Origin of the sequence: Limnohabitans curvus (genome assembly GCF_003063475.1) — a bacterium.
Classification (GTDB): domain Bacteria; phylum Pseudomonadota; class Gammaproteobacteria; order Burkholderiales; family Burkholderiaceae_C; genus Limnohabitans; species Limnohabitans curvus.
Genome location: NZ_NESP01000001.1, coordinates 1 through 57,671, shown reverse-complemented (window position 1 = coordinate 57,671; position 57,671 = coordinate 1). Strand labels below are relative to the sequence as shown.

Here is a 57,671-nt window from a genome sequence, read left to right as displayed (position 1 = left end):
CGACACAATCACCTCATGCGGGCGTTCTGGCAACGCCGCGGCATCGGCCACGGGTAAGTTCAGCTGCAACTCTGTGAACTTGCTGTAGGTCGTGGAGAGCATCAAAAAGATCACCACCACCAACAAAATGTCGATGAACGGGATCAAGTTGATCTCGGGCTCTGGGCTCTTTTCGCGATGAAACTTCATGGCCATGGTGTTGCAGCGCCTGTTATTTCAAGCGTGCGCGCATGAGCAACAGGTGGCGCACAAAGCGCTCGGCATCCAGCTCAAAACCCAACACATAGGCATCCACACGGGCGCGCAGGTAGCGCCAGAACATCAAGGTGGGAATGGCCACGATCAAGCCAAACGCGGTGTTGTAAAGCGCCATCGAAATGCCTTGTGCCAACTGCACCGGGTTGCTGGTGCCTGGGGCTTGTGAGCCAAAGATGTCGATCATGCCGATGACGGTGCCCAACAAACCCAGCAGCGGCGCGGCTGAGGCGATGGTAGCCAAGGCCACCAGGTGTTTTTCCAGCGTGTGGGCCGCTTGGCGGCCCGCCGATTCCATGCTCGAGCGCAGGTCTTCCGCGCTGATGAGTGGTTCGTTCTTCATGGCATACAAGCCCGAAGCCAAGATGCGGCCCAACACCGAGTGGTCGTGCAGCTGCGTCATGGCATCTTCGGAAGGCAAGTTGTCGTGTGAGGCTTGAAGGGCTTGAGTCAGCAAACCTTCAGGTGCTACCAAGTGGGGGCGCAAGCTCATCATGCGTTCAATGATCAGCGCCAAGGCAACGATGGAGCACGCCAACAAAGGCCAAATCGGCCAACCCGCCGCTTGTATGATGGACAACAAATCAAATACCCCCGTGAATCAATTGGCAACAATTATGGCCCAGCCGTCCATCCACACGAACTGTGGATAACTTTGGGGATAAGGTTTGTTGGCCCCTGTCTGAAGCCGCATGAATGGGATGTTTTGACAGAATGGTCGAAAAATGGGCGGTAGAAATCTCTTTTAAATCAAAGACTTGCTACGTGGCTTGGTGATTTTCTCGGTTTACTACTTAAAACGATTTGGAAATATTTTTTGTGGATGAGTCCTCTATGTCGACCACGGAATCGCTAGGTTTGACGCCACGTATTTGGGCAGTCGGCGCGCTATGCCGCGCCGTGGCTGATGCGCTTGAGGCGCGTTTCAACCCCATCGCCGTGCGCGGTGAGATTTCCGGCTTCACGCGCGCGGCCAGCGGTCATTGCTACTTCACGTTGAAGGATGCGGGCGGGCAGCTCCGTTGCGCCATGTTCAAGCGCGCCGCCCAAATGCTCGACTTTCGCCCAGCGGACGGTGAACTGGTCGAAATCCGTGGTCGTTTGGGTGTATACGAGCCGCGTGGCGAACTGCAACTGATTGTGGAAAACATGCGCCGCGCGGGGCAGGGCGCGTGGTTTGAGCAGTTCTTGCAGCTCAAAGCCAAGCTTGAAGCCGAAGGCCTGTTTGATGCCGAGCGCAAGCGGCCCCTCAAAACCATGCCGCGTGGCATTGGTGTGGTCACATCCTTGGGCGCTGCGGCGCTGCACGACGTGGCCACGGCTTTGCAACGTCGGGTGCCGCATATTCCCGTGGTGCTTGCGCCGTCCTTGGTACAAGGCCCAGATGCGCCGCCCACCTTGGTGCAAGCCTTGCAGCAACTCAGCCAGCAACCCAACATCGACGTCATTTTGCTGGTGCGCGGTGGTGGTTCCATGGAAGACTTGTGGGCCTTCAATGACGAAAACCTCGCCCGCGCCATCGTGGATAGCCCGGTGCCCATCATCAGCGGTGTGGGCCACGAGACTGACTTCACCATTGCCGACTTTTGCGCCGACCTGCGCGCACCCACGCCTACCGCCGCAGCCGAAATGTGCGCGGTCCCGCAAGCGGAGTTGTTGTCCAACCTGCAGCTGTGGGGCGGGGCGCTGCAAACCTTGGTTCACCGCCACCTCGACACGCACGAACAACGCCTAGACCGCGCCCAAGCCCGCTTAGGCCGCCCGTCGGAAGGCCTCAATACTGAAAAAATGCAGCTCTTGCGCCTGCAACAACGCCTGACCCAAGCGGTGCAAACCCGCGCCCAACGCTGCCACAACGAGCTGGCCACACTTGCCAGCGGCCTAGCCCGTGGTGTTCAGCAAACCCCAGCCACTGCCCGCGAGCGCTTGCACCGTGCCGCTTTGCGCCTTGAGTTGCTTGACCCCAAGCTCGTTTTGCAACGCGGCTTTGCCTGGCTCAGCGACATCGATGGCCAAGCCATCACCTCTGTGGCGCAGACCACAGAAGGCCAAGCCCTGCAAGCAACCCTTGCCGATGGCGTGGTTGAATTGCGGGTGGCCGCACCCACGCGCATTTAGTTTTTACAATTCACGTTTTTACACAAGAGGACTTCATGGAACACACGCTCCCCGCACTGCCTTACGCCATCGACGCATTGGCCCCTCATTACTCCAAAGAAACTTTGGAGTTTCACCACGGCAAGCACCACAACGCCTACGTTGTGAACTTGAACAACCTGCAAAAAGGCACTGAGTTCGAAGGCATGGCCCTGGAAGAAATCGTCAAGAAGTCCAGCGGTGGCATCTACAACAACTCTGCCCAAATTTGGAACCACACCTTCTTCTGGAATTGCATGAAGCCACAAGGCGGCGGCGAACCCACAGGTGCATTGGCTACAGCCATCAACGCCAAATTCGGCAGCTACGCCGCGTTCAAAGAAGCCTTCGTCAAAAGCGCCGTGGGCAACTTTGGCTCTGGCTGGACATGGTTGGTTAAAAAGGCCGACGGTTCTGTGGACATCGTCAACATGGGCGCCGCTGGTACACCGTTGACCACGGGCGACAAAGCCTTGTTGACTGTGGACGTGTGGGAACACGCTTACTACATCGACTACCGCAACATGCGTCCTAAGTTCGTTGAGACGTTCCTCGACCAACTGGTGAACTGGTCTTTTGCTGAAAGCAACTTCGCTTAATTCAGCGTGTTTTCACGGGCGTGAAGCCCGTTGAGACGTGAAAAAGCCGCCTATCAAGGCGGCTTTTTTGTGGGTGGGCGCAAGCGTTACAGCTGGCGTTGGGTTTGCTCGCTGAGTATTTTGCGCAACCGTTTAGGGCTTAAACGCCACGCCGCTCAAGCGGCTACCGGCTTTGAGGCCCTTTTTGGCAAACCAGCCTTGGTGCATTTCCAGCACAAAGCGCACGGGCTTGGCAGAGCAGTGTGACTCGGTGGTTTGTGGCTTCATGTCCGCCAAATTCACGATGGTGCCGTCGTCGGCCACAAAGGCGGCGGTCAGCGGCAACAAGGTGTTTTTCATCCAAAAGCACTGCGTGGCTGGTTGTTCAAACACAAACAACATGCCCTCATGTTGGGGCATTTCGCTGCGAAACATCAGGCCGATGCTGCGTTGGTCCGGCGTTTGTGCCACTTGCGTGTCGATTTGAAACATGCCCGCTTGCAGCTTGATGCGAGGCAGGTTGGTTTGTGGCGTGTCTTGGCCAAAGGCCGTAAAAGCCAAAGCTGAAAAGAGGAGGGTAAACAGTGCGCGCTTCATGCCTGCGACTGTATCGCAGGCCTGCTGGCTAGAATCGAAAGTGAAATTTTCACCCTCTAGGAAACGCCGCTCATGTCTTACCAGCACATCCAAGTGCCTGCCGCCGGTCAAAAAATCACGGTCAATGCCGACACCTCACTGAATGTGCCAGACCAGCCCATCATCCCTTTCATCATGGGCGATGGCGTGGGCCAGGACGTGACGCCGGTGATGCGCAAAGTGGTCGACGCAGCTGTGGCCACGTCGTATGGCGGCAAGCGCCAAATTCAGTGGATGGAGCTGTTTGCAGGCGAGAAAGCCACCCAGGTCTATGGCCCCGATGTGTGGCTGCCCGAAGAAACTGCACAGGCCATGCGCGAGTACAAGGTGTCCATCAAAGGCCCACTCAACACGCCTGTGGGCGGTGGCATCCGTTCGCTCAATGTGGCTTTGCGTCAAGCGCTCGATTTGTTTGTGTGCCTGCGCCCTGTGCAGTACTTCAAAGGCGTGCCTTCACCCTTGAAAGAGCCAGAAAAAACCAACATGGTCATCTTCCGTGAAAACTCGGAAGACATTTACGCTGGCATCGAATACGCCGCTGAAAGCGCCGAAGCCAAAAAGCTCATCGCGTTTTTGAAAACCGAAATGGGTGCCACCACCATTCGCTTCCCCGACACCTCGGCCATTGGCATCAAGCCTGTGTCCATTGAGGGCACCGAGCGCTTCATTCGCAAAGCCATTCAATACGCCATCGACCACGACAAACCCAGCGTCACCATCGTGCACAAGGGCAACATCATGAAGTTCACCGAAGGTGGCTTTCGTGACTGGGCCTTGGCTTTGGCGCAAAAAGAGTTTGGTGCTACCTTGATTGACGGCGGCCCTTGGTGTCGCGTCAAGAACCCCAAAACAGGCAAGAGCATCATCATCAAAGACGTCATTGCCGATGCTTTCTTGCAGCAAATCCTCATGCGTCCTGCCGAATACTCGGTGGTCGCCACCCTCAACCTCAATGGCGACTACATCTCTGACGCTGTGGCCGCGCAAGTGGGCGGCATTGGCATCGCGCCGGGCGCCAACATGTCGGACACCGTGGCCTGTTTTGAAGCCACCCACGGCACAGCGCCCAAATACGCAGGCAAAAACTACGTCAACCCAGGCTCCATGATCTTGTCCGCCGAGATGATGCTGCGCCACATGGGCTGGACCGAAGCCGCCGACACCATCATCAAAGCCATGGAGGCCGCGATTGCCACCAAACGTGTGACCTACGATTTTGCTCGCCTGATGGACGGGGCAACGCAGGTCAGTTGCTCGGCCTTTGGCGATGTGATGATTGAACAGATGTAAAGCCAATGCCAACCAAAAAACCAACCCCAAAAGTTCAATTACCCGACCGAGACGATGGCGGATCGGTCGTCTTAGAGCGCCTGACGCAGCGCACCAAGCCGCCGCAGATGTTTCAAGTGCTGATGCTCAATGACGATTTCACGCCCATGGAGTTTGTGGTGGTGGTGTTGCAAGAGTTCTTCAGCAAAGACCGCGAACAAGCCACGCAAATCATGCTGCAAATCCACTTGGACGGCAAAGGCGTGTGCGGCGTGTACAGCAAAGACATTGCGGCCACCAAAGTTGACCAAGTGTTAGATGCCGCACGCAAAGCCGGACACCCCCTGCAATGTGTGGCCGAACCCATCGAATAACTTATCGTTTGCACTTACGAAACAGGCCTATTGAATAAACGGCTTTTGTTTCCATATACATTTGAATCTCAGTTGCAAGCACGAAGGAAACCACATGATCGCCCAGGAACTTGAAGTTAGCTTGCACATGGCCTTTGTCGAGGCCCGTCAGCAGCGTCACGAATTCATCACAGTTGAGCACTTGCTTTTGGCATTGCTCGACAACCCCAGCGCCGCCGAAGTGTTGCGCGCTTGCTCGGCCAACATTGACGACTTGCGTAAGTCCTTGTCCAACTTCATCGCCGACAACACCCCGCAGGTGTCGGGCACCGAAGAGGTGGACACACAGCCCACCTTGGGTTTTCAGCGCGTGATTCAGCGCGCCATCATGCATGTGCAGTCCACAGGCAATGGAAAAAAAGAAGTGACCGGCGCCAACGTGCTGGTCGCCATCTTTGGCGAGAAAGACTCGCACGCGGTGTACTACCTCCACCAACAAGGCGTGACCCGCTTGGACGTGGTGAACTTCATTGCGCACGGCATCAAAAAGAGCGATCCGCCTGAAGCCGTCAAAGGCGGTGAGCCAGCCCAAGCCGAGCAGGAAGAGGGCGGTGCCACGTCTGAAAAGAACGAGAAGGCTTCGCCACTCGAGCAATTTACCCAAAACCTGAACCAAGCCGCCAAAGACGGCAAGATTGACCCGCTGATTGGCCGCGAGTACGAGGTCGAGCGCACGATTCAAATCTTGTGCCGTCGCCGCAAGAACAACCCGCTGTTGGTGGGCGAGGCTGGCGTGGGTAAAACCGCGATTGCCGAAGGCTTGGCATGGCGCATCACCCAAGGGGATGTGCCTGAAATCTTGTCCGAGGCTATCGTGTACTCGCTGGACATGGGCGCTTTGCTGGCCGGCACCAAATACCGCGGCGACTTTGAGCAACGCTTGAAAGGCGTGATCAAGAACTTGCAGGCTAAGCCCAACGCGATTTTGTTCATCGACGAAATCCACACGCTCATTGGCGCGGGTGCGGCTTCGGGCGGCACGCTGGATGCGTCTAACTTGCTCAAGCCTGCGTTGTCGAGCGGCCAGCTCAAGTGCATTGGCGCAACGACCTTCACCGAATACCGTGGCATCTTTGAAAAAGATGCGGCCTTGAGCCGCCGTTTCCAAAAGGTCGACGTGGTCGAGCCGACGGTTCAAGAGACCGTGGACATCCTCAAAGGCCTCAAGTCGCGTTTTGAAGAGCACCACAACGTCAAGTACGCCGTGGCTGCGTTGCAAGCCGCTGCCGAGCTGAGCGCCAAGTACATCAACGACCGCCATTTGCCCGACAAGGCGATTGACGTGATCGACGAAGCCGGTGCGGCACAACGCATCTTGGTGGCGTCTAAGCGCAAGAAAACCATTGGCAAGGCCGAGATTGAAGACATCGTGGCCAAGATCGCGCGCATTCCGCCCGCCAACGTGTCCAACGACGACCGCAGCAAGCTGCAAACCATCGAACGCGACTTGAAGAGCGTGGTGTTCGGCCAAGACAAAGCCCTTGAGGTGCTGGCGTCTGCCGTGAAGATGGCCCGTTCAGGCCTCGGTAAATCCGACAAACCGATTGGTGCCTTCTTGTTCAGCGGCCCCACGGGCGTGGGCAAGACCGAAGCTGCCAAGCAGTTGGCCTACATCATGGGCATTGACCTGGTTCGTTTTGACATGTCGGAGTACATGGAGCGCCACGCCGTGAGCCGCCTGATTGGCGCGCCCCCCGGCTATGTGGGCTTTGACCAAGGCGGTTTGCTGACCGAGGCTGTGACGAAGAAGCCGCATTGCGTGCTGTTGCTGGACGAAATCGAAAAAGCTCACCCAGACATCTTCAACGTGCTGTTGCAGGTGATGGACCACGGCACACTGACCGACAACAACGGCCGCAAAGCAGACTTCCGCAACGTCATCCTCATCATGACGACGAATGCTGGCGCTGAGACCATGAACAAGGCCACCATTGGCTTTACCAACCCTCGCGCTGCAGGCGACGAAATGGGCGATATCAAGCGCTTGTTCACGCCCGAGTTCCGCAACCGCTTGGACGCCATCGTGGGCTTCAAGGCCTTGGACGAAAACGTCATCATGCGCGTGGTCGACAAGTTCTTGCTGCAACTCGAAGGTCAGTTGGCCGAGAAGAAAGTCGACGTCACCTTCAGCGACGCCTTGCGTAAGCACTTGGCCAAGAAGGGGTTCGATCCGCTCATGGGCGCACGCCCGATGCAACGCCTCATCCAAGACACGATTCGCAAGGCCTTGGCCGACGAGTTGCTGTTTGGTCGCCTCATCGACGGTGGTCGCTTGAGCGTGGACATCGACGACAAAGAAGAAGTGCTGCTCGACATCACGCCTTTGCCTAAGAAGGAAAAGGCAGCGAAGGGTGAGCACACGGCTTCTGAGGAGCCAGCGGCGAGCTAACGCTGCGACGTGGTCTTTTCAAAGACCGCTTCGATGATGCTGTTACCCACAAAAACGCCGCCTGTGGCAATACAGGCGGCGTTTTTTATGGGCGCTTGTTTGAGGATTGACTGCGGTTGATCGGTGTGCTTCAGCGCTTACGGCCACCCAAAATACTGCCCATGACGCCACGCACAATCTCGCGGCCCACAGCCGAGCCAATGTTGCGTACGGCAGATTTCACCATCATTTGTGCCAAGCCTTGGTGTTGACCGCCGCGAGGACCGGTGGAGCCAAAGAGGGCGTCGCCTAAGCCTGACAGCACTTGGTCTGTCATCGATGGCGCGGCGGCTTGGCCTGCAGGTGAGTTCGCACCAGAAGCACCTTGACCGAATGCCTCTGCACTTGCCACATGGCCCGTCGCGCTGTTGGCCGTGTTGGCCGGCGCCGCACCTTTGAGGCGCTCATAGGCAGATTCACGGTCGATCACTTGCTCATACACCCCCGCCACCAGCGAGTTGGCCAGCAGGGCTTGGCGTTGCTCTGGCGTGATGGGCCCCAGTTGGCTGCCGGGCAGCAGCACGTAGACCTGTTCGGTTTCGGACGGGCGGCCTTTGGCGTCTAGCAAGCTAACCAAGGCTTCGCCTACGCCCAGCTCGGTGATGGCTTTTTCGATGTCGAGGCCTGCTTTGCCGCGCATGGTTTGCGCGGTGGCTTTGACGGCTTTTTGGTCGCGTGGGGTGAAGGCGCGTAAAGCGTGTTGCACGCGGTTGCCCAGTTGGCCCAGCACGGTGTCGGGCACGTCCAACGGGTTTTGGGTGACAAAGTACACGCCCACGCCCTTGGAGCGAATCAGGCGCACCAGCAGCTCAATGCGCTCGATCAGCACCTTGGGTGCTTCGTTGAACAGCAAATGCGCTTCGTCAAAGAAAAACACCATCTTGGGTTTTTCCACATCACCCACCTCAGGCAATTGCTCAAACAGCTCCGAGAGCATCCACAGCAAAAACGTGCCGTACAGGCGTGGGGCGTTCATCAGTTTGTCTGCCGCCAAGAGGTTGATCACGCCCATGCCTTTGGCATCGGTTTGCATGAAATCTTGGATGTTGAGCATAGGCTCGCCAAAAAAGGCATCGCCGCCTTGAGACTCAATCTCCAGCAAGGCGCGTTGAATGGCACCAATGCTGGCGGCGCTGACGTTGCCGTATTCAGTGGTGAAGTCGCGGGCGTGTTCGCCCACGTGTTGCAGCATGGCGCGCAGGTCTTTGAGGTCGAGCAGCAGCAAGCCTTGGTCGTCCGCAATTTTGAACACCATGTTGAGCACGCCGGACTGTGTGTCGTTCAGGTTGAGCATACGGCCCAGCAAGAGCGGCCCCATGTCGGTGATGGTGGCGCGCACGGGGTGGCCAGACTTGCCAAACACGTCCCACAGGGTGGTGGGGCACGCAATGGGCTCTGGCATGGGCACGCCGCGCTCTTGCAGCGAAGCGGCTAATTTGGGAGAAATGGTGCCGGGTTGGCTGATGCCCGCCAAATCGCCTTTGACGTCCGCCATGAACACAGGCACGCCGATTTTGGAGAAGCCTTCGGCCAGCGTTTGCAGCGTGACGGTTTTGCCCGTGCCCGTGGCACCAGTGATGAGGCCGTGGCGGTTGGCCAAGGCCGGCAGCATGTGGCATTCGGTAGTCTTATGCAGCGCAATCAGCATTGGTTCAGCCATCGAAAGTTCTCCATCCACTTGAAAAGTAAAATAACCAGATAAGGTTAATTCAATTCAAGAGGATTTCTGATGGCTGGCCACAGTAAATGGGCAAATATTCAACACCGCAAAGGGCGTCAAGACGAAAAGCGCGGCAAGATTTGGACACGCATCACGCGTGAAATCATTGTGTCGGCGCGCTTGGGTGGCGGCGACTTGAGCCTGAACCCCCGTTTGCGCTTGGCCATTGAAAAAGCCAAGGCCGCCAACATGCCGGCCGACAACATCAAACGCAACGTGGACAAAGCCACGGGCAACCTCGACGGTGTGGTGTACGAAGAGATTCGTTACGAAGGCTACGGTGTGGGCGGCGCTGCCATCATCGTGGACACCATGACCGACAACCGCGTGCGCACCGTGGCTGAAGTGCGCTTTGCCTTCAGCAAAAACGGCGGCAACATGGGCACCGAGGGTTCGGTGGCGTTTCAGTTCAAACATTGCGGCCAGTTGATTTTTGCGCCGGGTAGCAATGAAGACCAAATCATGGAAATTGCGCTCGAAGCGGGCGCGGACGATGTGATCACCGATGACGACGGCGCGATTGAAGTGCTGACGCCACCTGCCAGCTTTGAGGCTGTCAAAAACGCTTTGGAAGCTGCGGGCCTCAAGCCCGAAGTGGCCGAGGTGACTTACCGTGCAGACAACACCATCGAACTCGAGGGTGATGATGCTGCGAAGATGCAAAAACTTTTGGACGCGCTAGAAGACCTTGACGATGTGCAAGAGGTCTATCACAACGCAGCACTATGAACGTATTAGTTATTGGCGGCGGTGGCCGCGAGCACGCGTTGGCGTGGAAGATTGCTCAATCCAACAAGGTGCAAAAAGTGTTCGTGGCCCCCGGCAACGGCGGCACAGCACGTGACAAGCGCTTGGACAACATCGACATCACCGATGTCAAAGCCCTGCGCGAGTTTGCGCAAAGCAATGGTGTGGAGCTGACCGTGGTCGGCCCTGAGACACCTTTGGCTGCGGGTGTGGTGGACGAGTTCCGCGCCCACGATATGCGCATTTTTGGCCCCACCAAGGCCGCAGCGCAGCTGGAAAGCTCTAAAGCCTTCAGCAAAGCGTTCATGAAGCGCCACAACATTCCCACTGCGGAATACGAAACTTTCACCGACGCACAGGCCGCACACGACTACGTGAACGCCAAAGGCGCCCCCATTGTGGTGAAGGCCGATGGCTTGGCCGCAGGCAAGGGCGTGGTGGTGGCGATGACCGCCGCCGAGGCCCACGAAGCGATTGACTTCATGTTGCTCGACAACAAACTGGGTGTGAGCCACAACGAGGGTGGCGCAAGGGTTGTCATCGAAGAGTTTTTGCAAGGCGAAGAGGCCAGCTTCATCGTCATGTGCGATGGCAAAACCGTGTTGCCTTTGGCCACCAGCCAAGACCACAAGCGCTTGCTGGATGCAGACCTTGGCCCCAACACCGGCGGCATGGGTGCGTACTCGCCAGCCCCCGTGGTCACGCCCGAGGTGCATGCCCGCGCCATGCGCGAAATCATCTTGCCCACCATCAAGGGTATGGAAAAAGATGGCATCCCGTTCACCGGCTTCTTGTACGCGGGCTTGATGATTGACCCACAAGGCCAAGTCAAAACCCTTGAATTCAACTGCCGCATGGGCGACCCCGAAACCCAGCCCATCATGGCGCGCTTGAAAACCGATTTGGTCGATGTGCTGTTGGCTGCCACAGCCACCAACGCCGAAGCCCGTTTTGACGACTTTGAGCTGGAGTGGGACCGTCGCACCGCCATTGGCGTGGTGCTGGCCGCGCACGGCTACCCCATGAACCCACGCAAGGGCGACGCCATCACCGGCTTGCCGCAAGACACCGACGATGTGGTGGTGTTCCACGCTGGCACGCAAATGAAAGACGGCCAAGTGGTCACCAGCGGTGGCCGCGTGTTGTGCGTGACGGCTTTGGGCGGCACCTTGAAGCTGGCGCAACAGCAGGCGTACGACACCATCAAGGGCATTCACTTTGATGGCGTGCAATACCGCACCGACATTGGCTACCGCGCGATCGCGCGATAAGCATTGCTGAAATGAGCGCAGAGTTTTCTCCGTCCATTCCGATTCAATGCAAGCCCCAAGCGTGGGCCGCATGGTTGGTCAAGCTGATGGGTTGGAAGATCGAGTTTGACGGACTGCCCGCCAAACAAGGCGTGCTGATCGGCTACCCCCACACCAGCAACTGGGACTTCATCACCATGATGCCGGTTAAGTGGGCGGTGGGCTTGCCCGTGCAGTTTTTTGCCAAAGAGAGTTTGTTTCGCATTCCGTTATTTGGTCGCTGGATTCGTTTCATTGGTGCTGTGCCGATTGACCGCTCGTCTCCCAAAGGCGTGGTGGGCGAAATGGTGGATTCTCTAAAGCGACACAAGCAAAACGACGAAATACTCTGGATTGGTTTGTCGCCCGAAGGCACCCGCAAGCTCACCGATGGCTGGCGCAGTGGCTTTTACCAACTGGCTTTGGGGGCAGATGTGCCTTTGTGCATGCTGCACATTGATTACGGCAAGAAACTGGCCAAAGTGACCGACTTCATGCGTTTGACGGGCGACGTACAAGCCGACTACGCCCAAATGGCCAAGGTGTATGAAGGCGTCCAGGGCTTTCATGTCAACCAAGCTGCGCCTATTCGTCCGTTGCCGCCGCGCACCTCGCCAGCGGCCCAAGCACCAAACGCAACCTCTTTGAATTAAGCACACGATGACCACCCAAACCCACGAACACGTTGTAGCCGCCGCGCGCGACTACCTCATTGGCCTGCAAAGCCGCATCACCAGCGCGATTGAAGCCAAAGACGGCCAAGCCAAGTTCTTGGTGGACAAGTGGGAAAAGGGCCCGGGCGAGCAGTTGCAGGGCAACGGCATCACACAAATCTTAGAAAACGGCTCCGTGTTTGAGCGTGCAGGCTGCGGCTTTTCGCATGTGCGCGGCCCCAAGCTGCCGCCCTCAGCCACACAGCACCGCCCAGAGCTGGCAGGTGCACCGTTTGAAGCCATGGGTGTGTCCTTGGTGTTTCACCCCCGCAATCCCTATGTGCCCACCGTGCACATGAACGTGCGCATGATTGCAGCCACCCCCGCCAACGGCAAAACCGTGGCTTGGTTTGGTGGCGGCATGGACCTCACGCCTTATTACGGCTATGCCGAAGACGCCAAACATTTCCATCAGGTGTGTCACGATGCGCTGCAACCGTTTGGTGACGACTTGTACCCACGCTTTAAAACCTGGTGCGACGACTACTTCTGCAACAAGCACCGCAACGAGCAGCGCGGCATCGGCGGCATCTTCTTTGACGACTTCGCTGAGCTGGGCTTTGAGCGTAGTTTTGACATGCTCAAGAGCGTGGGTGATGCTTTCTTGGAATCGTATTTGCCCATCGTGGACCGCCGTGTGAACACGCCGTATGGCGAGCGCGAGCGCAACCACCAGTTGTACCGCCGTGGCCGCTATGTCGAGTTCAACCTCGTGTGGGACCGTGGCACGCACTTTGGCTTGCAGTCGGGTGGGCGCACCGAATCTATTTTGTTGTCCATGCCGCCGTTGGTGAGCTGGTCGTACCAGCACCAGCCCGAAGCGGGCACGCCAGAACATGCCTTGCTGCATGACTTTTTAGTGCCGCGTGATTGGCTGAAGTGACGCAACACCCTAAGCGCCTAGGCATTTTTGGTGGTTCGTTTGACCCGCCGCACATCGCGCACCTTGCGCTGGCCAAGCACGCGATTGCGCAGTTTCATTTGAACGAGTTGCGCATCATCCCCACGGGCGATGCGTGGCACAAAACCCGCACGCTCACGGCGTCGCCGCATCGTCTGGCCATGACACGTTTGGCCTTTGCCGAGGTGCCGCAAGCCGTGGTGGACCCGCGTGAGATCGACCGTCAAGGCGCAAGCTACACCTTTGATACGCTGCAGGAGCTGAAAGTCGAGCAACCCGAAGCCGATTTGTACCTGTTCATTGGCGCAGACCAAGCGAATGCCTTCAAAACCTGGCACCGTTGGCAAGAAATTTTGGGCCTTGCCACCGTCGTGGTGGCTCAGCGGCCGTTAGACGGGCAGGGCGGCATGGCCAGTCAGTGGCACAATGCGGTATCCCCCGACGTACTACGCTTGGACATGCCAAGCCTGAATGTGAGTGCCACCGAAATTCGTGCGCACGTTGCCCAAGGCACACATGCAGACCCCAAGATGCACGCGTGGTTGCCTGCCGCTGTGCAGCACTACATTGAAAAACACAGCCTTTACCGATAAAACAGATGACCGAAACCTCCGCCAAAAAAGATGTCCAAAAACTGCAACGCACCGTCGTGGATGCGCTGGAGGACGTCAAAGCCCAAGACCTCGTGGTGTTTGACACCGAGCACTTGTCCTCGCTGTTTGAGCGCGTCATCGTGGCGTCGGGTACATCCAACCGTCAAACCAAAGCCTTGGCCGCCAGCGTGCGCGACAAAGTGCGCGAAGGTGGTTTTGGCAAGCCTCGCATCGAAGGCGAAGACAACGGCGAGTGGATCATCGTGGATTGCGGTCCTGTAGTCGTGCACGTCATGCAGCCCACTATCCGCAGCTACTACAACCTCGAAGAAATCTGGGGCGAGAAGCCTGTGCGCTTGAAGTTTGGTGCGCCAAAACCTGTCAAAGCGGCTGAACCTGAAGAAGCACCCGCGAAGAAGTCGGCTGGCAAAAAGCCCGCAGCTAAGAAAACTGCGGCCGGTGACAAGAAGCCTGCTGCACGCGGTGCAGCTCGTAGTTCATCCACACGCGGTGGTGCCGATGAGCGCACGGGCTCAGCCAAGCCTGCAACACGCAGCAACTCCACACGCGGCCCAGTCAAAGCAGCGCCCGCTAAAACGACGGCTGCTAAAACAGCGTCTGCTAAGAGCGCACCGGCCAAAACGACAGCCGCCAAAAAGACAGCAGCGCCAGCCAAGTTGCCAGTGAAGACGGTGGGCCTCAAGGGTGCCAAGTCAACCGCCAAAGCCGCAGCGCGTAGCGCTTCGACCACGGCTGGTAAGCCAGTGGGCAAGCGTCCTCCAGCTGCTAAAAAGACCACTGCCCGCAACGCATGAGGCTGTGGGTCGTCGCAGTCGGCCAACGTGTGCCCGACTGGGCACAAACCGCTTGGGACGATTACGCCAAGCGGTTTCCATCTGAGCTGAAGGTCGAGCTCAAGGCCGTCAAAACCGAGCCGCGCAGCTCTAAAACCCTAGACACCATTTACGCCGCCGAGCGTGAGCGCATCGAGGCCGCCATTCCGCGCGGCTGTCGCATCGTGGCTTTGGATGAGCGAGGCACCAACCTGACCACCGTGGCCTTGGCCGCCAAGCTCAAGCACTGGCAGCTCGAAGCCGACGATGTGGCCTTGGTCATTGGCGGGCCCGATGGCCTGTGCCCCGAGTTCAAAAAACAAGCGCACGAGCGCATCCGCATTTCAGACCTGACCCTGCCGCACGCCATGGTGCGCGTGTTGTTGGTGGAGCAGCTCTACCGCGCTTGGTCTATCAACGCCAATCACCCTTATCACCGCGAGTGAGCCCTCTAAGGCCATCTATGTCTGAATCCAAATTCGTTTACCTCGCCTCACAAAGCCCGCGTCGCCGCCAACTGCTAGAACAACTGGGCGTGCGCTATGAGTTGCTGCTGGCTGACGACAGCGAAGACGCCGAAGCGCTAGAGGTAGTGTTACCCAACGAAGCGCCACGCGCCTATGTGCAACGCGTGACCTTGCTCAAGCTTGAAGCCGCCTTGGCCCGCATGAAGCACCGTGGCTTGCCTGCTGCGCCTGTGCTGTGCAGCGACACCACCGTGGCTTTGGGTAAAACCATTTTGGGCAAACCCGATGACGCCAAACATGCCGCACAAATCCTCGGCGCTTTAAGCGGCCAAACACACCGTGTGTTGACTTCGGTGGCCATGGGCACGTTGTCTAAATCGGGCAAACCGCTCAAAACCGAACAAGCGCTCAGTGTGTCCAACGTGCGTTTCGCGCCTTTGACGCGCGCACAAATTCAAACCTACGTCGCCAGCGGCGAGCCCATGGGCAAAGCCGGTGCCTATGCGGTGCAGGGCAGGGCGGCGGCGTACATCGAGCACATCAGAGGCAGCTACTCTGGCATCATGGGCTTGCCGATGTTTGAAACCGCGCAGCTGTTGCGCGCGTTTGGATTCAAGGTTTAAGCCGGATTTGCACATGCAACAAGACATTCTCATCAACTGGTCGCCCCAAGAAACCCGTGTGGCCATTGTGGAAACCGGCGCGGTGCAAGAGCTGCACGTCGAGCGCACGCTAGAACGTGGCTTGGTGGGCAATGTGTATTTGGGCAAAGTGGCGCGTGTGTTGCCGGGCATGCAGTCGGCTTTCATCGACATTGGCTTAGAGCGTGCCGCGTTTTTGCATGTGGCCGACTTGATGAGCAGCGTGGCCGCACGCCATGCAGATAACGACAAGGGCGAGCCAGCCCCTGTGGTACCCATTGAAAAGCAAGTGTTTGAAGGTCAATCCCTGTTGGTGCAAGTCATCAAAGACCCGATTGGCACCAAAGGCGCACGCTTGTCCTCGCAAATCAGCATTGCAGGACGTTTGCTGGTGTTCTTGCCGCAAGACCAACACATTGGCGTGTCGCAAAAAATCCCGTTTGAACAACGCGAAGCCTTGCGCAAACGCTTGCAAGGCTTGGCCGAAGCCGCTGCAGCCGACGGTAAAACCGGTGGCTTCATCTTGCGCACCAACGGCGAAGACGCCAGCGATGCTGAGCTGGGCGAAGACATTACTTACCTGCGCAAAACCTGGGCGCGCATCAAAGAAGCCTCCACCCGCTTGCCACCCAAATCCCTCTTGCACCAAGACCTGAGCTTGCTGCAACGCGTGCTGCGCGATTTGGTGAGCGAGATGACGCAAACCATCCGCATTGATTCGTCTGAACAATTTGCAAAACTCAAAACCTTTGGCCAAGAGTTCATGCCCAGCGCGGTGGACAAGCTGCAGCTCTACAAAGGCGAGCGCCCGATTTTCGATTTGTTCAACATCGACGAAGAAGTTGGCAAAGCCCTAGGCCGGCGTGTAGAACTGAAGTCTGGCGGCTACCTCATCGTGGACCAAACCGAGGCCTTGACCACGGTGGACGTGAATACGGGCGGCTTTGTGGGCGCGCGCAACTTCGACGAAACCATTTTCAAAACCAACCTAGAAGCGGCGGGCGCGATTGCGCGCCAACTGCGCTTGCGCAACCTAGGTGGCATCGTGATTGCCGACTTCATCGACATGACGCGTGAGGACCACCGCGAGGCCGTCTTGGCCGAGTTCCGCAAACAACTGGCCCGCGACCGCGTGAAGACGATGGTGAGCGGCTATTCGGCCTTGGGTTTGGTGGAGATGACCCGCAAGCGCACCCGCGAATCGCTGGCCCACATGCTGTGTGAGCCATGCCCCGTGTGTGACGGCAAAGGCAGCGTGAAAACCGCACGCACGGTGACGTATGACATCTTGCGCGAAATTTTGCGCGAGGCCCGTCAGTTCAACCCGCGCGAGTTCCGCGTGATTGCCTCGCCCGATGTGATTGATGTGTTGCTCGATGAAGAAAGCCAGCACTTGGCTGGCTTGAGCGACTTCATTGGCAAGCCTATTTCGTTGCAGGCGGAAGGCTCTATGTCGCAGGAGCAGTACGACATTGTGTTGCTTTAAGCCACGAGCTTGAAGTGCTTGCGGCTGAAGTCCAGCCCAAACGCCTTCTCAAGCTTCATCAACCAACGGTGACGCTTCTCACGCTTGGTCAGCTTGTAATCGGGGTCAATCGTGAAGCTCTTTTCTGCCGAGCTTTCCAACCAAGGCTTCACCAACTCAGGGTGCGTGCCCGTGAACGGCTGCAACACCTGCGCGTCAAACTGGCTGTAGCGAATGGTGGGTGCGCCGTGCGACCAAAACTTGCTCACTTGGTCCAGCTTCTTTTGCATCGCTTCGTTGCTGCGCACCCAGCCGTAGTGGTAGATATGCGCATTGGCCAAGGCGGCCTGCGGGTTGCGGCCTTTTTTGTGGTCGGCCGTGATGAGCCAATATTGGCCATCTGGCGCATACGAGCGGATGGTGTTGCGAATCAGGCGGCACTCGCGGCGGTACCAGGCGGGGCTATTGGCCACGAAGTCGGGCGTGCCGTAGAAGTGGAAGTAGTCAAACACCAGGGCTTCCACCGCGGGGTTGTGGTGGTGCTGGTCCACGCTGGCGCGGATGTTGGCCAGTTCGGCCTCGTGCACCACCTCGTCGCCCTCCAGGTAAAACGCCCAGTCGCCCGTGCAGGCGAATTGCGCGATCATTTTTTGCTGGGCGTACACAAAGCCGCGGTCGGCCATGCGTTCGTTCCAGATGGTTTCAATCACGCGAATTTTGGGTGAGCCGATGGCGTGAATACGCGCCAAGGTGTCGTCGTTGCTTTTGCCGACCACCACCACAAACTCGTCGACCAAAGGCAGGAGCGAGCGAATGGAGGCTTCAAACGGGAAGCCCAGCTCCACGCCGTTGCGAATGAAGGTGAAACCGCTGATGGATGCTTGGCTCATAGGGTGCTCAGATGCTTTGTGAGTCAGAGAAATGGTTGTCAGTGCTTTGCGCAGCCACGTGGTACAGCGCGGCATACGCGCCGCCTTGGGCCATGAGTTGGCTGTGCTTGCCGGTCTCCACAATGCTGCCCGCTTGCATGACCACGATCAGGTCGGCATGCTCGATGGTGGACAGGCGGTGGGCAATGACCAACGAGGTGCGGCCTTGCATGAGCACATTCAGCGCGTCTTTGACGGCTTGCTCAGAGGTGGTGTCCAAAGCCGATGTGGCTTCGTCCAAGATCAGGATGGGCGCGTCTTTGTAGATGGCGCGGGCGATGGCCAAGCGCTGACGCTGGCCGCCTGAGAGCTGGGTGGCGTTGTGGCCGACCAGCGTGTTTTCTTGGCTCGGCAGACTGCGCACAAAGTCACCGAGGTTGGCGGCTTCTAGGGCGCTCCACACACGGGCGGTGTCCACGGTTTCGCCCAAGGCGATGTTTTGGGCCACGGTGTCGTTGAACATGACCACGTCTTGGCTCACATAGGCCACTTGGCCGCGCAAGCTGGCCAGCGACCAGTCTTTGAGCGGCACACCGTCTAAGCGCACTTGGCCCGTGGTGGGGTCAAGGAAGCGCGGCAACAGGTTGGCCAAGGTGGTTTTGCCAGAGCCGGATGGACCGACCAAGGCCACAGTTTGGCCGGGGTGGATGGTCAGGCTCACGCTGTTGAGGGCAGGTGCGGTGGCAGACGGGTATTGCAACGTGACGTGGTCAAAGCAAATTTCGCCTTGGGCGTGGTCGCTGGTGTGTGTGCCTTGGGTTTCGTCAGGGGCGAGTTCTAGCAAGTTCAAGCCGCGCTCCAATGAGGTGACGCCGCGTGTGAGCGTGCCCGCCACTTCAGACAGGTGTTTGATGGGCGAAATCAGCATCAACATGCCGGTGATGAAGGCGGCAAAACTGCCCACGGTCACGCCTTGGGTTGCGCCATCGCCCGTGCTTTGGTACAGCGCCACCATGATGACGGCGGACAGCGCCAAGGCGGCAAACATTTGGATGAGCGGGGTCATCACCGAGTTGGCGACAACGGCTTTCAAAGCCAGTTGGCGCAGTTTTTGGTTGGAGGTGCCGAACTTGTGGGTTTGGCTGCTTTGTGCGTTGTGCAAGCGCACCATGCGGTAGGCCAGCACGTTTTCTTCCACCACATAAGCCAGCTCGTCAGTGGCGTCTTGGCTGGCGCGGGTCACGTTGTCGAGGCGGCGCGACAGGTTTTTCACCACCCAAGCAATGGGGGGAAAGATGGCAAACACAATCAGGGTGAGCTTCCAATTGAGCACCAACAAGTAGCCGAGCAAGGCGAGCAGGGTGACCAAATCTTTGGCAAATGCCAGCATGGTGGTCACCAGCAGCGAAGCGCCGTTGTTCACCTCATAAACCATGGTGTTGGTCAAGCCGCTGGTGTGCTGGGTGGCAAACAGCTTGGAATCGGCGCGCAAAAGCTTCTCAAACAAGCGTTGGCGCAACTTTTCCATCGAATAGTTGGTCACACGGGCCAGGCAATAGGCCGCAATAAAACCCGCAAAGCCGCGCACACCAAACAACAACAGCAAAACGAGGGGAATCTTCCACAGCTCTAAGGTGCCACGGTCAAAACCGCTGTCCAGCAGGGGTTTCATCATGGCCGGAATGGCGGGCTCGGTGGCGGCGCCTACAAAAATGCCCACAATGCCCAACACCAGCGCGCCAGGATGACCTGCAAACCACGGGGCCACGCGTTTGAGCCTTTGGTACAAGGAGTCAGACGGGGTTGATGGGGCGGTGGTGGTCATAAATTCTTAGAGTGGCAAGAAACGCAATACAAGGCATTATCGCCACTCGTTCGCCACTAAAATCAGTTGATTCGTTTGGCTACCCCTCTCACTATGACACGTCACCTTTTTCGCTTCGCACTTGGGCTTTTGACCGCCGGCTTGTTGGCCTTGCCAACGTGGGCGCAGTTCCGTGTGGAAGTGTCGGGCGTGGGCTTGACCCAAGTGCCGATTGCCTTTGCCCCTTTGCGCGGTGAAGAAGCATCGCCCCAAAAGATTTCGGCCATCGTGCAGGCCGACCTTGAGCGCAGCGGCCAGTTCCGCGGCGTCAGCGCTGGCGTGGTGACCGACGAAACCCAACGTCCCGACATCAGCGCCATGCGCCAAAAGGGCGCAGACGCGCTGTTGACAGGCAGCATCAGCCGCATGGCCGATGGTCGCTTTGATGTGCGTGTGCGTTTGTGGGACACCGTGCGCGGCCAAGACCTGGGCGCCATGAGCTACACCGTGGTGACCGGCGATTTGCGCTTGGCCTCCCACCGCATTGCTGACTTTGTGTACGAAAAACTCACCGGCGACAAAGGTGTGTTTTCCACACGCATCGCTTACGTGACCAAATCAGGCACGCGTTTCAACCTGTGGGTGGCAGACTCGGACGGCGAAAACGCCCAATCAGCTTTGGCCAGCCCCGAACCCATCATTTCGCCCAGCTGGTCGCCTTCGGGTGGTCAATTGGCTTATGTGTCGTTTGAATCCCGCAAGCCCGTGGTGTATGTGCACGACGTGTCGACCGGCAAGCGCCGCGTGGTGGCCAACTTCCGTGGCTCCAACAGCGCGCCCAGCTGGTCGCCCGATGGCCGCAGCTTGGCTGTGACCTTGAGCCGCGACGGTGGCTCGCAGTTGTTTTTGATTGATGCCCAGGGCGGCGAACCCCGCCGTCTGACGCAATCGGCTGGTATTGACACCGAGCCCGTGTTCTCGCCCGATGGCTCGGCCATCTATTTTGTGAGCGACCGTGGCGGTGCGCCCCAGATTTACCGCATGCCCGCGTCGGGTGGCCCAGCCAACCGCGTGACGTTCAACGGCACCTACAACATTTCACCTGCCATCAGTCCCGATGGTCGTTGGCTCACCTACATCTCGCGCATCGGCGGTGCCTTCAAGCTACATGTGATGGACATTGCCAGCGGCAACGTGGCCGCCATCACCGACACCAACCGTGACGAACGCCCCAGTTTCGCGCCCAACAGCCGCTTGATTGTGTATGCGACCCACCAAGATGGTCGCGAAGCCTTGATGACCACCACCTTAGATGGCCGCATCAAAGCCCGTTTGTCTGGCCAAGGTGGCGATTTGCGTGAGCCCAATTGGGGCCCGTTCAGCAAAGTCTTGCCTTAATTCTTTTCCTTCTTTTTTGAACCATTCTTATGAAAAAACTTCTGTTACTCGTCTCCATCGCGGCTGTGTTGTCGGGCTGCGCCTCTGGCGTTAAGTTGGATGATGTGCAAGTGGACGACCGCTCGGGCGGTACGTCTGGTCAAAGCGGTGTCAATGGCTTGAGTTCGCGTGGCTTGGGTGCCATGCAAGGCATCAAGCAAGGCCCTGTGGGCGTTGAGCACATCATTTACTTTGACCTCGACAGCTACAGCGTCAAGGCCGAATACCAAAACGTGTTGGACGCCCATGCGCGCTACCTGCGTGCTGATCGCAACCGCCGCGTGAACATCGAAGGCCACACCGACGAGCGTGGTGGCAGCGAGTACAACTTGGCTTTGGGCCAAAAGCGTTCAGACGCCGTGCGTCGCTCTTTGTCGGTTTTGGGGGTGCCCGAAAGCCAAATGGAATCCGTGAGCTTTGGCAAAGAAAAGCCAGTGGCCCAAGGCTCTGACGAGTCTGCCTATTCACAAAACCGCCGTGCAGCGCTGAACTACCAATGACATTGAACCCTTCTTTTTCTCTCCGCGCTGTGGTCTTGGCTGCAGGTGTGTTGTTGAGCGCTGGCGCGCATGCCGCGTTGTTTGAAGATACCGATGCACGTCGTGCGATTCTCGATTTGCGCGAACGCGTGGAACGCCAAGGCGAAGAGATTCAAAACTTCCAGCGCAGCTTACTTGAACAGCAAAACCAGTTTGAAGCCTTGCGCGAAGAAACAGCACGTTTGCGCGGCGAAAAAGAAGAGTTGACGCAAGAGCTGCGTCGCCAACAAGAGTTGTCTCAAGGCGTGGACGACCGCTTGAAAAAGTTTGAACCCACCAAAGTCAAGGTCGATGGCGTGGAGTTTGTGGCTGATCCCGCAGAAACCAAGGCCTACGAAGACGCCTTGGCCATCTTCCGCAAAGGCGAGTTTGGCGCCGCCAGCACTGCGTTCAACGACTTCATCAAACGCAATCCCAAGAGTGGCTACGTGGTGCCTTCGTTGTTTTGGGTGGGCAATGCCCAGTACGCCAACCGCGACTACAACAACGCCATCAAAAACTTCAACACTTTGTTGAGCAAAGCGCCGAACCACATGCGTTCTGCAGACGCCATGTTGTCAGTGGCCAATTGCCAGTTGGAGTTGAAAGACATCAAGGCCGCCCGCAAAACCTTGGGCGATGTGGTGAAGACCTATCCACACACCGAGGCTGCCTCTGCAGCCTCTGAGCGTTTGGCGAAGCTCAAGTGACCGAGATCGCCACGCTCACCAAAGAGGTCCTATGGGCCTTTTTTTTAGGGGGCTTGCTTTTGGGAGCCATCAGCCAACGCACGCACTTTTGCACCATGGGCGCCATTTCGGATGTGGTCCACATGGGCGACTGGACGCGCGCACGCCAATGGCTGTGCGCGATTGGTGTGGCGATGATCGGCTTTGCCGCTCTGGCAGACTTTGGCCTGATCGACCCTAGCAAAACCTTGTACGCCAGCTCACGCCTGATGTGGTTGTCCACGCTGGTGGGCGGTTTGATGTTTGGCTATGGCATGGTCATCGCTTCAGGCTGCGGCAACAAAACCTTGGTGCGCATGGGCGGTGGCAACCTCAAGTCGTTGGTCGTGTTTGTGGTGATGGGCATCAGTGCCTTTGCCACCCTCAAAGGCATCACGGCGGTCTTGCGCGTCAGCACAGTAGACGCCGTGTTTGTCGATATGTCTGCGGGGGCCAACCTGAATCTGCTCGGCGTGCCCGGCTTGGCTTACCTCCTTGGCCTAGCCTTGTTGGTTGGGGTGTTGCGTCACAAAGATTTTTGGTGCGTCAACAGCCTGGTTGCAGGCTTTGGCGTGGGCGGCACCGTGATGGCCATGTGGTGGGTCAGCGGTCATTTGGGCTTTGTGCCTGAACATCCAGAAACATTGGATGCCGTGTATGTCGCCACCAGTTCGGGTCGCATGGAAGCCTTGAGCTTTGTTGCCCCCGTGGCGGCCACCTTGGATTGGCTCATGTTTTACAGCGACGCCTCCAAGGTGCTGACCACCGGTGTGGCCGCCGTGGCGGGTGTGGTCGTCGGCTCTGCGGCCTCGGCTTTGCAAAACAAAACGTTTCGCTGGGAAGGCTTTGCCAACCCGCGCGATTTGGGCCAACACCTGCTGGGCAGCGTGTTGATGGGCGTCGGCGGCGTGACCGCCCTGGGCTGCACCATTGGGCAAGGCTTGAGTGGTCTTTCGACCTTGAGCTTGAACTCGGCGGTGGCCTTGGCCGCCATCGTGTTGGGTGCCGTGGTGTCTTTGCGCCAGCAAGCCGCACGTTTGGAGCGCACTGCCTGTGTTTGAGCCTTCTGTCACCGACCGCCGCTTTGGTGGCTTAGAGCGTTTGTATGGCGTGAACGGTGCCGCGCGCATTCGTGCCGCGCATGTGGTGGTGGTGGGCGTGGGCGGCGTGGGCTCTTGGTCTGCCGAAGCCTTGGCACGCAGCGGGGTGGGGCGCTTGACCCTGATTGACCTTGACCATGTGGCCGAATCCAACATCAACCGACAAATTCATGCACTCGACGACACCGTGGGCATGGCCAAAGTCGAAGCCATGCGCCAACGCATTGCCCACATCAACCCCGATTGCGTGGTGACGTGCATCGAAGACTTTGTAGAGCCCGACAACTGGCCAAGCCTTTTGGGTGGTGTGCCGGTCGATGCCGTGATTGATGCCTGTGACCAGGTGAAAGCCAAAACGGCCATGGCCGCATGGGCACTGAAGCAGCGCTGCTTGTTCATCACGGTGGGTGCTGCGGGCGGTAAACGCTTGGCGCACAAAGTGGATGTGGATGATTTGTCTAACACCAGCCATGACCCTTTGTTGGCCAAGCTGCGTTACAACCTGCGTCGCGAACACGGCGCTGCGCGCGACGGCAAAAAAATGGGCGTCACTTGTGTGTTCAGCCGCGAAGCCGTAGCACCACCTGATGCGAGTTGTGCCGTCGAAGGTGACGGCTCATTGAACTGCCACGGCTACGGCTCTGTGGTCAGCGTGACAGCCACTTTTGGGCAATGCGCAGCGGGATGGGTTTTTGATCAAATTTCTTCGCGCCCATTGCCAAAAGCGTGAAAAATGCGTTATACTTTTAGGCTTCGCAGGGTACGAAACAAACGTTAAATACCTCGCGTGATGGGACCATAGCTCAGTTGGTAGAGCAGCGGACTTTTAATCCGTTTGTCGTGGGTTCGACCCCCGCTGGTCCCACCAAAACACTAGTAAACATGCCGTTTACAACGAAAGCAGCCACTAACAAGTGGCTGTTTTTCATTGTGCGCACCGACTACGCACTTTTTTCGCTTTTTTCTTGTCCATTTCGTACAGCCCAAGTAAGCTATCAGCTTGCTAAGTTAGCGTTAAACGCTGTATGACAGAGAAAAAAGACACTACGCACATTCTTGTCCCAAACACGCTAGTCGTCTTCGTACGACCTCGTAGCACTGTTTGGCAGTGTCGCTATCAAGTTGATGGGAAATGGCAGCGAGAGAGCACTAACGAGCGCAATTTAGACGATGCCAAGCGTGTCGCTCACGACTTGCTCATTGAGGCGAACGTTCGTAAGAAGCTCAACGCTGCCCCAATTACACGAACTTTCAAAGATATTGCGAGACAAGCAATCATCAGAATGGAGAAGCTCATTGCTGATGGTGATGGGAAGTCAATGTACAAAGAGTACATCTCCATCATTGAAAACTACCTAATTAAGTTCTTTGGTAGTTACAAAATAGACAATATTACGCATCAGCTTCTTGAGGAATTTGATGCTTGGCGCATTAAAAAGATGGTAACGCCACCGAAACATAGTACTGTTCTTAATCACAATGCCGCGCTCAATAGAGTTTTTGATGAGGGCATCTATCGTGGTTACATGTACGAAATTAATCGTCCTAAGTTAGTCGCTGTAGGTAAGAAAACTGAGCGTAGACCAGCATTTGATTTACCAGAAGTTAGAGCGTTAAGAGCTAACTTTGATGAGCTTAAAGAGGTTGATGTGAATTTCTTTGAGGAATCACAATGAATTTTATAAAATTTATCCCTTTATATTTTCTGCTTTTAAGCAACTTTAGCCATGCTGAAGAAGTAGCATCTAAATTTTCTAATGATTTTTGTCTTGATGGACGATGTACTAAGGCGAGGGAAGTCGTTGCTAAAGCTGTATCGCCTGCAATTTTAGGTGCTGTCGTTTGTAAAAATTATGATTCTGTACGAAGCGTAATTTCAATATACAACAACAACTTCAACAGTCAAATTAATGCGATGGTTGTTGGTAAGCAAGCAAACGAACTTATGAATGGTAAATCATCATTGCCTGACTTGTCAAAGCATGGATGTGTTTTCGTTAAGTCTGGTGAACTGATGATGTGGAATGATTGGTGGACGCCAACAATCGTTAGGGTGAAGCTATCTAACGGAAAAGTATTTGAAGGCGTGACTGACCCATCAATGATACAAGTCGTTAAAACTGAGCTTAACGATTGATGTTGCATACAAATTAAAGTTGCCATATCGTCACTTCAAAGATTAATTAAGAATGTCTTAATCTTGTCTTAAGTTGTTTTTAAGCGTCAAAATTAACCAAAGGATTTGGACGAGCGACTACGCACTTTGCTACACACTCAAAATACATCGTTGATTTACAACGGTTTTTTAGTGAATTTCACTCTTTTAATCCGTTTGTCGTGGGTTCGACCCCCGCTGGTCCCACCAAAAATCTTAAAAGGACTTAGAGAAATCTAAGTCCTTTTTTCATTTCCGAAACGATTTTCTATTTTTAATCAAATTCAATAAAAATACGATTAATCTTATGTAAACAATATGTGAGACACAAAACCACCAAGGGCGGTGGTGGTTTGACGGCGTATCAGGCCGCAGTGGCGGTGCCAGACAGGTAACTGGCGTAATTGTTCGTCAGCTGGTCATAAGCATTGGCGGCATCGCTGAACAAGTTTTGTTTTTGCAGTAGCCAGCCATAATTGAACCAAGCCACGTGCTTGCGCTCGTCTTGGCTGTGCTTGAGCCATTGACGGTAGAGGTCAATCGCTTCTTCGTAGCGGCCTGATGCTTCAAGCATTTCCGCAGCTTGCGTGAGTTCGTTCAGCGTAAAGCTGGTGAGTTTTCCGCCAGAGAGGTGTTGGTTGTATGACATGTGGTGCTCCTGAAAATCAATTTGATCAAGCTATGCATAATTTGTGCCAAATTAAAAATTGACAGTTTCACTATCAAATATGAAAAGTTACAAACTCTATTTCCTCATCGCCATGGCAGTGGCTTTGCCGATTCAAGCGGCTGAATTGGCCACATTTGATGAAGTCCGCAAACAGTACCAAACCTACGGTGACGGCACGCGTTTGTCTTATCTGTACAACCGATGCGCGGCTTTGCAACTGAATGTGTCGGCGCTTTTGCTGCGCAAAGGTCAGAAAAAAGGTGCGCAAGATTTCGAGTCTGTGACGCAACACTACATGGTGCTGTCTGAGGCCAATGAGCGAGAAATCGACAAAAAACGCGGCATGAAGAGCAAAGACACCATGAAAACCGTCAACCGAGCGGTGGCCAATGTGTCGGAGGTCTACAGCAAACGCATGAAAGATAACTTCGCCAAACGCGGGGACTACTTGATTGGCGATGTCCAGCTAGAAGCCGAACTCGCGGAATGCAACCTGCCAGAGGCTTTCAAGAAGAAAGCCGTGGCCGATTAAGCGGCATCAAGCCCGCGCTATGCTTAAGCCTGTTTAGGTTTGATCGGTTTCAGGGGGATTTATGCGTCACACATCGTTAGCGGCTGCTGTTTTGGCAGTGCTGTGCAGCGGCACATGGGCTCAAAACATCCCTGATGCGGGCGCTTTGATGCGTCAAATCGAGCAAAGCAACAGGCAAAACCAGATGCAGCAAGCCGCTCAAAAACGCGAAGCCTTGCCGCCCGCCTTGGTTTTGAGCGATGCCACCTTGGTCACTGCCCAGCGCTTTAAGTTCAATGGCAACAAGATCTTGACGACCGATCGGCTCCAAGCGGTGGCAGCACCTTTTGCCAATCGGCCTTTGGCCGCACACGATTTGCAGCAACTGACCCATGCCGTGTCCGAGGCCTACCGCCAAACTGGTTGGGTGGTGCAGGCCTACATTCCTCGTCAGGCGCTGGCGGGGGATGAGCTGGTTATTCAGGTGATCGAGAGCATTCCACCTAGCGCGCCGCGCTAAACAGCCCGTTCTATAAAGGGCGTACGCGTAAAGCGGCAATATCGCCTAGAAAAACCGTCAAAAAACGGCAAGGCACGGAATTTGCATTAATACAACCCTTATGGTTGTTTTAGTACTCATTTTGTGAAATTAACTCGGTCGCGAATCATTGCAGCGATTGCGTTCCTGTGTCTTTTGGCTGGGTCGTTGGAAATCTACGACCCTGTTTTGCCAAAGCAGGCAGGCCGCGTGCTGCGCGCGATTGAGGAAAAAACCGATCTGCCTGTCACCGAATGGGCCGAGGCCATCACCGGCACAAAGATTGCCGAACCCAAGCCCCGTGCGGCTTACGCGCCAGGCACCGTGGGTGCCGCCATGGACAAAATGCTGGCCGACAAAGAAGCGGCTGAAGCCGCTCAGGCACTCATCACTCTCAAATCGATCAAATTTCAAGGCGTCACGATTCTGGGCGACATGGAGCTCAAAGGCATCGTCGAACCCTACATCGGCACGCCCATGAGCTACGAGCAAATGCTGGAAATCGGCATGGTGGTGGAGTCGTATTACCGACAGAACAACTACTTGGCCCGTGCCATCTTGCCGCCACAAGACCTGACCGACGGTGTGTTGGTGGTCGATGTCATTGAGTCGGTGTTCTCCAAAGTCGAAATCGAGCAAGAGCTTGCCGATTTGCCCAACACCCAAGCGCATGTGACCGCCATCATCGAAGCCCAGCAACACACAGGCGAGCCTTTGAACACCAAGTCGCTGGACCGCGCCTTAGCGCTGGCCAATGACCTGCCGGGCATGAGCGTCCAAGGCTCATTGCGTCAAGGCCGCGAAGCCGGTGAAACAGAGTTATTGCTTAAGTTGTACCAAGGGCGCACGCGTCAGGCTGAGTTGACCATGGACAACGGCGGCTCTCGTTCCACAGGTGTGATGCGCCTGATGGCCACGCTCAACTGGTTCAACCCCAACGACCTGGCCGATTTGCTCAACGTCGTGGCCGTTCACACCCAAGGCAGCGACTACGCCCGCTTGGCCTACAGCATGCCCGTGGGCACTGACGGTTGGCGCATGGGGCTGAACGTGTCAGCCATGAGCTACGAGGTGGTCGTGGGCGAGCAGGGCATGGTGGGCGCCGTGGGCCGAGCCATCACCAAGGGCATGGAATGGGTCTACCCACTGCTGCGTGCTGACGACCGCAGCGCCACGGTCACGCTGAGCGCCGATGGCAAAAAGTTTCAAAACACCTCGGCTCAAGGCTTGTTGATGTCTGATTACGAGGCCAAAGTCATGGCCGCGCAGGTCGCGGGCTTCTACCGCGACCTCAATCCGGGCGGTGGAACGGGTACCTATTCATTACAGATCGCCCATGGCAGCATCAATTTGGACGGTTCTCTCAGCCAGCAAACCGATGCCACCACCGTTCACACCGAAGGCGTCTTTAACAAGCTACGCATCAGCGGTAGCTGGCAGCAGTCATTGACCACCCAAACCACGGCCTTTGTGTCGTACACGGGCCAGCTGGCCGACAAAAACCTAGATTCGTCTGAAAAAATGCAGCTAGGCGGCATGAACGGTGTGCGCGCTTATCCGACGGGCGAAGGCTCGGGCACCGATGCGCAGCTGGTTCAGTTTGAGCTGCGCCACAGCCTTGAGTCTGGCATCAACCTCACCGGCTTTTATGACTGGGGCCAGCTGTGGCTGCAACATGACCCGTCCTACCCCGGCGGGCCGCAACACAACCGCAACACCTACAAAGGCTTTGGTGCCAGCATTGGCTACACCAACGACGATGGGGTGAACTTCAAAGCCACATGGGCCCGCCGCCAAGGCCACAACCCCAACCCCACGCAAACCGGCAACGACCAAGACGGCACGCGCGACCGCAACCGTTATTGGCTGCAAGTCACCGTTCCTTTCTGACGCGTGAATTCTTTGCGCGACCCACCCTCAAGAAGTCCGCCTCCATTCCGAATCGGAATGGCTATGCCGCGCTTTGTAGAAACACGCCCCTTGAATTCAGACGTCACTCGACGCCTGGGTGCCAAGCCGCGCCTGCAACCGCGTGTATCTATATGTGTGTTGTCGCACATTCTGGTCGTGGCGGGGCTTCTTTCTATGCCTGTGTTGGCCCAAACCACAGCGGTCTCCACCACCCAGCTGCCCACGGGCGGCCAAGTGAACGCAGGCCAAGCCTCCATCAGCCAATCGGGCAACACCCTGAACGTCAACCAAACCAGCCAACGCGCGGTGGTGGACTGGAACACGTTTAACGTCGGCAAAGACGCCACCGTCAACTTCCAGCAGCCCAATGCGCAATCGGCCACGCTCAACCGCGTGAGCGACACCCAGCCCAGCCAAATCTTGGGCCGCATCACCGCGCCGGGCAACGTTGTGTTGGTCAACCCGCAAGGTGTGTACTTTGGTAAGTCTTCCAGCGTGGACGTGGGTGGTTTAGTAGCCACCACACACAACGCCGTAACCCAAGAATTCATGGATGGGCAGCTCAAGCTCACCCGCAACGGCGCCACGGGCAAGGTAGAAAACGACGGCGAACTGCGCGTAGCGCTGGGTGGCTACATCGCCATGCTCGCGCCCGAAGTGCGCAACAGCGGCGTCATCGTGGCCAACCTAGGCACCGTGGCCTTGGCCGCGGGGGAAACCTTTGAGCTTAAATTTGACGGCGGTGGCGCACTCAGCAGCGTGCGCGTGTCGGCGGCGTCCATCAACACCTTGGTGGAAAACAAAAGCGCCATCAAGGCCCCGGGCGGCCTCATCATCCTGTCGGCCCAAGCGGCCAGCCGCTTGCAAAGCGGCGTGGTTAACAACAGCGGCACCATCGAAGCCGCAGGTTTGGTGCGCCGTGCTGGCCGCATCTTGCTTGAGGCCAGCACCAGCATCTTTAACAGCGGCAGCATTCGGGCCGATGCCACGGGCGGTTTGAACGCCGGGCCTGCGGGCAATGTGGCGCTGACCGCGCCTGATGTGCAAAACAGCGGCACCCTCTCAGCCACTAACGCAGCGGCAAGTTCTTTCCCCGAAAGCGGCAGCCTAGCAGCCACAGCGGCAGACTCTGGCCGCATCAACATTCAGGCCGACACCTTCACCCAAACCGCCACCGGTTTGCTAGACGTGTCAGCCGTGGCCTTGCAAGCGGGCACCATCGACATCGTGGCCGCGCAAGCCATTGCCCTGAGTGGCCGCATCTTTGCCAACGGCGTGGTGACTGACCCCGCCCACATCGTGGCCAACGCCTTGGGCGGCAGCATTCACCTGCAAGCCTCGCGCCGCGTGGACCTGACCACCGCCGTGCTGGACGCATCGGGCGAGGGCGGCGCGGGGCGCATCCACATTCAGGCCGATGGCGTGCCTGCGCCTCTGAACAACACATCGAACAACCCTGACCAAGCCCCCGTCAAAGGCGCCGTGCTGCTCAGCACCAACACCGTGTTGCGCGCCAACAGCGCTCGCGCCCATGCGGGCCGCGTGGAGGTGGAGGGCGACGACATCAGCCTAGACACCGGCACCCTGATAGAAGCCAAAGGCGCTACACAAGGCGGCACCGTGCTGGTGGGCGGCGACTGGCAAGGCAGCGGCACCCTGCGCCAAGCCACCACCGTGACCCTGAGTGCCGACAGCACCATTGACGCCAGTGCCACCGACAACGGCGATGGGGGCAAGGTGGTGTTGTGGAGTGATGTGCACAACGCCAGCTCGTTGACCTACACGGCAGGTAATCTATTTACTTATGGCGCTGGCAGCGGCAAAGGCGGGCGCATTGAAACATCCGGCGCAGTTCTGACGGTCTTTGGCAATGTGCAAGCGGGTAACGATGGCTTGTGGCTGCTAGACCCATTAGACATTTATGTTGGGGCCAGCTATGGCAGTGTCTTGAGTTCCACACTCTCGAGTGCGTTGAATTCCAGCAACGTGATACTCGATGCAACCGGGGCATCCATCTCGTGTACGGGGGTGGCTTGTTCAGCGGGCTCTGGCAGTACCGGCAATATCTTTATAGGTGGTGCGGTCACATCTACCAGTAATAAAACGCTCACGCTGAAGGCTGGTAAAGACATCTTCATCAATGCGCCCATCACCGGCACATCGGGCTTGAACCTGGACTTTCAAGCCAGTGCTGGCTCGGTACAAATCAACCAAACTGTCAACGTGAGCGGCTCTTTGTCGGTCACCAGCAGTGGCAAGTTCGTCACAGCGTATGACGCCAGCATCACCGCCAACGCCGGTATCACCAAAGTAGCCGGCGGTGGACAGACCTCCTTAGGTGGCAACCTGACCACCACGACAGGCAACATCGCCATCAATGGCGATTTGCTCATTCGCAAAGACCTGACCTTGACCACCACCACGGGCAATGTGTTGGTCACAGGCACGATTGACAGCATCGCGACCACGGCCCAAACCTTTACCACTTCCACGGCAGGCACATCCAGCAGCACAACATGGACGGCACCAACGGGTGTGTCAGATGTTGAAGTATTGGTCGTCGCGGGTGGCGGTTCAGGTGGTTGGGGCTTGGCTGGCGGCGGTGGTGCGGGTGGCTACATCTACAACGCCAACTACGCCGTGAGCGCTGGCACGGGCTACAGCCTGACAGTGGGTGCAGGCGGCGCCCGAGTTGTCACTCTGGGTCAGCCAGCCAACGCGGGTGCTAACTCGGTGTTCGGTAGTGGTTTGACTGCCATTGGGGGTGGCGGTGGCGCGGGCGTACTCAACTACACAATTCCAAGTTCAGCCGGAGGCTCCGGTGGTGGTGGCTCTTGGTACTACGACTCATACAACATCGGCACTCCTAACAGTGCAAGCTCTGCCTTAGGGCAGGGTAACTCGGGCGGCAACTACACAGCTGGAACCACAGGCGGCGGCGGCGGCGGCGGCGCACTGACAGCCGGTTCTGTAGGCCCAAGTGGAAGCGGTGGCAACGGTATTGCCTTTGGTATTTCTGGCACATCTGTAACTTATGCAGCTGGCGGTGGCGGTGCAGGTGGTGGTATCGGCGGAAGCAGCGGCGTGGGCGGTGCGGGCACCCTGTTAGGTGGCTCCACAGCAGTGGCCGTCGCGAACACAGGCAGTGGTAGCGGTGGTGTCAACCAACACAACAATGCGGCTGTGACTGCACCTGGCGCTGACGGTGTGGTCGTCGTTCGCTACAAAACAAGTGGCAACTCATCGCTCACCATCAATACGGGTGGCACGCAAAGTGTGTTGTCGGGCGCGGTCAATTTAGGCCTTGGTGCTTTGACCAAACAAGGCACAGGCAGCCTCGCCCTGAATTCGACCAGCACCTACAGCGGTGGCACCACGCTCAGTGGCGGCACTTTGTTGGTCAACAACAATGCTGCGATGGGCACTGGCACCGTGTCGTTAGGCACGAACACCACCTTGAAGCTGGGCCGTAGCCTCAGCATCGTGGCCAACAACATGGCATTGGCTGGCGCAGCCACGGTTCAAATTGATACTTCAGTACTCACCGGTACACCCAGCGTCACCCTGAGTGGCATCGTCTCAGGCGCCAACGCTGTCACGCTTGATGCCACCAGCGGAACGATTCAGCTCAGCAATGCCAACACAAACACCGGCGCCGTCACCATCGCCGGTGGCTTGGTTCAAGCCAACAATCTTTCCGCCTTGGGCAACAACTCGGCGGTAACCATCAACGATGTCGCAGGCGCACAACTGCAACTGCTAGGCAATTTAAACATTGGCTCTTTGGCCGGTGTTGGTACGGTTAACTTAGGTACTTTCGCACTCGGAACTGGCGCAAACAATACGAACACCAATTACGCAGGTGTTATTTCTGGCTCGGGCAGTCTCAGCAAAAACGGTACGGGTACTTTTAATCTGGCGCAAACCAACACCTACACCGGTGGCACCACGCTGAGCGCAGGCACCTTAGGTGTGTATGACAACTCAGCCATCGGCACTGGTGCGTTGACCGCTGCTAACAGCACCTCGGTCATATTTGGCCGCGGTGTGACCAACTTCGCCAATAACGTGACCCTCAATGGCAGTGTGACCTTCGACCTTGACAACACGGTTGATTACTTGATTGTTGGCGGCGGTGGCGGCGGCGGTACGCGTCATGCGGGTGGCGGTGGTGCAGGCGGTATGTTGACTGGCAGCACCAGTGTCGATTCTGGAAGTTTTGCTGTGTCTGTCGGCACAGGCGGTACAGGTGCAAATTCCACAACGTCTACAGCACCCACCAACGGTGGAAGCAGTAGTGTGGGTTTTGTGTCCACTGTTGCATACGGCGGTGGTAACGGCGCTGGCTACACCTGGACTGCTGGCAATGGCGGTTCTGGCGGTGGTAGCAACTGGGATGGCGCTGCTGCGGGCACTGGGACCACCGGTCAAGGTTATGCGGGTGGCACTGGTGTGAGCTACTCAGGCAATGACGGTGGTTGGGCTGGCGGCGGCGGCGGTGGCGCGGGTGCTGCAGGTATCAGCGCAACGCGTACAACAGCCTCCAACGCAAGTGCGGGCAATGGTGGCGCGGGCTTGGCTTCCAGCATCACAGGCTCCTCGGTTTATTACGCAGGCGGTGGTGGTGGTGCGCTCAGCGATAACGCCTCGGGTGTAGCTGGCACAGGCGGCATCGGCGGTGGTGGTAACGGTGGTAAGGCGACGATTGGCGCCAATGGCACCGCCAACACGGGCGGCGGCGGCGGCGGCGGCGGGCATAACAACGCTGGCAACTTCGCAGGTGGTAATGGCGGCTCAGGTGTTGTTGTTGTTCGCTACATGGGTAGCGCCTCAGGTACAGGCGGTACCGTCGCGTCTGGTACGGGCGCGGCTGCGGGATACACGCTACACACCTTTACCAGCACAGGCGCTAGTACGCTTGCACTGGGTGGTTTGAATGTCATGCTCAGCGGCGTCATCAGCGGCTCGGGCTCGATGGTCAACAACGCCACGGGCGGCAAGATTTCTTTGATGGGTACCAATACCTATGCCGGTACCACCACACTCAGTGGCGGCACTTTGGGTATTTACAACATGTCAGCTATCAGTGCTGGCGCTTTGACGGCGGCTAACGGCACCACGCTGTTGCTAGGCCGCGGCATCACAGGTTTGAGCAACAACATCACGCTCAACGGTGCGGTCACGGTGGCTTATGACGCCAATGTGGAATACCTTGTCGTGGGTGGTGGTGGTGGCGGTGGTGGCGACAACGGCGGCGGCGGCGGTGCTGGCGGTTTGCTGACGGGCACAACGGCTTTGGGCGATGCGTCCTACACCGTGACCGTGGGTGCAGGTGGCGCCGCTGGCAGCAGCCTGGTGGCTGACTTGCCAGGTCAGAACGGTGGCAACTCATCTTTAGGCGCAGGCATTGTGGCCATTGGCGGTGGCGGTGGCGCTGCAGGTGATGCAGCCAGCACCGCAGGCGCCAAGGTCGGTGGTTCTGGCGGCGGTGGTTCGGGCGAGACCAAAACCACAGCAGCTGCAGGGACTGCAGGTCAAGGTTTCTCAGGCGGTAACGGCTGCTGTAGCCCCTCAGGTGGCGGCGGCGGCGGCGGCGGCGCAGGCAGCGCGGGTACAGCTGCCATCAGTGCGTCTAAGCCGGGTAACGGCGGTGATGGTTTGGCCAGCAACATCACAGGTACATCGCAGTACTACGCCGGCGGCGGCGGCGGCGCATCTGACAACAACGTCGCCATCACCGCTGGCTACGGCTTGGGTGGTTTAGGTGGCGGCGGTGCAGGACGCTTGGGTGGCACCGCCACTAGCGGCACGGCCAACACCGGTGGTGGTGGTGGCGCCAGTGCCTATAACGGTGCGTCTTCTTATGCTGGCGCCGGTGGCTCGGGCATTGTGGTGGTGCGCTACTTGGGTGCCGCAGCGGGAACAGGCGGTACGGTAGCCAGTGGTACTGGCAGTGCGGTGGGTTACACGCTTCAAACCTTCACATCCAGCGGCACATTGGCTTTGGCTGCGCTGGAAGCCACATTCAGCGGCACCATCAGCGGCACAGGTTCGTTAACTGCGAATCCTTCATCTGGTGGCAAGTTCACCTTCACCGGTAACAACAGCTACGCAGGCAGCACCACGCTCAGTGCGGGCACCTTGCAAGTGGGCACAGGTGCCACAGCCGGTTCATTGGGCGCGTTGTCGGCCAACGTCATCAACAACGGCACGCTCATCTTTAACCGCAGCGATGCCCCGAGCTACTCGGGCTTGTTCAGTGGCACGGGCGCTTTGACGGTGGCAACAGGTGGCCTCACGCTCACGGGCGGCGCCACCTACACGGGCCTCACCACGCTGTCGTCCACTGCCACGCCCAGCAGCATCACATACACCAACAGCACCGTGCCTAGCACCAGTGGGTTTGCGGGCAAGGGCGCGGTCACCATCCAGCCAGCAGTCAACGGCACTTTTAGCAGCGCGGTCAACACCAATATTTACAGCTTGTCCAGCACGCTCACGGGCTTTACCTTAGGCAGCAGCACCAACACGCAGGCTGTGACGGTGGGTTCGGCCATCAGCATTGCGGGCCCCATTTCTTTGTATGGCGGCAATATCACGCTCAACGCCGACCTCACGGCTGGCGCCACATCTGGCAGCGGCATTGTGTTGCAAGGCACGCAAATCGTTCAAGCGGCAGGGGTGGATGTTGTCACCAGCGGCGCCAACATCTCTTACGCGCTAACCAACAGCCCTTGGACGTCTGCACAAGATTTCGGCATTTATCTCGCAGGCACATCCACCAGCAAAGCCACTGTCAACGCATCAGGGGGCAACGTAACCATGGCCGCCAGCTATGCCACCACGGGCACATCGGGCGGATACGACAGGCTGATGGAGTTTGATTACGCCAGCATCAAAACCAATGGCGCAGGCACCATCACCATCAACAGCGATGGCTCAAACAGCGGCAATGGTGCGGGTACCGACGTCTGGGCGATTGGTTTCAATACATCCACAGCCGGTACAGGGCTGATTCAGACAGAAAACGGCGCGATCACGCTCACTGGCACGGCTGGTAAATTGAGCGGCAACTCTCGTGGCATCGTGGCTCAAACCTCCGCCCTGAGCATTCTTTCTGCCAGCGGTGCTATTACCTTGAAAGACATTCAGCCTGCAGGCACAACCGGTTCTTACGGTGGAATGTATTTGAGAGCTAGCAGCACGGGCGCACATTACTATGGCGGCGATGGAACGACCGTGCTGACCGGCACGTCAACCGCCAGTTCCTCAGACATCACGATTCAGTCTGACAAAGTGGGCTTTGTGGCCAACGGTAGCTACAACGTCAATATGGTCACAACGGGTGATGTCGTGGTGGAGCCGGTGGGCAATGCGTTCACAGCTGACGTTGATGCCACGGCATTGAGTATTTCGGGCAACCCTTCGAGCGTACGTGTTGGTAAGACCACCAACACAGGCAATGTCACACTAGGTTCTGCCATTACGGCGTCGGGACCTATCAGCGTGTACGGCGGCAATCTCACCGTGAACCAAGGCCTCATCAGCACCGCTGCTGGAGAGCGCATCTTGCTCAATGCAACGGGCAACATCACCACGGCTGCCAACCTGACTTTCAGAACCAATAACGGTGATTTGGTTTTCTGGAGTGACAGGGCCGCAAGCAATGCAGGTGCTATCACGCTGGGCAATGCCAATACGATCAACACGGCCAATGGCTTGACCACCAGCGGCCTCTTGGTAGGTGGCCGTATTGTGTTGGCTGGTGGCGCAGACACCGATGCCGACGGCATACCCGACGGCTATGCTTCATCCAGCACGCTATCAGGTGTGAGCTTGGGCACAGCGGCATCAGACACGCTCACCTCGATGTACTCCGGCGGTGGTGATGTCACGATTCGCGGTAAGACTACAGGAACAGGCCTCTCTTCAGGTTTGTATCAGTACGGCAAGTGGCTGTTGAATTCAGGCAAGGGCGCCATTGTGTTGGATGCGAACAGTGCCAATTTCTATGGCTTGAATTTTGTTCATCCATCGACAAACTCGGCGAGCACCGGTAAATACTTGCAGCTGATTTCCGATAAGACCTCTGGCACGGCCATCTCCATTACGGGCGTATCGAGTACCAACTATGGCGTGGTGTTCAACTATGAAAACCCCAAAGAAGTATTGGCCACAGGCGGTGGAGACATCGTGATCACTGGGACTGCAGGTGGCGACTACGGCCTGTTCTTCCAAAACACAGATGTCTTATCCACAGTTGGCACCATCACAGCCAACGGCGGCACACGCGGCATCACAACGCCAAGCGGCATGCGTTTAGCAAGTCGCAGTGGTACCACCATCACCAGCAGCACGGCCAATGTGCTGTTGATCGGCGATACGTTCAACTTCGGTGGCGCAACTCCCGTCCTCACCAGTGGCACGGTGAAGGTGCAGCCATTTGGCACCAGTTTTTCGAGCGCGCAAACTTTTACCAATGCCACTTATGGCAGCGCGGTGTCTGAGTTGACCTTGGGTAAGCCAGGTAATACCGCAGACATCACGATTGGCTCAGCCGTTAATGTGGCTGGACCTGTCAGTGTTTATGGTGGAAACATCACGGTCAACAACAGCTTGACCAGCACCGCTTCTGGCGCAGACATCTTGCTCAAGGCGACAGGCAACATCACGTCCAACAGCGATGTCAACTACACCACCAACGCAGGCGACATCACCTTCTGGAGTGACAGCGATGGTTCGGGCGCTGGCTATATCTATGTGTACGACCGCAACATCATCGACAGCCGCACCAGTGCCAACCGCACCAGCAGCTTGATCAGCACAGCCAGCGGTGGCGGCGCCATTACCTTGGGTGGTGGCAGTGCCAGCACCACCTTGGTTTCGGGCACTGTGGTGCCTACTGGCTATGCCGTGGATAACTCGGGGGCTGCACCAGCTGGCGTGTCCTTGGGCTACTTCAACGTGAGTCACAACAGTGGCACATCGTTGTACTCGGGCGGCGGCAACATCACAGTGCGCGGCAAATCGACGGGTTCATGGTCTGGCGACTCGACCGGTATCAAAGCGATTGAAGGCTTGACGATGGATGCGGGCACCACCGGCAACATCACGCTGGACGGCGTGGGTGGCAACAGCGGAGCTACGTATTCGTCAGGTATTTATCTGAATTATTTGGGTAGTGCACCCACCGTTGGCACCTTGTTCAAGACCAAGGATGGCAACATCTCATTGACAGGTGTGGGTACGTTGGCAACCAACAAGCGAGGTATTTTGTTCATTGGCAGTGCTTCTAAGTCGGTTACGGTAGAAGCAACAGGCACCGGCTCAGTAACCCTAAACGGCAGTGGTGCCAACACAGACATTCAGTTATCCAGCGCTAGTATTTTGGCGGCCAGCGGCGCCATCAACATCACGGGTTTTGGTGCAGGCACATTGCAGGCCGACACGGCAGTCACAACGATTGGCTTCAAGGCATTGAGCGATGTGACCAGCTCGACCAGCAACATCACCATCACCGATGACAGTTTGAGCCTGACGGCGAGCAAGGGCTTGCAGTTGAACACCACAGGCAAGGTCACGGTACAGCCTTACAGCGATAGCTTCAGTTCTACGGTGACGTGGCCCATCACAGACTTTGCGGTTTCTTCGGGTGTGACAGGGCTGACGATTGGTAAAGAAACGGTTAGCACCACTCGAACCGACACGGTGACGATGGGTGGTTTGACCAGCATCCAAGGCCCCATCTCGGTGTATGCCAACACCATCAACGTGAATGCCAATTTGGACACCAGCACAGGTGGTGCCAACGGCGACATCTTGCTCAAAGCCAGCGGCGCCATCACCCAAGCCAGCAACGCATCGGTCACCACCAACGGCGGTGATGTGACGTATTGGGCCGATAGCGATGGTGCCAACGGCGGCTATGTGTGGTTCAAGTCGGGCAGCAGCGTCACCACCACCACGGCAGCCAACATCGTTGTGTCAGGCGGCAACGTGGCTGATGTGGCTGCACTCAGCACCAGCGGCTACGCATCGGGTATGACCACGATCATGGGTAACGGGGTGACTTTGGATGGCGTATCGCTTTATTCGTTTGGCGGAAACATCACCATTCGCGGCAAGAGTGCCACCAACTACACGGCTTATCTCAGTACCGAGAGCCCTGCCATGTCAAACGCCAACGGCATTCGCGCGCACAGCAATGTGACGGTGGACGCAGGTTCGGGCAAATTAAGCATGTGGGGCTATGGGCAATCGTCCTCGGGTTCTAGCAACGGCATTGAGCTCAGTATGTCGGCTGGCTCGAGCTCGGTTTACAAATCTTCTTCTACGGCGGCAGATGCCATCACTTTCAATGGTGTGGCCAGCAATGCCACAGCCAGCGATGCATGGGGCGTTTATCTTTGGGCTTATTCCAGCATTCAAGCCAGCAACGGTGGTGGTATCAGCATCACGGGTAGCGGCGCTAAAAACTCAGGTGTGGTGGTGCCAGCAGGTGCAGCGGTGCTGTCCACGGGTGGTCCCATCACGCTGACGGGTGGTGGTTATGCATCAGGTTTCAACGCGGTCGACATTGCGGGTTATGTGGGCCTGAAAGCGGGTATCAACACAGGCGCTTCCACATCTGACATCACCCTTGTGGGCGACAAGTTTTCGCTCACGGGTAACGTAGCCTCAAGCGGCAAGTTGACCCTCAAGCCTTACACCACAGGTGCCACGATCGGTGTGGGCTCAGGCTCAGGCACATTGAGCCTGGCCAATAGTTGGTTCAGTGGCACGTCCGTGTTCAAAGACGGTTTCAGTTCCATCGTCTTGGGCGCGTCTGACGCTGGCCACATCAACGTGGGCGGCGCCAACAGCTTTGTGGACAGCGTGAGCATGGTGAGTGGCGGCAATGTGACGCTCAACTCAGGCGCCACCATTACCGACAGCCAAAACAGCGGCTACATCGCACTGGCGGCCACAGGCAACTTCATCAACAACGCGGGTGCTTCGGCACTCAGCACCACAGGCACCAGCAGCCGTTGGTTGGTGTACAGCGCAGCGCCGACCAACGATGTGTTTGGCAGCTTGAACAGCGCCAACGGCGCGGTGTGGAACGCCAGCTACGCCACCATGGCGCCATCTGCTGTGACCGCCACAGGCAACCGCTATTTGTTCACGGGCACACCGTCGGTCACGGTCACGGCCAGCGCCACCAAAACCTATGGCACCACGCTCACGGCCGCCGATGTGCTGGGCTTGTCCAGCAGCTCGGGCAGTTCGCCCGTGTACACCTTGCCCACGTTGGCTGACGTGTTCAGCGTGAACCCCACCGTGTCGTCGTTGGGCTTGGTGGCGACGGCCTCGGTCAGTGGCGGGCCTTACGCCATCACCGTCGCGCCCGGCACATCGAGTGGCAGCTACACCATCACCTATGCCACGCCCGGCACCATCACGGTCAACCCCAAAGCGTTGACGGTGACGGGCACCACCGTGGCCAACAAAGCCTACGACGGCACCACCAGCGCGGTGCTGACCGGCGGCAGCTTGGTGGGTGTGGTCAACAACGACGCCTTGACTTTGGTACAAGCCGGTAACTTTGCCAGTGCCAATGTGGGCACGGGCTTGGTGGTGACAGCGGCTGACAGCATCACCGGTGCGATGGTGGCCAACTACACGCTGACCCAGCCCACAGGCTTGAGCGCCAACATCACCAAAAAGGCGTTGACCATCACGGCCAACAACGATGCCCGTTTTGCAGGCCAAACCGACACAGCTGGCTATTACGGCGTGAGCTATGTGGGCTTTGCCAGCGGCGAGAGCAGCAGCAACCTCACCACCTTGCCCACCATCACGCGCAGCAACAGCAGCGTGGGCACAGGGGGCAGCTACACCGGTGTGTTGGTGCCCTCGGGTGCGGCGGCGGCCAACTACAGCTTTAGCTATGTGAATGGCAACTACACCATCGTTGGCGCCAATGAGTTGTTGGTGCGCTTGGGCACGGTGAGCAATGTGTACGCCACCACGCCCACTTACAGCGTGACCGAAGCCAAGTACATGCTGCCCAACAACGGCGTGGTCGACTTGCTCAACACCGGCGCAGGCAGTGCCAGTGTGAGTGGGGCAGGGCAGGTGACCATCACCGACACCAGCGGCGCTTCGGCCACGTTCAACGCCGTGGCTTTGAATGGCACCAAGAGCACCTCAGGCTGGCTGAATGTAGGCACGTATCAGTGGGCCGCAGACCCCGCCAGTGTGGTGTTGTCGAGCGGGGTGAACTTCAACAATTCAGTCAACGTGGTGGGTTCACAAACCGTGACCACCAAGTTCTTTGCGCCCACGCCCACCGTGAGCAAGGTGTACGACGGCACCACCACCATTGCCGGTTTGTCGGGCACGCCGATTGGTGTGGTCACGGGTGACGTGGTGACCATCAGCGGCGCAGGCGCGTATGCCAATAAAAACGTCGGCACCAACAAAAGCTATACCCTCAGCAACATGGCCCTGAGCGGCACAGATGCTGGCAACTATGGCCTGACCACTGGCAGCAGCCTGACGGCCAGCAACGGCACTGTCACGGCCAAAGCCATCACCGTCACAGGCATTGCCGCCAACGACAAGGTGTACGACGGCACCAACACAGCGACCTTGAACACAAGCAATGCCGTGTTCAACGGCATGGTGGCGGGCGACGCGCTGACCGTAGCCGCCACCGGCACCTATGGCAGCGCCAACGTGGCGTACAGCGGTGCTGCTTTGGCGGCGCAAGTGGTGGCCTTCACCAGCACCTATGGCGGTGCAGACGTGAACAACTACAGCTTCGCGGGCAGCCCCACCACCACCACTGCCAAGATCACCCCCAAATCACTCACGCTCACAGGCGTGGCAGCAAACGACAAAACCTATGACGGCGGCGTGGTGGCCACCATCGCAAACTTTGGCACGCTCAGCGGCGTGTTGGCAGCAGATACAGCCAACGTCAGCTTGGTCACCACAGGCGCTTCGGCCACCTTTGCCGACAAAAACGTGGCCTACAGCGGCAGCACCGTCATTGCCAAAACAGTCACCTTGACCGCTTCGAGCTTAGGCCTCTCAGGCACCAAAGCTGGCAACTACGCCATCGTGGGCAACCTCACAGCCAGCGCCAAAATCAACCCCAAAGCCGTGACCGTGTCAGGCATTGCCGCCAACGACAAGGTGTACGACGCCACCACCAGCGCTACCGTCAGCACCGCCAACGCGCTGTTCAATGGCCAAGTGACGGGCGACGACTTGCATGTGTCTGCCACGGGTGTGTTTGCTGCCAAGACAGCAGGCACGGGCCGCACCGTCAACCTGACCAGCAGCTACAACGGCACCGACTTGGCCAACTACACAGTCACCGACCAAGCCACCACCACGGCCACCATCACGCCCAAGGCGTTGACCGTGTCGGGCTTTGTGGCCAACAACCGTGTGTACGACGGCGGCTTGGTTGCCACGGTCGATGCTTCCAATGTGTTTTTGGCAGGCCTCATCAGCGGTGATGTGGTCACGGCTTCGGCCACGGGTATGTTCGCCAATAAAAACGTGGGCACAGCCAAAACCGTCACGCTCACCAGCAGCTACGCCGGTGCCGACAAAGACAACTACGCCATCACCGACCAAGCCACCAGCACAGCCAACATCACACCCAAGTCGTTGACCATCAGCGGTATCACAGCGGCTGATAAAACGTACGACAACACCACGTCCGCTGATGTGTCCGTGTTGGGTGCGGTGAAAACGGGCTTGGTGTTGAATGACGTGGTCAACGTCACCGCCACGGGTGTGTTCAGCGATGAGAACGCAGCCACAGGTAAAACCGTCACGCTCACCAGCAGCTACAGCGGGGCTGATGTGGGTAACTACACGGTCACCTCACAGGCCAGCACCACCGCGCACATCGTGCCGCTGGATGTGCAGCTGCCCGCTGACGCCAGCTTGAGCAAGGTGTACGACGCCACCACTTCTGTGGCGCCTGCTTTGGTACTCGCAGGGAACAACGCCACCGGCTACGGCAGCTTAAGCGTGACCAGCGCCAACAACAGCCAGCTCTACACCGATGCACTGGCGGCAGATAAGTTGGTCTTGGGTGGCATGACCTTGACAGGTCGCCCCGTGTTCAGCAGTGCCGATGCCGGCACCGTGTCGGTGGACCAAGGCAGTGTGCAGCTCACAGGCTCACGCGCGGCCAACTACCGTGTGGTGTGGGTGGCCTCAAGCGCCACCATCACGCCAGCACCGTTGACCGTGACGGCCAACAACGATGCCAGGTTCTATTCGTTGGCCGATGACCCCAACTACGCGGGCGTGCGTTACAGCGGTTTTGTGGGCGGGCAAACGGCGGCCGTGTTGACGGGCACTGCGGCGGTTGCGCGTGACCGCAGCATTCAGCTGGCCGCAGACGCCAACAGCGTGGACACACAAGACACGGCCGGCTCTTACGCCAGCAAGTTGGTGCCCGCGGGCGTGACGTCCAACAACTACAACATCACCTTCGTCAACGGCAACTACACCATCGTGCCCGTGGGGCAGTTGTTGGTGAAGGTGGCCAACACCACGGCCATCTACGGCAGCACGCCCACTTACACGCTCACAGCCGCAGGTTATTTGTCGTCAAACACCGATGTGAATAACGTCACCACGTACCAAGTGACCGACTTGTTGGCCTCGGGTTACGCCACGGTCAACAGCGCTCAAGTGACCGTCAGCGATGGGTCTGCCACAGTGGGCAGCTTCACGCTGGGCGCGAGCTCCCCAGTCAACAGCACATCGGGCACGCTGAAAGTGGGCTCGTACACCGTGGGCGCCACGGCCATCAGCACAACAAGTGGCAACTTCAGCAACACCATCAACGTGGTGGGTGGGTATGAAGTGACGCCCAAGTCAGTTACCACCAGCGCCACCGGCGTGACCAAGGTGTACGACGGCAACACCGCCGCAGGCAGCTACACCTTGGCGCCTGTAGGTTTGGTGAGCGGCACGGTCAACAGCGTTGTTGTGACCGACACCGTCACCCTCAGTGGCGTGGGCACCTATGCCAACAAAAACGTGACAGGCGCAGCCGACAAAACCTACACCTTCACCAGCTTGGCATTGGGCGGTGCAGACGCCGCCAACTATGTGTTGACCGATGGCAACGGCATAGCCGCTAGCACCTTCACTGGCACAGATGGCGAAATCACGCCGCGTGCACTGACCGCCTCCTTCACAGGCGTGAACAAGGTGTATGACGGCACCACCACCGCCACCGTGACCACCACCGACAACCGCGTGGCGGGCGACACCTTGACGATCAACCGCAGCGCTGACTTCGACAGCAAAAACGTGGGCACTGCCAAAGCCATCAGCGTGAGCGGTGTGAGTTTGGGCGGCACCGACGCCATCAACTACACCGTGGCCGCCACAGGCAGCGCCAGTGCCGACATCACACCGCGTGCTTTGACCCTCAACTACACCGGCGTCAACAAGGTGTACGACGCAGGCACCACCGCCAGCGTGACCACCGCAGACGACCGCGTGGCGGGTGACAACTTCATCGTCAACTGGACAGCTGCCTTTGCCGACAAGAACGTGGCCGGTGGCAAAACCATCAGCGTGACCGGTGTCAGCTTGAGCGACCCTGCGGACGTCACCTCGGTGGATGCGGGCAACTACACGGTGGTCGCCACGGGCAGCGCATCCGCCAACATCACCCCACGCGTGCTGACCGTGAACTACACCGGTGACAACCGTGTGTACGACGGCGGCACGGCTGCGACCGTCACCACCAGCGATGACCGACTGAGTGTGGGCGCGACCTTGGATGACATCGTGATCAACCGCGCAGCCAGCTTTGCCGACAAAAACGTGGGTACCGCCAAAGCCGTGAGCGTGAGCGGTGTGAGCCTGAGCGGCACGGATGCCAACAACTACAGCGTGGTCGCCACGGGTAGCGCGACAGCCAACATCACACCACGCGCTTTGACGGTGGCGTACACCGGTGTGAGCAAGGTGTACGACGGTTTGCTGGACGCCAGCGTGACCACTAGCCTGACCTCGGCCAACGGCTATGTGAACGGCGACGTGTTGACCGTCTCTCGCACCGCCAACTTCGTTGACAAAAACGTGGCGTATGACAACGCCAGCAACGTGGTGCCCGTGAGCATCAGCGTCACAGGTGTGAGCCTAGGCGGCACCGATGCCAACAACTACAGCGTGGACAGCACCGGCAGTGCATCGGCCAACATCACGCCCAAGGCTTTGTCGGTTGTGCTGACCGGCAGCATTCAAAAAACCTACAACGGCAAGACCGATGCCGCGTTGACCTCGACCAACTACACCCTCACAGGTTTTGTGACGGTGGGGGGTGTGACCGAAGGCGCCTCCATCACCCAGACCTTGGGTACCTACAACAGCCGCAACGTGTTGGAAGCCAACAGCGTGACGGCCACGTTGGCCGCGGGTGACTTCACCGCTGCTACAGGCACCACGCTGAGCAACTACGCCTTGCCCACCAGTGCCACAGGGGCGGGCAGTATTGGTCTGCGCAACTTGACCGTGACCTACACCGGTGTGAACCGCACGTATGACGGCACTGCTGCGGCCACTGTGAACACCACCGACACGCGTGTGAGCGGTGATGTGTTTGACATCACCCGAACGGCCACCTTTGCCGATAAAAACGTGGCCACAGGCAAAACCATCAGCGTGTATGGCGTGGCCTTGACGGGCACCGATGCCACCAACTATTTGGTGTCGGGCACAGGCAGCACCTCGGCTGATGTGACACGCTTGGATTCGGTCACTTGGGTGGGCGGCGCGTCGGGCGAGTGGTTCAACCCCAATAACTGGGCTGTGACGGGCAACTTGAACTTTAAAGGTGTAGTGCCCGATTTGAACAACGTCAAACAGGTGCTGGTGCCCAGCGGCGCCGGCGGTGCAGCCGTGAGTTTTGACGACAGCGTGGCAGGCCTCAGCGCAGGGGCGTTGTCAGGCATTGTGTTGGTGGACAGCTTGACTTACCAAGACTCGGTGGCGTTGAGTAACTTGAATTTCAAGAACGGTTCTTTGGTGGTCAACAACAACGCCACACTTGGCGGCTTTGAAAGCGCCGCAGGCACCACCTTGACCGTGGGCGGTACCTTGGGCTTAGACATCGCCACGGGTGCCACACAAACCATGGCGGGCTTGTTCAACGGTGCGGGCAGTTTGAGCAAAGCCGGTGCAGGCACGTTGGTGATGACCGGTGGCAGCGCGTATACCGGTAGCACCACCATCAGTGCAGGCACTTTGCAAGTGGGCAATGCCACCACCACCGGCAACTTAGGCAGTGGCAACATCGTCAACAACGCCACCTTGGTGTTCAGGCGCAGCAACGCCATGGGCATTGCCAATGTGATTTCAGGCTCGGGTGAGGTTAAGCAAGAGGGCGCAGGCGCCTTGACACTCAGCGCCACCAACACCTACACCGGCGCCACCTCTGTGAACGCAGGCAGTTTGGCCATCAGCAGCGACGGCAACTTAGGTGCCGCGCCCTCCAGCGCACAAGCCGCACAACTGGTGGTGAACAACGCCACGGTGTATTTCTACCCCGTGTTCACCACCGCCACCAGCGCCAACCGCGGCTTGACTTTGGTGGGCAGCAGCACGCTCAACACCGCAGCGGGTAGCGACGTGACTTGGGCAGGCCCCATCACAGGGGCTGGTCTGACAAAAGTAGGCGCGGGCAACCTCACCTTGACGGGTGCTAACACCTACGGCACCACCACGGTGAGTGCAGGCACCTTACAAATTGGCAATGGCGGCAGCACAGGCACCTTGGGCACAGGCGCGGCCACGGTGGAGGGCACCTTGGCGTTCCATCATTCGGCGGCGACCACGGTGGCTAACGCCATGTCTGGCGCAGGCAGTTTGAACAAACTCGGCAGCAACACGCTCACCCTCACAGGCTTACAAACCTACACCGGCGCAACCGATGTGACCGGCGGCTTGGTGTTCCAAAACGATGTGGTGCCCACCACCAGCGGTTTCACAGGCGCTGGTGCGGTGACGGTTGAGCCAACTAGCGCTGCCTTTACCGCGGCATCGTTCACGCCCAGCTACACATTTGCCAGCAGCATTTCTGGATTGACGCTAGGAAAAGCGGACTCAACGACCAACATCACGGTGGGTTCTAACTTGACCCTGTCAGGCCCCCTCAAAATTTACGGCGGCACGATTGACATCAACGGCAACCTCAACACCACGGCGGGTGGCAGCGCTGGCGATGTGTTGCTCAAGGCTTCGGGCAACATCGTGTTGGGCGGTGGCAAGTCCATCACCACGACCGGCGGCGATGCTGTGTTGTGGGCCAACAGCGACAGCACGGGTGCTGGCAACATTGCTTTAGGCAGTGGTGCATCGGTGCAAACCAGCGGTGGCAACTTGGTGCTGGCGGGTGGCGCTGACGATGGCGCCAATGGCGGCACCGCCAACGATGGCACACCCGATGGCTATGCCCGTGGTGTGGGCACCGCTGGTATTTCGACCACGGGCAGCTTTAGCTTGAACTCGGGTGCGGGCGCACTGATGCTGCGCGGATCGTCTGATGTGAAAGTGGGTGTTTTGTTGTCAGCCACGACCACAGGTCACCTCACCACTACCAGCGGCCGTATGGATGTGGTGGGTGTTATCGACGCTGCTGCAACACCGAGTGACACACAAATGGGCGTGCTCACCACAGGCGGCGGCACCATCAACATGACTTCTGCCACGGGCCTGATCAACCTCAGCGGTGAAGCCACGCGCTACGGCATTGCTTTCGGGGTGAACAGCACATCCACTTACGCAACCGATGCGGTGACACAAACGGTCATTCAGTCTGGCAACACCACGTCCAATGCCATTTCGATTGTGGGCACAGGCACAAGTGGCGGCAGCCATGGCCTGTCGTTGCGCGGCGCGTCTACCAAAATTTATGCCACCGCCGCGTTGGGTGGCATCACGCTGAGCGGCGTGTCAAGCAATTGGAGTTCGGCCATTTATAGCCCGGTGGACGTGTTGGCCGTCTCAGGCCCCATTCGTTGGCTCAACTCCGACGCCACCAATGGCATCTATGCGGCCACCACACCCATCACCTTGGGGTCTAAGTCGGGGGTGACGGGCTTAGACACCAGCGCGTCGGATGTGACGGTTTATTTGAAGCGCCTAGAAGGAACGCCCCAATTTGCAGTGGGCACCACAGGGGCGGTCAACGTGCAAGGTGCGGATGGCACGGGGTCGTTTGTCCAAGCTTTCAATAGCAGTCAGTTCGGTTTGAACGCCAACGGCCAAACGATGGGTGGCTTTGTCTTTGGCAGCCCCTTGAACACGCAAGCGTTGACGATCAACCAAGCGTTGACTGTCAATGGCCCGATCACCGTTTTCGGCGGAGCCCTGGCGATCAACGCGCCGCTGACCGCGACCAACAGCACCGTCAAGCTCACGGGCACCACCATCACCGATGGCGCATCGGGCTACATCACGGCAGACAAACTGGCTTTGCTCAGCGGCGCTGTGACCTTGGATCACACCAGCAACAACGTGGGCACCTTAGCCGCCAGCGGTGTGAGCAGCCTGACGTATGTGAACAGCGGTGCATTGACGATTGGCACGGTCAACCCCACGGGCATCACGGCCACAGGTGATGTGCGCATCGAAACACTCAGCGGTGATTTGACGGTGGCTGCAGATGTGGTGACCAGCAGCAGCACCGCCACTGCCGTGTTGCTGAATGCGGGCAAGAGCACTGCAGCGGGCACAGCAACGGGTGGCAACGTTCTTATTTCAGGCATGCCCACGATCACGGCGGGCACAAACGGCGTGATTCGCTTGATGGGTGGCAGCGTGACGGGTAGCACTGGGTTGACCGACCTGGTGGGCAGCGGCTCAGGCCACTTCCGTTACAACTCGGACGAAGCCGCGACCCGTTACTCTGTGGCGCTGAGCCCCAATGTCATCAACGCGATTTACCGCGAACAACCGACGGCAACGACAAACATTGACAGCTTCACCGTGACGTATGGCTACGACCACACCACCACGCTGAACAATTTCAAACCCGATGGCACCACGGCACTGTCTACTGTGCGCACCGCGCTCAACGGTGACGAAGCCGTCGCCGGCTTAGGCGTGATCATTGAGGGCGCCACGTATTCCACAGGCAACAAGCTTGTGTATCGCGCCACGCCTTACACACTGACCGATGGCTTCACGAAGTTGGGTTATGCCACGAGCCAAACCGGTGGCAGCTTGCTGACGGTGGCTAAGAAAGATCTGAGCTTCTCTGGCTTGGTGATCAGCAACAAAACCTATGACGGCAACGCCAACGCCAACCTGAGCATCGGCGGCGCAACCTTGCCCGACAAGATCACGGGCGACTTGGTGTCGGTGTCCTCCGTGACGGGTGCATTCGATACGCGTCATGTTGGAACAGCTAAAACTGTGAACATCACTGCCGCCACCATCACAGGCACAGACGTAGACAACTACACCGTTAACTTGAACGGGCAGGGCGGCACGGCAGACATCACTCAGCTGGCTTCTGCCACTTACGTGGGTGCATCCGGTGGCGATTGGTCGAATGCTGCAAACTGGGCCGTGACTGGCACCACCACACCGACGGGTGTGTTGCCCGACGCCAGCAACGTGGCATTGGCCATCATTCCAACAGGCGTCACCGTGGTGGCCAAGCCCCCGCTTAGCCCAGAGTTGGGCTACACAGGTAAGACACAGATTGCCGGCACGTTGCAAGTGGCGGCTGACAGCGACCTCGGTGCCACACCTGGCAGTGCCACGGCAGACTTGATCACGCTCAACGGCGGCACATTGCAAGCCACCGACAGCTTCACGCTCCACACCAACCGTGGCATCACCTTGGGTGCCAGCGGCGGCACGTTCAGTGTGGATGCTTCGAAGAGCGTGGCCTACGCGGGCGTGATGGCAGGTACGGGTGGTTTGACCAAGTCGGGCTCGGGTACCTTGACGCTCACAGGGGCTGACACCTACTCGGGTGGCACCACGGTGTCGACCGGCACTTTGGTGGCCGGTGGTGCTACCAATGCTTTAGGGACAGGCAGCGTATCTGTAGCGAGCCGTTTGAGCTTTGACACAGCAGCTGCAGCCTCATTTGCCAATGGCATCAGCATCACGGGCACGGGTGTCATAGAGAACACAGGCAGTCATGCGGTCACCTTGACAGGCGTGGTGAACACCAACTTGACAGCCACCACTGTGGTGGATGGTGGCACCGCTGGCATCATTATTTCGGGCAATGCCACACCGACAGGATCTGGTGCAGGCTACAACATCAAGGGCAACCTGACATTCCAAGGACACAGCCTCAATAGCTTGGTCATTCGCTCCTTAGGCGATAGCAAAGTGACTTTTGCCGCATCGGGAGGTGTGTCTAACTTCACACTCTGGTGGCTCGGTGGCGAAACCAGTTCTTCTGCATTGAGCGTTGAGGTTGGTGCAGGTCTAACTGTTAGCGAAGGTGCATCGCAAGGCGCAGGCAACTTGTATTACAAAAACCTGAGCGGTGCTGGTACTTTGAGTTTGGGTGGTGCCACCTCAACAGGCTTTGTGCTGGGTGATGAAAACATTGCAACCCTCATCTCCAGTGGCAGCAAAAAAATTAGCATTGGTGAATCGGGTAGCGCTGCCGGTCGCCTGTTGTCTGGCAATGTGCAAGTCAATAGTGGCTTGCTGTTAGATTCCACCACCGACTACACCTTCAGCGGTGTGTTGAGTGTGGGCACTTTGACTAAGCAACAAGCCAACACGGTCAAGCTCACAGGTGCCAACACCTCTACCGGCGCCATCACCGTGAGCGCTGGCATTTTGCAAGTGGGTGATGCAAGCACTACCGGTGCCATCACAGGTAACGCTTCTGTGGCCGCTGGTGCGAGTTTGGTGTTCAGCCGTTCAAACGCAGCCTCATACGTGGGCAACATCAGCGGCGCAGGCACAGTGACAAAGCTGGGTGCCAATGTGCTCACGCTCACCGGCACACAAACCTACACAGGCATCACAGCCACGGGTGACACAGGTGGTGGCATGGAGTTCACCAACAACACCTTGCCCGTCACGCCCGGGGCTTTCACAGGCAATGGCTTTGTCACGATTCAGCCAGTGCTTGCCGGTAGCTTTGGCAGCACCTTGTCGACCAGTGCGTACAGCTTTGGTAGCTCGCTCACGGGGTTGACCTTGGGGCGCGATGGCAACACAGCCACCATCACCGTCAATTCGCCTTTGACCATTGCTGGCCCCATCAGTCTCTACGGCGGCAACATCACGCTCAACAGCGCGATTGGCACGACCAACGTGTTGACCGGCGATGTGTTGCTGCGTGGCGCAGACGTCAATGGTGCTTATGGCATCAGTTTGGCCGATGGCCGTACGCTGACGCTGGACCACAGCGGTAGCAGCAGCGTTTTGTCGGGCATCATTTCTGGCGTTGGCGCCAACTTGGTAAAGCAGGGCGCAGGTGCCATGTATTTGCGTGGTGTGAATACCTACAGCGGCCTCACCACCATTGACGCAGGTTTCTTGGCGCTGGACCAAACGGGCTCCATCGTGACTGATGTCGTCAACAACGGCGGCTTGGGCTTCAACCAAACAGCCAACTACACCTTCGCCAAGACCATCAGTGGCACGGGCTACGTGGTCAAGTACGCGCCCAACACGCTCACACTGACCGCAGCCAACACCTACACGGGTGTGACCAATTTGCAAGGTGGCACTTTGTCTGTGGCCAGCTTGGCCAATGGCGGCGTGGCCAGCAACATCGGCCAGTCCACCAGTGCAGCGGCTAACTTGCTCATCAACAATGCCACGCTCAAGTACACAGGCGCCGCCACCAGCACCGACCGATTGTTCACCTTGGGTGACAGCGGTGCCACGGTAGATGCCTCTGGCACAGGTGCATTGGTGTTCACCAATACCGGCGCGTTGGCCTACAGCGGTACAGCGAATCGTTTGCTGACCTTGACCGGCACCAACACTGCCGACAACACCATGACGCCCGTGCTGGCCAATAGCGCAGGCATCAGCAGCTTCACCAAAGCGGGCACTGGCAAGTGGGTGATGAAGGGTGTCAACACCTACAGCGGCCTCACCACCCTCTCTGGCGGCACCTTGAATGTGGGTGATGGCACTGACGCTTCTGCCTCGTTGGGTACCAACACCGTCAGCCTTGCCGCAGGCACCACACTCAACTTCGACCACAACAATGTTGTGTCAGTGGACAACGCGATTTCTGGTTCGGGTCAACTCAACAAATTGGGTGGCAACACACTCAACCTCACCGGTGTGAACAGCTACACCGGCGCTACAGGCGTGGGCAGTGCAGGGGGCGTGGTGTTTACCAACAACACAGCACCGACCACGCTTGGCTTCACCGGCTCAGGCACCGTGAAGATTGAGCCGAGCACCACTTTTGCAAGTGCAGGCATCAGTAACTACACCTTTGCAAACACCATCTCGGGCTTCACATGGGGCAAGTCGTCTAACGTGGCTGACTTGACCATTGCCAGCCCCATCCGTATTGCTGGTCCCATCAGCTTGTACGGTGGCAATATCAATTTGAATGCCAACGTGAGCAGCAGCCTGGCCAATGCAGCCTTGCTGTTCAAAGCCTCGGGCGACATCACACAAGCCAACAATGTGGCGGTGGGCAGCAATGGTGGCGACATCACCCTTTGGGCCAACAGCGATGGCGACACCACCAATTACGGTGGCATCTTGCTCAACTCGGGTTCGAGCATCAACAGCACGAATGGCAACATCACCTTAAGTGGTGGCACGTCGTTGGCCACAGGCTATGCCACCCACAAGTCCACGAGCGTGGGCAACACCGGTAGCAGCGCAGCCGACTATTCAGGTGGTGTGGCGTTGTTCAATGCATCCATCAGTGCAGGCACAGGCGCTGTGACGGTGCGTGGTGAATCGGTGGGTTCTGTAGACGACTACGCCATGGGCATTTTGCTGCGCGGTGATGCAGGCACATCGTCTATCACCGGTGGTGCTGTGAGTTTGGTGGGGACTTCAAACAACGCATCTAACGCTTCTGGCGTCTCGATGGTGAATTCAAACGTCCAAGCGGCGACCAGCTTGGCCGTGTCCGGCACGACCACACAAACCACTTCAGCCGCGCTGCGAATGGACGCACAAAGCACGCTGACTGCTGGCGGTGCCACGCAACTTAGCGGCAATGCAGCGATGGTGCTGGGTAACTTGGATAGCACAGGTGCCTTGAGCATCAGCACCACCAACGGTTCGGTGAGCCAAGTGGCAGGCACCACCGTGTTGGCGGACAGCACCACCAGCGTGACCGTGCAAAACGCAGACGTGACCTTGAACAACACGGGCAACGACATGGCTGGCCTCATCAGTGTGAACAACGCTGCGAACTTGACCTTGCGCAGCACGTTATTGAAACTGGGCTCGATCGCCACTTCAGGCGCACAGACTTACAACAGTCCTGTGCAGTTGATGAGCAACCCAACGTTTGATGGCCACACCATCACTTTTGCAAGCACTGTGAACGGTGATCAAAGTTTCACCGTGATTGACAGCGGTCATACTTTGCTGGCAGGTGCCGTTGGCGCGTCTGCTGCACCAACACGCATTGACATGACAGCGATTGATGGCATTGAAATCACGGGTGGCAAGGTGCGCAGCAGTGGCCCGCAGTGGTTTAAGTCACCCGTTCTTGTCAGCAATGCCGGCAACACTATTTTCGATAGCACAGCGGTTGCTAGCGCAGGGGCCAACATCACCTTTGAACAAACGCTGAACGCTGCAGGTGTTCAAACGGAGTCTGTCGGTATCGATGCAGGTACAGGGGGCGTTGTGCAATGGAAGGGCGTCGTGGGTGGCGATAAAGCGTTGAATACGCTCACGTTGAGCAATGCAGCGAGCTTCACATTTGAAGCAGGCCTGAATGCCAAGACGCTAGTGACTGAAGCCATGCCCTACAGCGTGTCAATTTTGGAACGCAGCACCTTGACTGACCTTGTGGAGTTCAAGAACACGCAGGCATTGAAGTTGATCAACACCTCAACGACGGATGATTTTGTGGTTGCTGGCGGCATGAAGGCCACGGCACCTAGCGTGGTTGAGTTGAGTGGCAAATTCAAGTCCACGAACCAAGCGATGGTGTTGGGGCGATATGACTCGGCCAATTCATTGCTTGGCAATGTCAGCTTGCTGGGCGACACCACCTTAAATACGGGAAGCACTGCTTCGGATGCTGTGCTGATCAAAGTCGGCGGCAAGCTTGACGGTGGCTTTAATTTTGTAGCAAACAGCGCTGGTGTGACTCAGTTTGAAAGGCCTGTGGGCAGTTTGGAGCCCCTGCAGAGTTTGCAAACCGATGCGCTGGGTTACACCGATGTCTCAGGTAGCTCAATCACAGCAAAAGATGATGGTGGCACGGTGACCATCAAGGACCCGTTGACGTTGTCTGCTGCTTCCATACGAATATCGGCAGGTGCAAAGATTGAGTTTGCAGATACGGTTGCAAATGCTTCAGGGCAAACCGCTGCTTTGATTTTGAAAACGGCAAGTGATGGAACGATCTTGGCTTCCAAGGATATGGGCAGTGACACCGCGCGTTTAGGCAGTTTGTCTATTCTTGATACAGCTTCTGCCACGTTCATTGGCTCGGTGTATGTCGACACCCTGAGCACAGAGGCATTGGCGTACAACCTGAGCTTCAAAGGCGACAAAACTTACGTGACCCATTTCACGGCGTTTAAAAACAGTGGCAGCGTGCAACTGGGCGCTCTCAGTGGCACATCTGCTTTGCACTTTGAGAGCGGTTTAGAGGCAGTGCTGCCAAGTACTTTAGAAATGGCTGGCACAGTGAAGTCGCTGGGTCACAACATGGTGTTGGGTACGCCAAGCACGCATTTCAACTTGTTGAATGACCTGACGTTGGATGCAGGCAATGCTGATATTGATTTACGCAGCAAAGTCAGTGGTGATGTTTATGCCTTGAATTTAATAACCACGGGCACGGGTAAAGCAAAGTTTAGTGGCGGAGAAATATCAACGAGTGGTAATTTGACGTTGCGTGGCGAGGTTGTATTTGCAAATGAAACCAAGCTCACGGCAAGTCAAGTGACTTTAGGTGGAGCAACCACCGTCAACGGCAAGTTCACCATTGATGGTGTGGCCATTTTGGCGGGCGGCACGGTTGATACAACTGGTTTTGATCAGGTCTACAAGGGCGCTGTCACGCTGAGCACGCAAGAAGCGACGCTGACCGGCTCGAATGTCACCTTCGAATCTACCGTTGACGGTGCACAGCGTTTGGTTGTTCATGCTTTAAGCGATGTTACTTTTGCTGGGGATGTGGGTAAATCATTAACCATTGCTGCACCTCTGCACATTGAAACTCAAGCGACCACCACACGCATCAATGGCGCATTTATTCGAACCAGCGGCCAGTCATCCATCCTCTTTAACAATGATGTCGTGCTCACTTCAGCTTTGACAGAGTTCGACACCACGGCTTATGTCAATGGTTCAGGCAACGGGGCGAATATCACTTTCAATGGCTTACTTAATGGTGTCGACGGCACTCAGTCTGTCACCTTCAAAGCCGGTACTCTGGGTGTCGTGACCACTGAAAAAGCCATTGCCAATGTCGCAACATTGACGTTGAGCAGCAGCAACGGTGCCAACTTTAATGATGCGGTTTCAGCAGACAGCATCGTCATCGCGCATACGAAGGTCGGCCAAACGGTGAGCTTCTTGGGTGACGTGACAGCATCCACATTCACAACATTATTCGCAGATGGTTACAACTTGGTTTTCAAAGGTGCGTCAAACAAATTCACCCATGCAGTTGATTTCTTAAATACGGGTGGTTTGCAATTAGGCGATGCAACCCGTGCATTGAGCGCCACGCCCACAGATGTGAATTTTGAATTCGTGAATGGTGTGAAAGCCACATCACCCAATTCAGTGATGTTGGCCGGACGTTTTAAATCCAGCCATGCAGACATGGCGTTTGGATCGTCAACTGCCGACATCACACTTGGAAACGCAGTTGCGATTGACAGTGGCTCGGGTGATGTGATTTTTAATGGCGCTTTGGATTCAGAAGCCAACCAGCACTATTCGCTGAATGTCGTGAACGGTGGACATTTGACATTCCAAAAAGCAGTGGGACAAGTGGATCGCTTGAGCACTTTGACGATCAGTGGTGGCGGTAACGTTTACATCAACGGTGGTGAAGTAAGCACAGCAGGCGCACAAAGTTACGGTAACGCTGTGGTGCTAGGTGACACAGCGACCATCAACGCCTTGGGTGTGAACTTTGACCGCACGATCACAGCCGCTGCACAAAGCTTGGGCTTGACGGTCAACAACCTAGGCACTACCACCTTCAAGGGCGATGTAGACATTGGTTGGTTAGAGACAGACGGTGGCGGGACTTCAACTAACCAAGTGAACATCAACACAGCCAGCATCAAGACCTCAGGCACGCAGCACTATGGCGAGCGCGTGTCCTTGACCAGCGCGGTGCCTGTGACTTTGACCGGTGCAGGTGTGACGTTTGCTGACACCCTCGATGGCCCACAAGCCTTGACGATTGAAGACTCAGGCGTGACGACGTTCACCAAAGAAGTGGGACAGGGCACGGCCTTGGCTAGCTTGACGATCAAGGACAACGGTGGCGTGCATGGCATGGTGCATATCGATGGTGGTGAAGTGACCACGACAGGCGCACAAGACTATCAAAATGCCGTGGAGGTGTGGAAGCCCACAACAACGCTGAATGCATTGGACGTGACGTTCGCTAAATCAGTGAATGGTAAAGACGCAACTGCAGTGAACTTGACGGTCAATGCCTCCGTGGGCAACACAAGTGCAAACCTCGGCCATGCCAGATTTGGTGACACGGTTGGTTCAAGCGCCAAGAGAATTGGCACGTTGATCGTCAACAGCATGGGCACCACCACCTTCAGCGGTGATGTGGATGTTGGCTCATTAGAGACAGACGGTGATGGCACTTCAACTAACCAAGTGAACATCAACACAGCCAGCATCAAGAGCACTGGCATGCAGCACTATGGCGAGCGCGTGTCCTTGACGAGCGCGGTACCTGTGACTTTGACCGGTGCAGGTGTGACGTTTGCTGACACCCTCGATGGCCCACAAGCCTTGACGATTGAAGACTCAGGCGTGACGACGTTCACCAAAGAAGTGGGACAGGGCACGGCCTTGGCTAGCTTGACGATCAAGGACAACGGTGGCACGTATGGCACGGTGCATATCGATGGTGGTGAAGTGACCACAACAGGCGCACAAAGTTACGGTAACGCTGT

Annotated in this window: 32 protein-coding genes and 1 tRNA gene (1 of these 33 running past the window's edge); 26 read left to right on the top strand and 7 right to left on the bottom strand. The window is 57.5% G+C overall.

Annotated features, from left to right (window positions below; genetic code table 11):
* On the bottom strand, positions 1 to 189 hold the start of the coding sequence (locus tag B9Z44_RS00165; RefSeq protein WP_108358891.1) for an ExbD/TolR family protein. 237 nt of this gene lie to the left of the window's left edge; 189 of the gene's 426 nt are visible here — the first part of the coding sequence; its start codon is at positions 187 to 189; its stop codon lies beyond the left edge, outside the window.
* A gap of 22 nt (positions 190 to 211) precedes the next feature.
* On the bottom strand, positions 212 to 838 hold the full coding sequence (locus tag B9Z44_RS00160) for a MotA/TolQ/ExbB proton channel family protein (protein WP_108358691.1): 627 nt from the start codon (positions 836 to 838) through the stop codon (positions 212 to 214).
* 251 nt (positions 839 to 1,089) lie between these two features.
* On the opposite strand from B9Z44_RS00160, the gene xseA reads away from it, so the two are divergent.
* Together xseA and B9Z44_RS00150 are read left to right on the top strand one after the other, a co-directional pair.
* Positions 1,090 to 2,373, top strand: coding sequence for an exodeoxyribonuclease VII large subunit (gene xseA / locus B9Z44_RS00155; protein ID WP_108358690.1), 1,284 nt, complete (start codon positions 1,090 to 1,092; stop codon positions 2,371 to 2,373).
* A 35-nt stretch (positions 2,374 to 2,408) separates the two neighbouring features.
* A complete protein-coding gene (locus B9Z44_RS00150; RefSeq protein WP_108358689.1) occupies positions 2,409 to 2,990 on the top strand; it encodes a Fe-Mn family superoxide dismutase in 582 nt (193 codons plus the stop codon).
* A 132-nt stretch (positions 2,991 to 3,122) separates the two neighbouring features.
* Here B9Z44_RS00150 and B9Z44_RS00145 read toward each other — a convergent pair whose 3' ends face one another.
* The gene (locus B9Z44_RS00145; protein ID WP_108358688.1) at positions 3,123 to 3,566 is read right to left on the bottom strand and encodes a DUF192 domain-containing protein; all 444 of its coding nucleotides are present in this window, start codon (positions 3,564 to 3,566) and stop codon (positions 3,123 to 3,125) included.
* A 72-nt stretch (positions 3,567 to 3,638) separates the two neighbouring features.
* Between B9Z44_RS00145 and icd the strand changes: the two genes are divergently transcribed.
* The 3 genes from icd (at position 3,639) to clpA (ending at position 7,676) form a co-directional block, all read left to right on the top strand.
* On the top strand, positions 3,639 to 4,895 hold the full coding sequence (icd, locus tag B9Z44_RS00140) for an NADP-dependent isocitrate dehydrogenase (protein ID WP_108358687.1): 1,257 nt from the start codon (positions 3,639 to 3,641) through the stop codon (positions 4,893 to 4,895).
* Positions 4,896 to 4,900: 5 nt separating this feature from the next.
* On the top strand, positions 4,901 to 5,248 hold the full coding sequence (clpS, locus tag B9Z44_RS00135; protein ID WP_108358686.1) for an ATP-dependent Clp protease adapter ClpS: 348 nt from the start codon (positions 4,901 to 4,903) through the stop codon (positions 5,246 to 5,248).
* A gap of 94 nt (positions 5,249 to 5,342) precedes the next feature.
* Positions 5,343 to 7,676, top strand: coding sequence for an ATP-dependent Clp protease ATP-binding subunit ClpA (gene clpA / locus B9Z44_RS00130; RefSeq protein WP_108401372.1), 2,334 nt, complete (start codon positions 5,343 to 5,345; stop codon positions 7,674 to 7,676).
* A gap of 130 nt (positions 7,677 to 7,806) precedes the next feature.
* Here clpA and B9Z44_RS00125 read toward each other — a convergent pair whose 3' ends face one another.
* Complete coding sequence (locus tag B9Z44_RS00125; RefSeq protein WP_108401371.1) at positions 7,807 to 9,375, bottom strand: helicase HerA-like domain-containing protein; 1,569 nt, start codon at positions 9,373 to 9,375, stop codon at positions 7,807 to 7,809.
* A 69-nt stretch (positions 9,376 to 9,444) separates the two neighbouring features.
* On the opposite strand from B9Z44_RS00125, the gene B9Z44_RS00120 reads away from it, so the two are divergent.
* Genes B9Z44_RS00120 through rng form a run of 9 tightly spaced genes read left to right on the top strand, consistent with a single transcriptional unit; the run spans position 9,445 to position 17,105 of the window.
* Positions 9,445 to 10,164, top strand: coding sequence for a YebC/PmpR family DNA-binding transcriptional regulator (locus B9Z44_RS00120; RefSeq protein ID WP_108401370.1), 720 nt, complete (start codon positions 9,445 to 9,447; stop codon positions 10,162 to 10,164).
* A complete protein-coding gene (purD, locus tag B9Z44_RS00115; RefSeq protein ID WP_108401369.1) occupies positions 10,161 to 11,453 on the top strand; it encodes a phosphoribosylamine--glycine ligase in 1,293 nt (430 codons plus the stop codon). Before B9Z44_RS00120 ends, purD begins: the two co-directional genes overlap by 4 nt.
* An 11-nt stretch (positions 11,454 to 11,464) precedes the next feature.
* Positions 11,465 to 12,124, top strand: coding sequence for a 1-acyl-sn-glycerol-3-phosphate acyltransferase (locus B9Z44_RS00110; RefSeq protein ID WP_108401368.1), 660 nt, complete (start codon positions 11,465 to 11,467; stop codon positions 12,122 to 12,124).
* A 7-nt stretch (positions 12,125 to 12,131) separates the two neighbouring features.
* Entirely contained in the window at positions 12,132 to 13,067 is a 936-nt protein-coding gene (hemF, locus tag B9Z44_RS00105) for an oxygen-dependent coproporphyrinogen oxidase (RefSeq protein WP_108358680.1), read from the top strand.
* Entirely contained in the window at positions 13,064 to 13,678 is a 615-nt protein-coding gene (gene nadD / locus B9Z44_RS00100) for a nicotinate (nicotinamide) nucleotide adenylyltransferase (RefSeq protein ID WP_108402746.1), read from the top strand. The genes hemF and nadD overlap by 4 nt, the downstream gene beginning before the upstream one ends.
* A 5-nt stretch (positions 13,679 to 13,683) precedes the next feature.
* Complete coding sequence (gene rsfS / locus B9Z44_RS00095; RefSeq protein ID WP_108401367.1) at positions 13,684 to 14,493, top strand: ribosome silencing factor; 810 nt, start codon at positions 13,684 to 13,686, stop codon at positions 14,491 to 14,493.
* Positions 14,490 to 14,957, top strand: coding sequence for a 23S rRNA (pseudouridine(1915)-N(3))-methyltransferase RlmH (gene rlmH, locus B9Z44_RS00090; protein ID WP_108401366.1), 468 nt, complete (start codon positions 14,490 to 14,492; stop codon positions 14,955 to 14,957). The genes rsfS and rlmH overlap by 4 nt, the downstream gene beginning before the upstream one ends.
* Before the next feature lie 17 nt (positions 14,958 to 14,974).
* Positions 14,975 to 15,601, top strand: coding sequence for a Maf family protein (locus B9Z44_RS00085; protein WP_108401365.1), 627 nt, complete (start codon positions 14,975 to 14,977; stop codon positions 15,599 to 15,601).
* A 13-nt stretch (positions 15,602 to 15,614) separates the two neighbouring features.
* Positions 15,615 to 17,105, top strand: coding sequence for a ribonuclease G (gene rng / locus B9Z44_RS00080; RefSeq protein ID WP_108401364.1), 1,491 nt, complete (start codon positions 15,615 to 15,617; stop codon positions 17,103 to 17,105).
* Here the strand turns inward: rng and B9Z44_RS00075 are convergent.
* Positions 17,102 to 17,974, bottom strand: coding sequence for a glycosyltransferase family protein (locus B9Z44_RS00075; protein WP_108401363.1), 873 nt, complete (start codon positions 17,972 to 17,974; stop codon positions 17,102 to 17,104). The genes rng and B9Z44_RS00075 overlap by 4 nt on opposite strands.
* A gap of 7 nt (positions 17,975 to 17,981) precedes the next feature.
* The gene (msbA, locus tag B9Z44_RS00070) at positions 17,982 to 19,778 is read right to left on the bottom strand and encodes a lipid A export permease/ATP-binding protein MsbA (RefSeq protein ID WP_108401362.1); all 1,797 of its coding nucleotides are present in this window, start codon (positions 19,776 to 19,778) and stop codon (positions 17,982 to 17,984) included.
* Positions 19,779 to 19,871: 93 nt separating this feature from the next.
* Between msbA and tolB the strand changes: the two genes are divergently transcribed.
* The 8 genes from tolB (at position 19,872) to B9Z44_RS00030 (ending at position 25,677) form a co-directional block, all read left to right on the top strand.
* Entirely contained in the window at positions 19,872 to 21,155 is a 1,284-nt protein-coding gene (gene tolB / locus B9Z44_RS00065; RefSeq protein WP_108401361.1) for a Tol-Pal system beta propeller repeat protein TolB, read from the top strand.
* A gap of 29 nt (positions 21,156 to 21,184) precedes the next feature.
* The gene (pal, locus tag B9Z44_RS00060; protein WP_108358673.1) at positions 21,185 to 21,694 is read left to right on the top strand and encodes a peptidoglycan-associated lipoprotein Pal; all 510 of its coding nucleotides are present in this window, start codon (positions 21,185 to 21,187) and stop codon (positions 21,692 to 21,694) included.
* A complete protein-coding gene (gene ybgF, locus B9Z44_RS00055) occupies positions 21,691 to 22,422 on the top strand; it encodes a tol-pal system protein YbgF (RefSeq protein WP_108401360.1) in 732 nt (243 codons plus the stop codon). Before pal ends, ybgF begins: the two co-directional genes overlap by 4 nt.
* On the top strand, positions 22,419 to 23,501 hold the full coding sequence (locus tag B9Z44_RS00050) for a YeeE/YedE family protein (protein ID WP_108358671.1): 1,083 nt from the start codon (positions 22,419 to 22,421) through the stop codon (positions 23,499 to 23,501). The genes ybgF and B9Z44_RS00050 overlap by 4 nt, the downstream gene beginning before the upstream one ends.
* Positions 23,494 to 24,270 carry a tRNA threonylcarbamoyladenosine dehydratase gene (locus B9Z44_RS00045; RefSeq protein ID WP_108358670.1) on the top strand — a complete coding sequence of 259 codons (777 nt, stop codon included), beginning with the start codon at positions 23,494 to 23,496 and terminating at the stop codon, positions 24,268 to 24,270. Before B9Z44_RS00050 ends, B9Z44_RS00045 begins: the two co-directional genes overlap by 8 nt.
* Before the next feature lie 62 nt (positions 24,271 to 24,332).
* Positions 24,333 to 24,408: transfer RNA gene (locus B9Z44_RS00040), tRNA-Lys, on the top strand.
* Positions 24,409 to 24,565: 157 nt separating this feature from the next.
* A complete protein-coding gene (locus B9Z44_RS00035) occupies positions 24,566 to 25,216 on the top strand; it encodes a site-specific recombinase (protein ID WP_108401359.1) in 651 nt (216 codons plus the stop codon).
* Positions 25,213 to 25,677, top strand: coding sequence for a hypothetical protein (locus B9Z44_RS00030; RefSeq protein WP_108401358.1), 465 nt, complete (start codon positions 25,213 to 25,215; stop codon positions 25,675 to 25,677). The genes B9Z44_RS00035 and B9Z44_RS00030 overlap by 4 nt, the downstream gene beginning before the upstream one ends.
* Positions 25,678 to 26,059: 382 nt before the next feature.
* Here the strand turns inward: B9Z44_RS00030 and B9Z44_RS00025 are convergent, their stop codons facing one another.
* Positions 26,060 to 26,344, bottom strand: a complete 285-nt coding sequence (locus tag B9Z44_RS00025) for a tetratricopeptide repeat protein (protein ID WP_108358669.1) — start codon at positions 26,342 to 26,344, stop codon at positions 26,060 to 26,062.
* A gap of 79 nt (positions 26,345 to 26,423) precedes the next feature.
* On the opposite strand from B9Z44_RS00025, the gene B9Z44_RS00020 reads away from it, so the two are divergent.
* The 4 genes from B9Z44_RS00020 to B9Z44_RS00005 form a co-directional block, all read left to right on the top strand.
* Positions 26,424 to 26,897: a hypothetical protein gene (locus tag B9Z44_RS00020; RefSeq protein ID WP_108401357.1), complete on the top strand. Its 474-nt coding sequence runs from the start codon at positions 26,424 to 26,426 to the stop codon at positions 26,895 to 26,897.
* Between the two features lie 61 nt (positions 26,898 to 26,958).
* The gene (locus tag B9Z44_RS00015; protein ID WP_108401356.1) at positions 26,959 to 27,396 is read left to right on the top strand and encodes a POTRA domain-containing protein; all 438 of its coding nucleotides are present in this window, start codon (positions 26,959 to 26,961) and stop codon (positions 27,394 to 27,396) included.
* Between the two features lie 186 nt (positions 27,397 to 27,582).
* Positions 27,583 to 29,304 carry a ShlB/FhaC/HecB family hemolysin secretion/activation protein gene (locus B9Z44_RS00010; RefSeq protein ID WP_108401355.1) on the top strand — a complete coding sequence of 574 codons (1,722 nt, stop codon included), beginning with the start codon at positions 27,583 to 27,585 and terminating at the stop codon, positions 29,302 to 29,304.
* Between the two features lie 90 nt (positions 29,305 to 29,394).
* A partial coding sequence (locus B9Z44_RS00005) for a beta strand repeat-containing protein (RefSeq protein WP_211308661.1) occupies positions 29,395 to 57,671 on the top strand: 28,277 nt, incomplete at its 3' end.

Excerpts from the sequence above, each read along its gene's own strand:
- xseA (WP_108358690.1), top strand. The coding sequence starts at position 1,090 with ATGTCGACCACGGAATCGCTAGGTTTGACGCCACGTATTTGGGCAGTC.
- B9Z44_RS00150 (WP_108358689.1), top strand. The coding sequence starts at position 2,409 with ATGGAACACACGCTCCCCGCACTGCCTTACGCCATCGACGCATTGGCC.
- B9Z44_RS00145 (WP_108358688.1), bottom strand. The coding sequence starts at position 3,566 with ATGAAGCGCGCACTGTTTACCCTCCTCTTTTCAGCTTTGGCTTTTACG.
- icd (WP_108358687.1), top strand. The coding sequence starts at position 3,639 with ATGTCTTACCAGCACATCCAAGTGCCTGCCGCCGGTCAAAAAATCACG.
- clpS (WP_108358686.1), top strand. The coding sequence starts at position 4,901 with ATGCCAACCAAAAAACCAACCCCAAAAGTTCAATTACCCGACCGAGAC.
- clpA (WP_108401372.1), top strand. The coding sequence starts at position 5,343 with ATGATCGCCCAGGAACTTGAAGTTAGCTTGCACATGGCCTTTGTCGAG.
- B9Z44_RS00125 (WP_108401371.1), bottom strand. The coding sequence starts at position 9,375 with ATGGCTGAACCAATGCTGATTGCGCTGCATAAGACTACCGAATGCCAC.
- B9Z44_RS00120 (WP_108401370.1), top strand. The coding sequence starts at position 9,445 with ATGGCTGGCCACAGTAAATGGGCAAATATTCAACACCGCAAAGGGCGT.
- purD (WP_108401369.1), top strand. The coding sequence starts at position 10,161 with ATGAACGTATTAGTTATTGGCGGCGGTGGCCGCGAGCACGCGTTGGCG.
- B9Z44_RS00110 (WP_108401368.1), top strand. The coding sequence starts at position 11,465 with ATGAGCGCAGAGTTTTCTCCGTCCATTCCGATTCAATGCAAGCCCCAA.
- hemF (WP_108358680.1), top strand. The coding sequence starts at position 12,132 with ATGACCACCCAAACCCACGAACACGTTGTAGCCGCCGCGCGCGACTAC.
- rsfS (WP_108401367.1), top strand. The coding sequence starts at position 13,684 with ATGACCGAAACCTCCGCCAAAAAAGATGTCCAAAAACTGCAACGCACC.
- rlmH (WP_108401366.1), top strand. The coding sequence starts at position 14,490 with ATGAGGCTGTGGGTCGTCGCAGTCGGCCAACGTGTGCCCGACTGGGCA.
- B9Z44_RS00085 (WP_108401365.1), top strand. The coding sequence starts at position 14,975 with ATGTCTGAATCCAAATTCGTTTACCTCGCCTCACAAAGCCCGCGTCGC.
- rng (WP_108401364.1), top strand. The coding sequence starts at position 15,615 with ATGCAACAAGACATTCTCATCAACTGGTCGCCCCAAGAAACCCGTGTG.
- B9Z44_RS00075 (WP_108401363.1), bottom strand. The coding sequence starts at position 17,974 with ATGAGCCAAGCATCCATCAGCGGTTTCACCTTCATTCGCAACGGCGTG.
- msbA (WP_108401362.1), bottom strand. The coding sequence starts at position 19,778 with ATGACCACCACCGCCCCATCAACCCCGTCTGACTCCTTGTACCAAAGG.
- tolB (WP_108401361.1), top strand. The coding sequence starts at position 19,872 with ATGACACGTCACCTTTTTCGCTTCGCACTTGGGCTTTTGACCGCCGGC.
- pal (WP_108358673.1), top strand. The coding sequence starts at position 21,185 with ATGAAAAAACTTCTGTTACTCGTCTCCATCGCGGCTGTGTTGTCGGGC.
- ybgF (WP_108401360.1), top strand. The coding sequence starts at position 21,691 with ATGACATTGAACCCTTCTTTTTCTCTCCGCGCTGTGGTCTTGGCTGCA.
- B9Z44_RS00035 (WP_108401359.1), top strand. The coding sequence starts at position 24,566 with ATGACAGAGAAAAAAGACACTACGCACATTCTTGTCCCAAACACGCTA.
- B9Z44_RS00030 (WP_108401358.1), top strand. The coding sequence starts at position 25,213 with ATGAATTTTATAAAATTTATCCCTTTATATTTTCTGCTTTTAAGCAAC.
- B9Z44_RS00025 (WP_108358669.1), bottom strand. The coding sequence starts at position 26,344 with ATGTCATACAACCAACACCTCTCTGGCGGAAAACTCACCAGCTTTACG.
- B9Z44_RS00020 (WP_108401357.1), top strand. The coding sequence starts at position 26,424 with ATGAAAAGTTACAAACTCTATTTCCTCATCGCCATGGCAGTGGCTTTG.
- B9Z44_RS00015 (WP_108401356.1), top strand. The coding sequence starts at position 26,959 with ATGCGTCACACATCGTTAGCGGCTGCTGTTTTGGCAGTGCTGTGCAGC.